The 56,558-nt window shown below is 60.6% G+C and carries 54 protein-coding genes (2 of these 54 running past the window's edge); 27 read left to right on the forward strand and 27 right to left on the reverse strand.

The features are described 5' to 3' along the window. The 5 genes in view from E4656_RS10025 to E4656_RS10045 are tightly spaced (at most 52 nt apart) and all read left to right on the forward strand, a layout consistent with a single transcriptional unit that may run on beyond the window. On the forward strand, window positions 1-291 hold the end of the coding sequence (locus tag E4656_RS10025) for an ABC transporter ATP-binding protein (RefSeq protein WP_135483088.1). 447 nt of this gene lie to the left of the window's left edge; the window shows 291 of its 738 coding nt (coding positions 448-738); its start codon lies off the left edge, out of view; it ends in the stop codon at window positions 289-291. Beyond that, window positions 284-1,543, forward strand: coding sequence for an ABC transporter ATP-binding protein (locus E4656_RS20825; RefSeq protein ID WP_135483089.1), 1,260 nt, complete (start codon window positions 284-286; stop codon window positions 1,541-1,543). Before E4656_RS10025 ends, E4656_RS20825 begins: the two co-directional genes overlap by 8 nt. A gap of 3 nt (window positions 1,544-1,546) precedes the next feature. Then, the gene (locus E4656_RS10035; RefSeq protein WP_135483090.1) at window positions 1,547-3,004 is read left to right on the forward strand and encodes an aldehyde dehydrogenase family protein; all 1,458 of its coding nucleotides are present in this window, start codon (window positions 1,547-1,549) and stop codon (window positions 3,002-3,004) included. 35 nt (window positions 3,005-3,039) lie between these two features. After that, window positions 3,040-3,843, forward strand: a complete 804-nt coding sequence (locus tag E4656_RS10040; protein ID WP_135483091.1) for a coniferyl-alcohol dehydrogenase — start codon at window positions 3,040-3,042, stop codon at window positions 3,841-3,843. A 52-nt stretch (window positions 3,844-3,895) separates the two neighbouring features. Continuing rightward, the gene (locus tag E4656_RS10045) at window positions 3,896-5,596 is read left to right on the forward strand and encodes a flotillin family protein (protein WP_135483092.1); all 1,701 of its coding nucleotides are present in this window, start codon (window positions 3,896-3,898) and stop codon (window positions 5,594-5,596) included. A gap of 134 nt (window positions 5,597-5,730) precedes the next feature. Here E4656_RS10045 and E4656_RS10050 read toward each other — a convergent pair whose 3' ends face one another. From E4656_RS10050 to pcaQ, 9 genes are all read right to left on the reverse strand, one after another. Continuing rightward, on the reverse strand, window positions 5,731-6,684 hold the full coding sequence (locus E4656_RS10050) for an AEC family transporter (protein ID WP_135483093.1): 954 nt from the start codon (window positions 6,682-6,684) through the stop codon (window positions 5,731-5,733). Further along, a complete protein-coding gene (locus E4656_RS10055) occupies window positions 6,684-8,024 on the reverse strand; it encodes a lyase family protein (RefSeq protein ID WP_135483094.1) in 1,341 nt (446 codons plus the stop codon). The genes E4656_RS10050 and E4656_RS10055 overlap by 1 nt, the downstream gene beginning before the upstream one ends. Window positions 8,025-8,047: 23 nt before the next feature. Next, window positions 8,048-9,253 (reverse strand): 3-oxoadipyl-CoA thiolase, encoded by a 1,206-nt coding sequence (gene pcaF / locus E4656_RS10060; RefSeq protein ID WP_135483095.1) that lies wholly within the window; start codon window positions 9,251-9,253, stop codon window positions 8,048-8,050. Between the two features lie 21 nt (window positions 9,254-9,274). Then, complete coding sequence (locus E4656_RS10065; protein ID WP_135483096.1) at window positions 9,275-10,012, reverse strand: CoA-transferase subunit beta; 738 nt, start codon at window positions 10,010-10,012, stop codon at window positions 9,275-9,277. A 2-nt stretch (window positions 10,013-10,014) separates the two neighbouring features. Then, a complete protein-coding gene (locus tag E4656_RS10070) occupies window positions 10,015-10,902 on the reverse strand; it encodes a CoA transferase subunit A (protein WP_135483097.1) in 888 nt (295 codons plus the stop codon). Window positions 10,903-10,914: 12 nt separating this feature from the next. Beyond that, on the reverse strand, window positions 10,915-11,517 hold the full coding sequence (gene pcaG, locus E4656_RS10075; RefSeq protein WP_135483098.1) for a protocatechuate 3,4-dioxygenase subunit alpha: 603 nt from the start codon (window positions 11,515-11,517) through the stop codon (window positions 10,915-10,917). Window positions 11,518-11,519: 2 nt separating this feature from the next. Further along, window positions 11,520-12,236 (reverse strand): protocatechuate 3,4-dioxygenase subunit beta, encoded by a 717-nt coding sequence (pcaH, locus tag E4656_RS10080; RefSeq protein ID WP_135483099.1) that lies wholly within the window; start codon window positions 12,234-12,236, stop codon window positions 11,520-11,522. Continuing rightward, window positions 12,233-13,402 carry a bifunctional 3-oxoadipate enol-lactonase/4-carboxymuconolactone decarboxylase PcaDC gene (gene pcaDC, locus E4656_RS10085; RefSeq protein WP_135483100.1) on the reverse strand — a complete coding sequence of 390 codons (1,170 nt, stop codon included), beginning with the start codon at window positions 13,400-13,402 and terminating at the stop codon, window positions 12,233-12,235. The genes pcaH and pcaDC overlap by 4 nt, the downstream gene beginning before the upstream one ends. A gap of 110 nt (window positions 13,403-13,512) precedes the next feature. Further along, a complete protein-coding gene (gene pcaQ, locus E4656_RS10090; protein ID WP_135483101.1) occupies window positions 13,513-14,457 on the reverse strand; it encodes a pca operon transcription factor PcaQ in 945 nt (314 codons plus the stop codon). A gap of 134 nt (window positions 14,458-14,591) precedes the next feature. On the opposite strand from pcaQ, the gene pobA reads away from it, so the two are divergent. Then, on the forward strand, window positions 14,592-15,770 hold the full coding sequence (gene pobA, locus E4656_RS10095) for a 4-hydroxybenzoate 3-monooxygenase (protein ID WP_135483102.1): 1,179 nt from the start codon (window positions 14,592-14,594) through the stop codon (window positions 15,768-15,770). Window positions 15,771-15,848: 78 nt separating this feature from the next. On the opposite strand, the gene E4656_RS10100 is transcribed toward pobA, so the two are convergent. Then, window positions 15,849-16,832 (reverse strand): PDR/VanB family oxidoreductase, encoded by a 984-nt coding sequence (locus E4656_RS10100; protein WP_240753957.1) that lies wholly within the window; start codon window positions 16,830-16,832, stop codon window positions 15,849-15,851. Between the two features lie 14 nt (window positions 16,833-16,846). Beyond that, the gene (locus E4656_RS10105; protein WP_135483103.1) at window positions 16,847-17,896 is read right to left on the reverse strand and encodes an aromatic ring-hydroxylating dioxygenase subunit alpha; all 1,050 of its coding nucleotides are present in this window, start codon (window positions 17,894-17,896) and stop codon (window positions 16,847-16,849) included. A 150-nt stretch (window positions 17,897-18,046) separates the two neighbouring features. On the opposite strand from E4656_RS10105, the gene E4656_RS10110 reads away from it, so the two are divergent. Further along, window positions 18,047-18,736, forward strand: a complete 690-nt coding sequence (locus E4656_RS10110) for a GntR family transcriptional regulator (RefSeq protein ID WP_135483104.1) — start codon at window positions 18,047-18,049, stop codon at window positions 18,734-18,736. Window positions 18,737-18,758: 22 nt separating this feature from the next. Here the strand turns inward: E4656_RS10110 and E4656_RS10115 are convergent, their stop codons facing one another. From E4656_RS10115 to dctP, 5 genes are all read right to left on the reverse strand, one after another. Beyond that, a complete protein-coding gene (locus E4656_RS10115) occupies window positions 18,759-19,643 on the reverse strand; it encodes a shikimate dehydrogenase family protein (protein WP_135483105.1) in 885 nt (294 codons plus the stop codon). Beyond that, complete coding sequence (locus E4656_RS10120) at window positions 19,640-21,508, reverse strand: bifunctional sugar phosphate isomerase/epimerase/4-hydroxyphenylpyruvate dioxygenase family protein (RefSeq protein WP_135483106.1); 1,869 nt, start codon at window positions 21,506-21,508, stop codon at window positions 19,640-19,642. The genes E4656_RS10115 and E4656_RS10120 overlap by 4 nt, the downstream gene beginning before the upstream one ends. A gap of 39 nt (window positions 21,509-21,547) precedes the next feature. Further along, window positions 21,548-22,816, reverse strand: coding sequence for a TRAP transporter large permease (locus tag E4656_RS10125; protein ID WP_135483107.1), 1,269 nt, complete (start codon window positions 22,814-22,816; stop codon window positions 21,548-21,550). Next, window positions 22,813-23,319, reverse strand: a complete 507-nt coding sequence (locus E4656_RS10130; protein WP_167856017.1) for a TRAP transporter small permease — start codon at window positions 23,317-23,319, stop codon at window positions 22,813-22,815. Before E4656_RS10130 ends, E4656_RS10125 begins: the two co-directional genes overlap by 4 nt. A 76-nt stretch (window positions 23,320-23,395) precedes the next feature. Further along, window positions 23,396-24,412: a TRAP transporter substrate-binding protein DctP gene (gene dctP / locus E4656_RS10135; protein WP_135483109.1), complete on the reverse strand. Its 1,017-nt coding sequence runs from the start codon at window positions 24,410-24,412 to the stop codon at window positions 23,396-23,398. A 226-nt stretch (window positions 24,413-24,638) separates the two neighbouring features. Between dctP and E4656_RS10140 the strand changes: the two genes are divergently transcribed. Both E4656_RS10140 and E4656_RS10145 read left to right on the forward strand, forming a co-directional pair. Then, on the forward strand, window positions 24,639-25,322 hold the full coding sequence (locus E4656_RS10140; RefSeq protein WP_205849163.1) for a TetR/AcrR family transcriptional regulator: 684 nt from the start codon (window positions 24,639-24,641) through the stop codon (window positions 25,320-25,322). Between the two features lie 7 nt (window positions 25,323-25,329). Then, window positions 25,330-26,268 (forward strand): AEC family transporter, encoded by a 939-nt coding sequence (locus E4656_RS10145; protein WP_135483111.1) that lies wholly within the window; start codon window positions 25,330-25,332, stop codon window positions 26,266-26,268. Between the two features lie 286 nt (window positions 26,269-26,554). On the opposite strand, the gene E4656_RS10150 is transcribed toward E4656_RS10145, so the two are convergent. The 8 genes from E4656_RS10150 to E4656_RS10185 all read right to left on the reverse strand — a co-directional run bounded on the left by E4656_RS10150 (window position 26,555) and on the right by E4656_RS10185 (window position 34,722). Beyond that, entirely contained in the window at window positions 26,555-27,565 is a 1,011-nt protein-coding gene (locus E4656_RS10150) for an amidohydrolase family protein (protein WP_135483112.1), read from the reverse strand. Window positions 27,566-27,708: 143 nt separating this feature from the next. Further along, on the reverse strand, window positions 27,709-28,464 hold the full coding sequence (locus tag E4656_RS10155; protein ID WP_205849164.1) for an NAD(P)-dependent oxidoreductase: 756 nt from the start codon (window positions 28,462-28,464) through the stop codon (window positions 27,709-27,711). A 2-nt stretch (window positions 28,465-28,466) separates the two neighbouring features. Beyond that, window positions 28,467-29,336, reverse strand: coding sequence for an amidohydrolase family protein (locus tag E4656_RS10160; RefSeq protein ID WP_135483113.1), 870 nt, complete (start codon window positions 29,334-29,336; stop codon window positions 28,467-28,469). 41 nt (window positions 29,337-29,377) lie between these two features. Further along, a complete protein-coding gene (locus E4656_RS10165; RefSeq protein WP_135483114.1) occupies window positions 29,378-30,439 on the reverse strand; it encodes a 4-oxalomesaconate tautomerase in 1,062 nt (353 codons plus the stop codon). Next, entirely contained in the window at window positions 30,432-31,103 is a 672-nt protein-coding gene (locus tag E4656_RS10170) for a 4-carboxy-4-hydroxy-2-oxoadipate aldolase/oxaloacetate decarboxylase (RefSeq protein ID WP_135483115.1), read from the reverse strand. Before E4656_RS10170 ends, E4656_RS10165 begins: the two co-directional genes overlap by 8 nt. Beyond that, the gene (locus tag E4656_RS10175) at window positions 31,100-33,052 is read right to left on the reverse strand and encodes a TRAP transporter permease (RefSeq protein WP_135483116.1); all 1,953 of its coding nucleotides are present in this window, start codon (window positions 33,050-33,052) and stop codon (window positions 31,100-31,102) included. The genes E4656_RS10170 and E4656_RS10175 overlap by 4 nt, the downstream gene beginning before the upstream one ends. Before the next feature lie 21 nt (window positions 33,053-33,073). After that, complete coding sequence (locus E4656_RS10180) at window positions 33,074-33,994, reverse strand: TAXI family TRAP transporter solute-binding subunit (RefSeq protein WP_240753958.1); 921 nt, start codon at window positions 33,992-33,994, stop codon at window positions 33,074-33,076. A 62-nt stretch (window positions 33,995-34,056) separates the two neighbouring features. Further along, window positions 34,057-34,722, reverse strand: coding sequence for a TetR/AcrR family transcriptional regulator (locus E4656_RS10185; protein WP_135483118.1), 666 nt, complete (start codon window positions 34,720-34,722; stop codon window positions 34,057-34,059). A gap of 385 nt (window positions 34,723-35,107) precedes the next feature. Between E4656_RS10185 and E4656_RS10190 the strand changes: the two genes are divergently transcribed. The 7 genes from E4656_RS10190 to E4656_RS10220 are packed head-to-tail and all read left to right on the forward strand — an operon-like array spanning window position 35,108 to window position 42,127. Then, window positions 35,108-36,124 (forward strand): zinc-binding alcohol dehydrogenase family protein, encoded by a 1,017-nt coding sequence (locus tag E4656_RS10190; protein WP_135483119.1) that lies wholly within the window; start codon window positions 35,108-35,110, stop codon window positions 36,122-36,124. After that, complete coding sequence (locus E4656_RS10195; protein ID WP_135483120.1) at window positions 36,124-37,236, forward strand: mannitol dehydrogenase family protein; 1,113 nt, start codon at window positions 36,124-36,126, stop codon at window positions 37,234-37,236. Before E4656_RS10190 ends, E4656_RS10195 begins: the two co-directional genes overlap by 1 nt. A gap of 7 nt (window positions 37,237-37,243) precedes the next feature. Further along, on the forward strand, window positions 37,244-38,884 hold the full coding sequence (locus E4656_RS10200; RefSeq protein WP_135483121.1) for a UxaA family hydrolase: 1,641 nt from the start codon (window positions 37,244-37,246) through the stop codon (window positions 38,882-38,884). 11 nt (window positions 38,885-38,895) lie between these two features. Beyond that, window positions 38,896-39,240: an L-rhamnose mutarotase gene (locus E4656_RS10205; protein ID WP_135483122.1), complete on the forward strand. Its 345-nt coding sequence runs from the start codon at window positions 38,896-38,898 to the stop codon at window positions 39,238-39,240. 11 nt (window positions 39,241-39,251) lie between these two features. Continuing rightward, the gene (locus E4656_RS10210) at window positions 39,252-40,079 is read left to right on the forward strand and encodes an amidohydrolase family protein (protein WP_135483123.1); all 828 of its coding nucleotides are present in this window, start codon (window positions 39,252-39,254) and stop codon (window positions 40,077-40,079) included. Between the two features lie 32 nt (window positions 40,080-40,111). Further along, on the forward strand, window positions 40,112-41,044 hold the full coding sequence (locus tag E4656_RS10215; protein ID WP_135483124.1) for an aldo/keto reductase: 933 nt from the start codon (window positions 40,112-40,114) through the stop codon (window positions 41,042-41,044). 12 nt (window positions 41,045-41,056) lie between these two features. Continuing rightward, complete coding sequence (locus E4656_RS10220) at window positions 41,057-42,127, forward strand: sugar kinase (protein ID WP_135483125.1); 1,071 nt, start codon at window positions 41,057-41,059, stop codon at window positions 42,125-42,127. Window positions 42,128-42,199: 72 nt separating this feature from the next. On the opposite strand, the gene E4656_RS10225 is transcribed toward E4656_RS10220, so the two are convergent. Next, the gene (locus E4656_RS10225) at window positions 42,200-43,102 is read right to left on the reverse strand and encodes a GntR family transcriptional regulator (protein WP_135483126.1); all 903 of its coding nucleotides are present in this window, start codon (window positions 43,100-43,102) and stop codon (window positions 42,200-42,202) included. A 146-nt stretch (window positions 43,103-43,248) separates the two neighbouring features. Between E4656_RS10225 and E4656_RS10230 the strand changes: the two genes are divergently transcribed. The 4 genes from E4656_RS10230 to E4656_RS10245 all read left to right on the forward strand — a co-directional run bounded on the left by E4656_RS10230 (window position 43,249) and on the right by E4656_RS10245 (window position 46,817). Further along, a complete protein-coding gene (locus E4656_RS10230; RefSeq protein ID WP_135483127.1) occupies window positions 43,249-44,271 on the forward strand; it encodes an ABC transporter permease in 1,023 nt (340 codons plus the stop codon). A gap of 32 nt (window positions 44,272-44,303) precedes the next feature. After that, entirely contained in the window at window positions 44,304-45,245 is a 942-nt protein-coding gene (locus tag E4656_RS10235) for an ABC transporter substrate-binding protein (RefSeq protein ID WP_135483128.1), read from the forward strand. A 63-nt stretch (window positions 45,246-45,308) separates the two neighbouring features. Further along, window positions 45,309-46,100: an ATP-binding cassette domain-containing protein gene (locus tag E4656_RS10240; protein ID WP_135483129.1), complete on the forward strand. Its 792-nt coding sequence runs from the start codon at window positions 45,309-45,311 to the stop codon at window positions 46,098-46,100. Between the two features lie 84 nt (window positions 46,101-46,184). Continuing rightward, window positions 46,185-46,817, forward strand: a complete 633-nt coding sequence (locus E4656_RS10245) for a bifunctional 4-hydroxy-2-oxoglutarate aldolase/2-dehydro-3-deoxy-phosphogluconate aldolase (RefSeq protein ID WP_135483130.1) — start codon at window positions 46,185-46,187, stop codon at window positions 46,815-46,817. A 39-nt stretch (window positions 46,818-46,856) separates the two neighbouring features. Here E4656_RS10245 and E4656_RS10250 read toward each other — a convergent pair whose 3' ends face one another. Then, on the reverse strand, window positions 46,857-47,867 hold the full coding sequence (locus tag E4656_RS10250; protein ID WP_135483131.1) for a LacI family DNA-binding transcriptional regulator: 1,011 nt from the start codon (window positions 47,865-47,867) through the stop codon (window positions 46,857-46,859). Between the two features lie 299 nt (window positions 47,868-48,166). Between E4656_RS10250 and E4656_RS10255 the strand changes: the two genes are divergently transcribed. From E4656_RS10255 to E4656_RS10275, 5 genes are all read left to right on the forward strand, one after another. Beyond that, complete coding sequence (locus tag E4656_RS10255) at window positions 48,167-49,219, forward strand: sugar phosphate isomerase/epimerase family protein (RefSeq protein WP_135483362.1); 1,053 nt, start codon at window positions 48,167-48,169, stop codon at window positions 49,217-49,219. A gap of 30 nt (window positions 49,220-49,249) precedes the next feature. After that, window positions 49,250-50,410, forward strand: a complete 1,161-nt coding sequence (locus E4656_RS10260) for a Gfo/Idh/MocA family protein (protein ID WP_135483132.1) — start codon at window positions 49,250-49,252, stop codon at window positions 50,408-50,410. 2 nt (window positions 50,411-50,412) lie between these two features. Next, window positions 50,413-51,933 (forward strand): sugar ABC transporter ATP-binding protein, encoded by a 1,521-nt coding sequence (locus E4656_RS10265; protein WP_135483133.1) that lies wholly within the window; start codon window positions 50,413-50,415, stop codon window positions 51,931-51,933. Window positions 51,934-51,943: 10 nt separating this feature from the next. Beyond that, complete coding sequence (locus E4656_RS10270) at window positions 51,944-52,930, forward strand: ABC transporter permease (RefSeq protein ID WP_135483134.1); 987 nt, start codon at window positions 51,944-51,946, stop codon at window positions 52,928-52,930. Between the two features lie 112 nt (window positions 52,931-53,042). Further along, a complete protein-coding gene (locus E4656_RS10275) occupies window positions 53,043-54,011 on the forward strand; it encodes a substrate-binding domain-containing protein (protein ID WP_135483135.1) in 969 nt (322 codons plus the stop codon). A gap of 123 nt (window positions 54,012-54,134) precedes the next feature. On the opposite strand, the gene E4656_RS10280 is transcribed toward E4656_RS10275, so the two are convergent. After that, window positions 54,135-55,292, reverse strand: coding sequence for a MalY/PatB family protein (locus tag E4656_RS10280; protein ID WP_135483136.1), 1,158 nt, complete (start codon window positions 55,290-55,292; stop codon window positions 54,135-54,137). A gap of 252 nt (window positions 55,293-55,544) precedes the next feature. Here E4656_RS10280 and E4656_RS10285 point away from each other — a divergent pair, with 252 nt between their 5' ends. Beyond that, window positions 55,545-55,994 carry a tripartite tricarboxylate transporter TctB family protein gene (locus E4656_RS10285; protein WP_135483137.1) on the forward strand — a complete coding sequence of 150 codons (450 nt, stop codon included), beginning with the start codon at window positions 55,545-55,547 and terminating at the stop codon, window positions 55,992-55,994. A gap of 2 nt (window positions 55,995-55,996) precedes the next feature. Continuing rightward, on the forward strand, window positions 55,997-56,558 hold the beginning of the coding sequence (locus E4656_RS10290; protein WP_135483138.1) for a tripartite tricarboxylate transporter permease. The gene runs 956 nt beyond the window's last position; 562 of the gene's 1,518 nt are visible here — the first part of the coding sequence; its start codon is at window positions 55,997-55,999; its stop codon lies off the right edge, out of view.

The following is a 56,558-nucleotide window of genomic DNA, read 5'->3' on the forward strand; positions in this document are numbered from 1 at the left end:
CGGGTGGAACTGGCGCGGGCGCTGGCCGCCAATCCGCGCATCATTCTGCTCGACGAATGGCTGGCCGGCCTGAACCCGACCGAGCTGCGTACCGGCATCGAACTGATTGCCGACCTGCGCGCCGAAGGGCGCACCATCATTCTGGTCGAGCACGTCATGGACGCCATCCGCAGCCTGTGTGATCGCTGCGTGGTAATGAACACCGGACGCAAGATCGCCGAGGGCACACCGGCCGAGGTGCTGTCCGATGACGAGGTGATCCGTGCCTATCTGGGGGATGACGATGACTGAGCACAGACCGGCGGACACTCAGGGTGAACTGAAAGCGGACGGGCTGACCGTGTTCTACGGCCAGCATCAGGCCCTTGATCATGCCTCGCTGCGCGTTCGCGCCGGCGAGATTGTGGTCATTCTCGGCGCCAACGGTGCCGGCAAGAGTACGTTGCTGCAGACCATAGCCGGGCTGGTGCCGCGCAGCAGCGGTTCGGTGCGGCTTGGCGAGCGCGTGATCGGCACGCTGAAATCTCACCAGGTGGTGGAGTCGGGCCTGGCTCTGGTACCGGAAGGGCGCGGCATCTTCGGTGAACTGTCGGTGGAGGACAACCTGCGCCTGGGTGCCTACGCGCGCCGCGCCAGAGGGTCCGAGCAGGAGAATCTGGAGCGGGTCTACAGCCTGTTTCCGCGCCTTGCCGAGCGCCGCCGCCAGATCGCTCGCACCATGAGCGGGGGTGAGCAGCAGATGGTGGCGATTGGCCGCGCGATGATGTCCAACCCGACCATTCTGATGCTGGATGAACCCTCGCTCGGGCTGTCGCCCCTGCTGGCCAAGGATGTGTTCCGTACCCTGGCCGAGGTGCGCAAGACCGGGCTGGGTATTCTGCTGGTGGAGCAGAATGCCAAGCAGAGTCTGGCTATCGCCGATCGTGGTTATCTGATCGAGACCGGACAGATTGTGGCCGAAAATTCGGCTCAGGCACTGATGAATGACCCGGCCGTGCAGCGCGCCTACCTGGGCGGTGCGGCGGAAGCACCGGCAGCCCCGACAGCAAAAGCACCACCGACCCCGACCCGGGCGACTGCGGCAACAGCGCAGCAGACAGCGGCGCCTGCCGCGCACAGTGAAGTGTCCTTCGCGCAGCCGGCGCCGCGCACGGTTGATCGGGTCAGTGTGCAGCAGGTAGCCGGGCAGAGTGTCGAGGACCTGATCGCCAGTGCGGAAGCCCGCCAGCGCCAGGCCTGGACCAGCGCCGCCGGACCGAATTCCGACGCCACCGCTGCCGGCAGTGCTGCGCCAGCCAGCACGGGTGCGCTGGATGACATGCTGCGCCGTATGGAGAACGCCGCCCGCACCGCCAGCACAGCGTCTGCCCGGCCACCGGCCGCACCGGCAATGCCGACCCGGGAGCGGTCACAGCAGGCAACCCCCGACGACCGGAAACCGGAAATCGAGGTATACCGAAGGCCGCAGCTCGAGATCTATCGCCGCGAAGATGACGGCGACGCGCAGGGCGAACTGAAACTGATCAGCAAACACAGGGTATAAGCCATGCACCAGTTCAAGGGTCTGTATATTGGCGGTGAGTGGACACCCACTGACCGCACCTTCGATGACTTCAATCCGTCCAACGACCAGCTATGGGCGCGCGTGCCGGAAGCCGGACTGAGCGAGACCCGGGCCGCCATTCAGGCCGCTCAGCAAGCGCAGTCCGACTGGGCCGCGCGGCCCTACAGTGAACGCGCCCACTACATGCTCAAGGTGGCGGAAGCCTTCGAACGCAACCGCGACCGTATCGTCAAGGCCATTCAGGCCGAAGGCGGCGGCTGGTTCGGCAAGGGCATGTTCGAGACCGGCTATGTGCCCGGTGTCTTCCGTGCCGCTGCCGCCTCCAACTATGCCGCCATCGGTGAAGTCATGCCGTCCGACTACGGCAAGCTGTCCATGGCCATCCGCCAGCCCATGGGGGTGGTGACGGTGATCAGCCCGTGGAACTTTCCGCTCATTCTGACCGCGCGCGGTCTGGCTTTCCCTTGTGCGGCCGGCAACACCATAGTGCTCAAGCCGTCCGAGGAAACGCCCTATCTCGGTGGTCTGCTGTTTGCCGAGATGTTCGAGGAAGCCGGCGTACCGCCCGGGGTACTGAACGTGGTGACCTGTTCCCGCGACGCGGTGCAGACTGTGGGCAACGAACTGGTCGAGCATCCGCTGGTCAAGGGCATTTCCTTTACCGGCTCGACGCCGGTGGGACGCCAGATAGCAGCCCGCGCCGGGGCCAACCTGAAAAAGGCCTGTGTCGAACTGGGCGGCAAGGACTCGCTGATCGTGCTGGAAGATGCCGATTTGGAGCGTGCCACCCAGGCGGCCAACTTTGGCAGCTTCATGCACCAGGGGCAGATCTGCATGTCGGTGGAGAAGGTGCTGGTGCACGAATCCATCTTCGACGAGTTTCTGGACCGCTTTGTGGCCCGGGCGTCGAAACTGCGCATGGGCGATACCACTGATGACCCGGAAGCCATTATCGGCCCGCTGATCAATGACCGTCAGGCCCAGCGGGTGCGGGAACAGATCGAGGATGCCATCGCCAAGGGAGCCCGTGTGGTGCTCGGCGGGGGCGTCAAGGGCCGCTTTGTGGAGCCCACCATCATGACCGGGGTCACGCCGGACATGAAGCTGTATCAGGACGAGACCTTCGGACCCGTGGTGCCGGTGATCCCGTTCAGCACCGACGAAGAAGCCATCGCCATTGCCAACGATACCGAATACGGGCTCTCATCCGGTGTGATGACGCGCGACGAGGAGCGGGCGCTGCGTATTGCCCGACGCCTCGAGACCGGCATGTGCCACGTGAACTGCTCGTCGGTCAACGACGAGCCCCATGTGCCCTTCGGCGGGGCCAAGGCCTCGGGTCAGGGCAACCACGGGGGCCGCTGGTCGGTGGAAACCTTTACCCAGACACGCTGGGTCACACTGGAACGGGGCGGTCGTCATTTTCCGCCCATGTTCTGACCGCCCACGTACTGATTCGAGCCGGAGAGCTGTACATGAGTGCCATTCATCCGCAACACCTGCTGCAGGGCAAGACCATCGTCGTCACCGGCTGTGCCTCGGGCATCGGCCTGGAAACGGCGCGGCTGGTCAAGTATCTGGGCGGTGACGTCCTGGGCGTGGATGTCCACAAGACCACCCGCTATGTGGACGAGCTGTATCGTGCCGACCTGTCGGATCGCAACGTCATCGATGCCCTGGTCGAGGCCCTGCCCAATGCAATCGACGGTCTGGCCAATATCGCCGGGCTGCCGCCCACGGCACCGGCAGCCCAGGTGCTGAAGGTCAATCTGGTGGGGCTGCGGTATCTGACCGAAAGCCTGATTCCCAAGCTGGCCAACGGCGCTTCCATCGTCAATCTGGCCTCGCTGGCGGGCATGGGCTGGCCGGAGTCGGTAGCCAGCATTCGCGCTGCCGAGACACTGGATTTCGATCAGGTGGAAGACTTCGTGCGCCTGCATGGTGTGGGCAATGAAGGCGGCCGCTCCTACTTTTTCAGCAAGGAGGCGCTGATCGCCTGGACCATGAAGAACCGCTGGACCTGGCGTGAACGCGGCATCCGCATGAATGCGGTCAGCCCCGGCCCCGTGGACACCCCCATTCTGGGCGATTTTATCGAGACTCTGGGCGAACGGGCCGCGCAGGACATGGCCGTAATGGACCGACCCGGGCGACCGGAAGACATTGCGCCGGTGGTGGCCTTTCTGCTGTCGGATCTGTCGACCTGGATTCGGGGCACGAATCTGCCGGCAGATGGTGGCATGGCCTCGCATCTGCTTGGTGAAACACATGGTCTGTAACCCACGGACAGAACAACCAGAACAATAACTGCTTGCAAGCTGGAGAAACCGTATGGCTAATTTGGGAGTTTGGTTGATAGTCGGCCTGATCGCTGTGGTGATTGCAGTGATCATACTGGCCAACTTCTATCAGCGGGGCACGCGCGAGGTCAGCCTGGTTCGCACCGGGGTGGGTGGTCGCAAGGTGGTGCTCGACGGTGGCGTGCTGGCGGTACCGTATTTCCATGATGTGGCCCGGGTCAACATGCAGACCCTGCGCCTGGAGGTCAAGCGCGAGGGCAACGCCTCGCTGATCACCCGTGACCGCCTGCGGGTCGATGTCGGTGTCGAGTTCTATGTGTCGGTGCTGGCCACGCGCGACGGTGTGGCGCAGGCGGCGCAAACACTGGGCAACCGAACCTTTCAGGCCGACCGCCTGCGCGAACTGATCGAAGGCAAGCTGGTCGACGCGCTGCGCTCGGTAGCGGCCACCTTCACCATGGATGAGCTGCATGAAAAACGCGGCGAGTTCGTCAGCCTGGTGCGTGACCAACTGGTGCCGTCACTGGAACGCAATGGCCTGGCTCTGGATTCGGTCTCCCTGACCGACATGGACCAGACCCCGTTCGGCGCCCTGGATGAAAACAATGCCTTCAATGCCGAGGGTATGCGCAAGCTGGCCGAAGTGATTGCCCGCTCGCGGAAGGATCGCGCCAATATCGATGCCGACGCGGATGTTTCGGTGCGCCGGTCCGCCCTCGAAGTGGCCAAGCGCAAGCTGGATCTGGACTATGAAGAAGAGCAGGCGCGCATCGATCAGGTGCAGAAGATAGAAACCCTGAAAGCCGCGCAGATGGCTGAAGTGGCCGCCCGCAAGGCCGACAGCGAGAAGGCGGCGGCGCAGGCGCGTATCGATATGGAGAGTGCCATCCGCTCTGCCGACATTGCACGTGAACAGCGGTTGCGCGAGGCCGAGATCGAGCGTGATCGCCTGCTGGAAGCCGCCGAACTGAAACGTCAGCTGGCGCTTGAACTGCTACAGCAGGACAGAGACATCCAGTTGCACGAGAAATCACGCGAGGAACGGCAGGCCGAGGCGCTGGCCGAGGAAGCCCGCGCTCTGGTGGTCAAGGCCATGGAAACCGTGGCCACCGAGAAAGCCCTGGCGGAAGCCGAGCGGCGCAAGCGGGTGGCCGAAGTCAACGCGGAGCAGGAAGCCGGGGTGTCCGGTATCCGCATCCGCCGTGCCGCCGAAGCCGAGAAGGCAGCCGCTGCCGATCGGGCACAGGCCCGCCTCGAGCAGGCCCGCGGCGAGCAGGAAGCCCGCACCCTGGCGTCTGAAGCTGCGCGCCAGGAGGCCCTGGCCGCAGCTGAGGGACGCAAGGCCATGGTGGAAGCCGAGAACACCATGAACGAACGCATGGCGGCCTACAACACCGAGAAGGCGCGCCTGGAAGCCATGCCGAAGATTGTCGCCGAAATGGTCAGGCCGGCCGAGAAGATCGACTCCATCCGCATCCACCAGATCAATGGCCTGGCCCAGCGGGGCGATGCTCCCGTGGGCAGCCGCGAGGCGCGGCCGGTGGTCAATCAGGCCCTCGACAGCATCATGGACATGGCCGTGCAGCTACCCGCCCTGCGGCGTCTGGGTGAGGAACTGGGCCTGAGCATGGATTCAGGGCTGGATGCATTGCGCGGTGACGATGCCGAAGACGACAGCAGTGCAAAGGCGCAAACCGGCGGGAAAAAACGCCGCCCCAGCGGAGAGGGCTGAGCAGTGAGAACAGAGTTGCCGATGATGATTTCAATGCGGTGTTGTGTGATGACAGGGACGTAGCTCCTGTGTATCCCGAGCAAGTAACGGGACGCAATGATCTTGACCCGCCTTCTGGCGGGTCTTTTTTTGCTTCAGACCTGCAGCAGTCGGCTCAGCACCCAGAGCCAGCCCGTGATGGTCAGGAAGGACAGCACCACGGCCACCATCAGCGCCAGCAGCGTGTCTCTTTCATGGCCATAGCGCGCCCCGATGATGGGATAGATGGAGAACATGGGCATGCTGGACAGCAGCACGGCGGAGAACTGCAACACCGGGTCGAAGTCGGGTACGACAAAGAGCACCAGCAGCAAGGTGATCAGCGGCTGCACTATCAGCTTGGCACCCACCACCAGGATGAGGTCGCGCTCCTGTCCGCGCAGATTCACCGAGCTGCGCGCGATGGCAAAGCCGACCGCAAACAGCGCAATGGCCGCAGAGGCCCGGGCGACCAGATCAATGGCCTCGGCCAGAACCAGTGGCACCGGAATCGCCAGTGAGGACACCAGAACCCCGGCGATGATGGCGAGAATGATGGGGCTGCGCATCAGTTGAACGCCCACCTGCCGGATCGCGGCGCCGATCGAACCGCCCGGACCGGCTGCGGTGACCTGCAGGGCCAGCAGAAAGGGTGTGAAGAACAGCAGGTTTTCGGTCAGTACGGCCATGGCAAAGGCATTGCCCGGGGTCTCGGGGAAATACTGCATGGCGATGGGCAGACCGAAGAACAGGGTGTTGGGCATGATGCTGCCAAACCCCTGCAGCAGTGCCTGTATGCGGTCTCGGCCCATCAGCAGGCTGGCCACGCCGATCACCAGCAATGCGGTAAGCAGCCCGCTGCCGCCATAGGCCAGCATGAAGGCGGGTTCGATGATCTCGGAGGCTGGCACCCGGGACAGGGTGGTGAACAGGGTGGCGGGCAGCGCAAAGCGCATGACGAAATTGCCCAGCACCGGGCCCGCCTGGTCGCCCAGCCAGTGCCGGTGCGCCGTCAGCATGCCCAGTACGACGACCAGGAAGATGGGGGCGGTGATGGCGAATAACTGCATCAGTCGTCGGCGGGCATCCAGATTTGGGCGGCCTGCAGAATACGATCAATGTCCGGATCGGTGCAACCGGCGTGCAGCAGATCAGCCTCCAGTTCGGCCGCAGTGAAGGCGGTGCCGGCGGCCGTATTGATCCGCTCGATCAGGGTCTCCGGGCTGTCCGGGTTCTGGTTGACTGCATCTATGGACTGGCGCAGCAACAAGGCTGCATCGATGCCTGCCGGCTGGCCGGAGTGGAGGCGAAAACGCAGGGTTTCGGCAAACAGCAGGCCCCGGCTCTGCCACAGGTTCTGCTGCAGGCGCACTGGATTGAATTCCATGTGCTGCAGACCCATGAGACTCTGGTGCAGGGCCGCACCGGTGCAATGATAGAGTTCCGGCAGGGCCAGCCACTCACTGCTCCAGCTCACCCCATCCCGCTCGTGTGCTCCCAGCCCGGCCTGCAGCATCTCCGCCGCCTGGTGTGCCGAGCGCCGGGCCAGGGTCTGAATCAGTTCGGCATTCACCGGGTTGGATTTCTGCGGCAGTGTAGATGAGCCGCCGCCATTGGCAAAGCGGATTTCCCCCACCTCGGTCTGCGCCATCAGCATCCAGTCGTGCGCCATCTTGCCCAGCGCCGTGGTGGTGATGGCCAGCCAGGTGGCCAGTTCCTGCAGGCTGTCGCGCTGCGTATGCCAGCCGCCGTCAGCGGCCAACTGCAACTGCTCGGCCAGCGCCTGGCGCACCGGAATGGCCTGGTTCTGCAGGGCGGACAGATTGCCCACAGCACCGGCCAGCTGCACCTTGAGCAGGCGTGGCCGCAGTGACTGCAGACGCTCGAGCTGTCGCACCAGAGGCGCCAGCCAGCGCACGATCTTCAGCCCCAGGTTCATGGGGGCACCCTGCTGGCTGCGGGTACGGCCAGCCACCAGTTGGTTGCGGTGCTGCGCCGTCAGTGCCGCCAGGCCCTGCACCAGTTGCCGGATCTGCCGCTCGAAATGGTCGAGCAGTTCACGGCTTTCCAGCACTGAGGCCGTATCCATGATGTCCTGGCTGGTAGCGCCATGGTGCAGGGCGCGGTGATGCACGGCCGGAATCTCGGCTTTCAGGGCCTTGATCAGCGTGGGCAGGGGCACGCCGTCCTGCGCCATGCCGGCGCTGATGGCGTCCATGTCCGGCTGGAAGCGGGCGAGGGCAGCGCTGACCGCCTGCGCATCGGCTTCGGTACAGAGGCCGGCCCGGGCCAGGGCCTCGGTCAGGGCCCTCTCGACCATCAGCAGGCGCTGGATGCGCTGGGTATCATCCAGAATGCGACTCACTGTCGGATCCCGGAACAGACCGTCATAAAGCCCTGCTGGCGCCATAATCGGCTTGCCTCCTGTTGGTGCTACACGCCTTCCAGTACGATGGCAATGCCCTGGCCGACACCGATACACATGGTAGCCAGACCGAGCTTGCCGCCGCTGCGCTGCAACTGCCTGGCCAGGGTGCCGGTAATACGGGTGCCGGAAGCGCCCAGCGGGTGCCCCAGTGCAATGGCACCGCCGTTGGGGTTCACCTGGGCCGCATCGTCGGCAATGCCCAGTTCGCGCAGCGTGGCCAGCGCCTGGGAGGCAAAGGCCTCGTTCAGTTCGATCACATCGAACTGGTCGGGTTTGATCCCGAGCCGGGCACAGAGCTTCTGCGTTGCCGGGGCTGGGCCGATGCCCATGATGCGTGGTGCCACACCGGCGGTGGCGCCGCCGCGAATCCGGGCGATGGGGGTCAGGCCGTATTTTTTTGCCGCTTCGGCAGTGGCCAGTATGACAGCAGCTGCGCCGTCATTGACGCCGGAGGCATTGCCGGCGGTCACGGTACCGTTGTCGCGGAAGGGTGTAGGCAGAGTCGCCAGTTTTTCCAGTTTGGTCTCAGGCCTCGGATGTTCATCCCGATCCACCACCACAGGGTCGCCCTTGCGTTGCGGAATGGTTACCGGGGTGATCTCCTCGGCCAGCACGCCGTTGTCGATGGCCTGCCCGGCCTTCTGCTGCGAGCGCCAGGCAAAGGCGTCCTGATCTTCGCGGCTGATCTGGAAGTCGGCGGCGACATTTTCTCCGGTCTCGGGCATGGCATCGGTGCCAAACGTCTTGTGCATGAGCGGGTTCACGAAGCGCCAGCCGATGGTGGTGTCGTGAATTTCCGCCTTGCGTGAAAAGGCGCTGTCGGCCTTGGGCATCACGAAGGGCGCCCGCGACATGCTTTCCACCCCGCCGGCCACGACCAGCTCGGCCTCGCCATTGCCGATCATGCGGCTGCCATAAAGGATGGCATCCATACCCGAGCCGCACAGCCGGTTGATGGTGGTGCCGGGCACGCTTTCCGGGTAGCCGGCCAGCAACAGGGCCATGCGGGCGACATTGCGATTGTCCTCGCCGGCCTGGTTGGCACAGCCGAAGATCACTTCGTCAACGGCGGCCAGATCCATGGCCGGATTGCGTGCTTTCAGTGTGGCCAGGGGGATCGCCGCCAGATCATCGGCGCGCACGCCGCTCAGGGCGCCGCCATAGCGGCCAATGGGGGTGCGAATATAGTCACAGAGATAGACGTCAGTCATGATGCACTCTTTGTTATCGGATCAGTTGAGCGACCGCAGTGCGTCCAGTTCGGTGGCGTCCGGGGCCGGGGTTTCGTCCACCTGATCGGCATAGCGGACGGTCCAGCCGGTATTGTCCTGGATCTGCTCGCGGGTCACTCCCGGATGTATGGAGGTTACCACGAATTCACGGGTTTCCGGGTCTGTCTGCCAGATGCAGAGGTCGGTAATCAATCGGCTCGGGCCCTTGGTGGTGACGCCCAGTTCGCGCCGTTCGCGACCTGTCGGCCCGTGGCCCAGCGAGGTGATGAAATCCACCTGCTTGACGAAACCCCGCGTCGACTGCTTCATGACCAGAAAGATTTCCTGACAGGAAGTGGCGATTTCCGGGGCACCGCCGCCGCCGGGCAGGCGCACCTTCGGGTTGTGATAGTCACCGATCACTGTGGTGTTGATGTTGCCGAAGCGGTCGAGCTGAGCCGCGCCCAGAAAACCGATGGTGATGCGACCGCCCTGCAGCCAGTAGCGGAACATCTCGGGCACGGATACCGTGGTCACGGCAGTCTCGCAGAGCTCTCCGTCACCGATCGACAGCGGCAGCGTGGCCGGTTTGGTGCCGATGGTGCCGGATTCGTAGATCAGGGTGATGTCCGGGGCATGGGTCAGCCGGGCCAGGTTGCAGGCGGCCGAAGGCATGCCGATGCCGACAAAGCAGACGTCGTCATTGCTGACCGCACGGGACGCGGCCACCGTCATCATTTCATTGGTGCTGTAGTCCATGCTCAGTCCTCCTGCGCGGAATCGGAACGGGAAGTCACAGTCGGGCCGTCAAAGGTGACGCGTTCGGCAAACACCTCAGGGCCGACCTCGAGGACATGCGTCTGCATCCACTGGCGGAAGGTTTCGCGGTCACTGGCGATCGGGTCCCAGGCCTTGTAGAAGTCATTGTCCCGCTTGTAATACCCCTGCGCATAGGACGGATGCGCGCCGCCCGGCACCAGGCTGATGGTGCCCACCGTCCAGTCCGGCAGAATGCAGACATTGGGATGCAGGCCGGCAAAGTCGTCGACGATTTCTTCCACCGTCACCACCGACCGTTTGGCGGCCAGCACTGCTTCCTTCTGTACCCCGACGATACCCTCGATCAGCACATTGCCCTTGCGGTCGGCTTTCTGCGCATGAATGATGGATACATCCGGCTTGATGGCGGGCACGGCGGCCAGCCTTTCGTTGGTGAAAGGGCAGTGGATGAATTTGATGTTCGGGTTCACTTCGGCCAGCTGGGCGCCCAGATAACCGCGAAAAATGGCACAGGGCAGACCGGCTGCCCCGGCTTCATAGGCGTTGGCCATGGCGGCATGGCTGTGTTCCTCGATCTCCAGTCTGGTCGGCCAGTGCTGCTCATAGGCATCGCGCAGGCGGCGCAGGGAACCCACGCCGGGGTTGCCGCCCCAGGAGAACATCACCTTGCGGGCACAGCCCATGCCGATCATCTGGTCATAGATCAGGTCCGGTGTCATGCGGATCAGCGTCAGGTCGGTCAGACCCTGACGGATGATCTCGTGCGCCGCCGCATGCGGAATCAGGTGGGTAAAGCCCTCCATGGCGACGGTGTCGCCGGACTGCACCTGTTCGGCAATGGCGGTTTTCAGGTCGACGATTCTGGCCATGTTTCGGTGTCCTCACAAATCAAAGAATACGGTTTCCCGCTCGCCCTGCATGTGGATATCGAAGTTGTACTCCACGCCGGTGGCGGTATCCCTGCGCTCGGCAATCAGGGTCTGGCGGCGCTCGGCCGGCACCGACTGCAGTACCGGATCATGGGCCTGGGCAGCCTGATCATCGGAGAAATACAGCCGCGTATAGGCATGGTTCAGCAGGCCGCGCATGAACACGATCACGGTAATGAAGGGTGCCTGGCGGTCATCAATGGCACCCGGCTTGACCGTGTCGAAGATAAAGCGGGCGTCGGGGTCGGTACCGGTACCGAAACGTCCGAAACCGCTGAAACCCTCGATCAGAGGCCGTTCCGTGCGCTGGTCGGCCGGATGATTGAAGCGCCCGGCTGCATTGGGCTGCCAGAGTTCGATCATGGCATCTTCGGCGGCCTGGCCGTCGGCGTCGAATACGCGGCCCACGATGCGGATGGCTTCGCCCGGCATGTCTTCGCGCGGACGCATCTGGCCGTCGACCAACTGGCGAAAGTCATAGAGATACTGTTCCGGGGTCAGCCCATAGGCAAAGAAGGGGCCTACGGTCTGGGACGGGGTCTGTTTCAGGGTCATGCTCAGGCCTCCGGCGTGGCACTGGGACCACGCAGTACGATGTCGAAAATATAGCCCAGGGCCCAGGCCTCTTCGGTGACATCCAGCGAGAACCGGCTGACCATGCGCTCGCGCGCGCCGGCCGGTACCGACTGGTAGATGGGATCGAATGCCAGCAGCGGGTCATCGGGGAAGTACATCTGGGTCACCAGGCGGGTGCTGATACTGGGACCGAACAGCGACAGGTGGATATGCGCCGGACGCCAGGCATTGGGGTGGTTGCCCCAGGGGTAGGCGGCCGGCTTGATGCTGATAAAGCGGTACCGGCCTTCGGCATCGGTCATGCAGCGACCGGCGCCGAGGAAGTTCGGGTCCAGCGGTGCATCATGCACATCCTTCTTGTGCACATAGCGGCCGGCGGCGTTGCACTGCCACACCTCGACCAGAGTATGGGGCACCGGGTTGCCATGTTCGTCCAGCACCTGACCAGTAACGATGATGCGCTCACCCAGCGGCTCGCCGTTGACGCGGCCATTGCGGGTCAGGTCATGGTCCAGTTCGCCGACGCTTTCCGCGCCGAAGGCGGGCCCGGTCAGGGCGGCCAGGTCCGGGTTGATCTCGAGCAGGTTGCGCGAGACACCGCGTTTGCCCGTGGATTTGTAGCCGCTGTCGATAAAGCCGGCCATGCTGTCCCAGTCACGGGGCGTATAGCTCTGGGGCTGTGTGTCGGACTTGCTCATGGGTTTTCACTCTCCATCTTGACCAGGACATCTTTGGCCACGCGGATTGCTGTGTTGGCGGCGGGCACGCCGGCATACACGGCCACCTGCAGCAGCACCTCCTGGATTTCGGCCTTGCTGGCGCCGGTATTGCGGGTGGCGCGAATGTGCATGGCCAGTTCTTCTTCATGTCCCAGCGAAGCCATCATGGCGATGGTCAGCAGGCTGCGATCGCGTTTGCTGAGGCCGGATCTGGACCAGACCGAGCCCCAGGCATTTTCGGTGATATAGGACTGAAAGGGCGCGTCGAACTCGGTTTTCAGGCGCTCGGCACGGTCGACATGGGCCGCGCCCAGCACGCTGCGGCGCACCCGCATGCCCATCTGGTAGCGCCCGGCCTCTTCCAGCGGGTCATGCAGGAAATCGTGTATCAGCTTGCTCAGGGTCAGCGGCTGCTCGATACAGGGCAGATGGCCGGCGCCCTCGACGACGGTGTAGGTGGCCTCGTTGATCTGCTCCGACAGGTCTTCCACCACATCCGGCGGGGTGGCCTGATCGTCGCTGCCGGCAATCACCAGTGTCTTTTTCTCGATGGCGCGGGCGTCATACAGCAGGTCGGCATCACGGATGGCCGCGCAGGTGCCCATATAGCCTTCGGCCGGGGTGGCGGTCAGCATGTTGCGCCACAGGGTCATCAGTTCCGGCTGCTTTTCCTGATAGGCCTGCGAGAACCAGCGGTCCATCACGGTATCGGCCAGGCCCTCGGTGCCGCTGGTCTTCACCTTGCTGATGCGGGTGTTCCAGGCTTCACTGTTGCCGATGCGATAGGAGGTGTTGCTCAGAATCAGGCTGTCCACCCGCTCCGGCTCACGGGCGCACAGGCCCAGAGCGATCATGCCGCCCACGGAGACGCCGCACAGGGTTGCGCGTTCGATCTCCAGCGCATCGAGCAACTGGGACAGGTCATTGATATGGTCGTCGATGGTGTACGGTGAGGTCGGACAGGCCGACAGGCCGTGTCCGCGCTTGTCGTACAGCAGAATCTGAAACTGTGGAAAATGCTCGGCCAGGTCGTCCCAGATACGGAAGTCCGTACCCAGCGAGTTGATGAAGACCAGCGTCTCCGGGCGGCCCGCATTGCGCAGTTCGTAGTGAAGCTCTATACCATTGGCGATAACAGCATACATGGGTGCACTCTCTCCTGGTGCCAGACGCCTCTACCATGTCTGCGTGCCGGGAAATTGTAAAATGAGCTTTCGCCGTCCCGATATATTGTTTTCTGTATATTGCCGGGTGCTCAGGGTGTGCCCAGTTCCTTCTCGTCCACAATGCTGGTCGACACTGCGCGCACGCAGCTGATCATGACGTCCATGGCATTGGTGGCCAGGGCATCGACCGGGCGCGTGAAGCCGACGGGGCCGAGGGTTTCGCGGGCGTCGAAGTCCAGTTCGACCAGAGCGCCCTCTTCTATATCTCTGGCCACGGCACCGCGGGAAATCATCCAGACGGCATTGGTATCGCGCACATAGGCGCGCGCAAAGGCGTGCGACACGGTTTCGATCTGGTTGGCATTGAGGCTGACCCCATGCGCGAGCAGGTACTTTTCCACACTGTTGCGGATGATGGAGTCACCCGTGGGCATGATGACCGGATAGTGCTCCAGCGCCTGCAGCGGGCTGCCGCCGTGCTCCAGTACCGGGTGGCCGGGGCGCACTGCCAGGGCCAGACGTTCCAGATAAAGCTGCTCGAAGGTCAGCCCCTGCATGTCATCCGGCTGCCCCATGCGCCCGATCACGATATCCAGTTCGGACACCCGCAGGCGCCCCAGCAGATAGGGAATGGGGCCGGTTATTATATTGACCGTGGTGTCGGGCAGGCGCTCCTTGAAACGGCGCACCGCAGCCGGCATCACCCGCGCCGCTACCGTGGGCAGAGCACCGACCGTAACCGGCGGGTGACAGCTGTCGCGCGCCCGCTGCACGCTGTTGATGCCTTCGCGCAGGGCGTTGGCGCTGCTCAGGGCATGGCGCAGAAAGGTTTCGCCAAAGGGGGTCAGCACGACGCCCTTCTTCTGCCGATCGAGCAGGTCGACGCCCAGCATTTCTTCCAGTTCCTTCAGCTTCTTCGACACTGCAGGTTGCGTCAGCGCCAGGTGATCGGCGGCCTTGACCACGCCACCCTGGCGCACGACCTCGATAAAGCACTGCAGATGCCGGAATTTGATGCGGTTGTCGATGACCATAACGGGGCCCTGGCCGAAGGTGTTCCTTCAAGCTATATGGAATTTGATATACAGGCAAGTCAAAGAGTCATTAGGGGCGACGCTCCGGCCTCTCTAGTATTGAGTGAGAAAAACAATGAGCAGAGTGAACGGATATGACAGAACTTGAGACTCAGGTTGTGGTGATCGGTGCCGGTCCGGCGGGTCTGTTGCTGAGCCGCTTTCTGCACGATGCGGGCATCAGGGCCGTGGTGCTGGAGCGCCGCCCGATGGGCTATGTGCTGTCACGCATTCGTGCCGGCGTGCTGGAACCCGGATCGGTGGATCTGCTGCATCAGGCCGGTGTCGGGGCGCGTCTCGACAGGGAAGGTCAGCGGCATGAAGGCTTCGCCATCTCCTACGGCGAAGACCTGTTGCGCATCGACATGCAGTCACTGGTGGGCAAGAGCGTCACCGTCTACGGGCAGACCGAGGTCACCAAGGATCTGTACGCCGCGCATCAGCAGAATGGCTGTCCGCTGCATGACGATGTGCCGGATGTAGCCATCGAGGGACTGGACACGGATCGCCCCGTTGTCACCTGCACCATTGATGGCGAACCAACCCGGATTCACTGTGACCTGGTTGCCGGCTGTGACGGCTTCCACGGGGTCAGTCGGCAGTCGATTCCGCAGGCCGAACGCCACGAGTACGAGCGGGTCTACCCCTTCGGCTGGCTGGGCATTCTGTCGGAGACGCCACCGGTCGACCACGAACTGATCTATGCCAGTCACGAACGCGGCTTTGCGCTGTGTTCCATGCGCTCCAATGTGCTCAGTCGCTACTACATCCAGTGCAAGGCCGACGACAAGCCCGAACAGTGGAGTGATGAAGCGTTCTGGGATGCGCTGAAAGCGCATCTGCCGGAGCATGTGGCGAAAACCCTGGTGACCGGCCCCTCCATCGAGAAATCGGTGGCGCCGCTGCGCAGCTTTGTCTGCGAGCCGATGCGGTATCAGCGCCTGTTCCTGGCCGGTGATGCGGCGCATATCGTGCCCCCGACCGGCGCCAAGGGTCTGAACCTGGCCTTTTCCGATGTGCACTATCTGTCCACAGCCCTGATCGAGCACTATCGCGACGGCAGTACCCGGGCGCTCGATCAGTATGCCGAGCGCGCGCTGGCCCGGGTCTGGAAGGCCGAGCGCTTCTCCTGGTGGATGACCTCTCTGCTGCACCGTTTCGAGGGCGACGAATCGTTCAACGAGCGCATCCGGCAGGCGGAGTTCGACTATCTGGTCTCCTCGCCGCGCTACCAGGCCTCACTGGCCGAGAACTACGTCGGCCTGCCATTCTGACTCGGGTATTGATAGCCGGGTCGAGTCTGATGCATGGCCGCAGACGGTCTCACAGCGCATGCACCAGACGGCACGTTTCTACAGATCCAGTACCAGTCGCTTCGACTTCGAGCGCGAACAGCACGGGGTGAACTGGTCATTGGTGGCATGTTCATCATCATCCATGAACATGTCCCGATGTTCCGGTTCGCCCTCAAGCACCTTCGTCAGACAGGTGCCGCACACCCCCTGTTCACAGGAGGTTGGTATGAAGATGCCGGCCTCGTCCAGCACTTCGAACACGCTGCGATCCGGCGGCACCGTGTAGACGTCGCCGCTGCTGGCCAGTTCCACCTCGAAACTGTCGTCGTCGCTGGTATCGAACTCGGCGCCCTCGAAGTACTCGGTGTGCAGTTGCTGCTTGGGCCAGCCCCTGGACTCGAAGCTGTCCATCACGGCTTCGATAAACCCCCTGGGACCGCAGACGTAGACATGGGTGTGGTCTGCCGGCTCGGGAATCAGCTGTGGCAACTGGTCGCGAAAACGTTGCCGCGGAGCACCATCACTGAAGTAGAAGCGGGTCCGGTCGGCAAAGGGCGCCGAGCGGATTTCATCGCGGAAGGCGGTGCGGGCCTCGGAGCGCGCACTGTAATGCAGATCGAACGCGGCGCCCCTGCCCTGCAGGGACCAGGCCATGGACAGGATGGGCGTGATGCCGATGCCGCCGGCGAACAGCAGGCTGTGCCGGGCCTCGTTGGCCAGTCGAAAGTGGTTGCGCGGGGCACTGACCAGCACCAGGTCACCTTCCTGCAACTGGTCGTGCACGGCCACCGAGCCGCCGCTCGAATCCTCTTCCTTCAGCACCGCCAGTCGGTAGCGCTGGTCTTCCGTCGGGTCATTGCTGAGCGAGTACTGACGAACCACCCCGTCGGCCACCTGCAGATCGAGGTGGGCGCCGGCACTGAAGCGTGGCAGCGGCCGAGCGTGGGGGTCGACCAGCTCCAGGCTGCAGATGCGCTCGGCAATGATGGTCTTGCGCTCCAGGCGCAAGACCATGGACAGACCTTCCTGAGTCAACTGCATGTGGGTCTCCTGTATTAGCGGCTGGCAGCCGGGATACGGCCTTCTTCCTGCAGCAGCCGGTCGATGATGCGCCGCGCCTGCACGCCGCCGCCATCGATGTTCAGCTTGAGCAGACTGCGCTCCGGGTAGGCGAGCAGATTCTTCTGCTGCGACTCCAGCATTTCCAGGTCCTCGGAGAAGATCTTGCCCTGACCTTCGCGGATGCGCTCGGTCAGTGCCTCGTCTTCCGGCTTGAAATGCCGTGCCATGCCCCAGAAGTACCAGATGGAGGTCTCGGTCTCCGGCGTGATGAAATCGACCACGATGCTGGATGCCTTCTTGTCATTCGGCGCGTCGTAGCCACCATGGCCCGCCAGCGCCACCCCGACGTCGATATGCACACTGCTGGGCGGTGTGAAGCGGCAGACCTGCCAGCGGTCGACTGGCTGGTCCGAGGGCAGGCCATTGCCTTCCAGTGCGGCCTGCCAGAACGGCGGCGCGGGGATGTTCTCCATGTGGCGCTCGGTAATCACCTCGTCGCCCTCGCCCTTGTAGGTTTTGGGGGCGGCTTCCTCGATCTCCGGCTGACCGATGCTGGTCGCATGCACATAGGTCTCGTGCGTCAGGTCCATCAGGTTGTCGACCATCAGCCGGTAGTCGCAGTTGATGTGATACAGGCCGCCGCCATAGGCCCATTCCGGACTCTCGGCCCAGTGCAGGTGCGGAATGTCGCCCTTGTCGGCCTGTTCCGGATCACCGGTCCAGACCCAGATGAAGCCATGGCGTTCCTCGACCGGGTAGGCCTTGATGCTGGGGAAGCCCTTGACGCGCTGGCCGGGCATGTCCTGACATTTGCCGTCACAGCCCATGACCAGGCCGTGATAGCCGCAGACCAGTTGGCCGTCGCGTACAAAGCCGAGCGACAGCGGCGCCCCGCGGTGGGGGCAGAAGTCTTCCACGGCCGCAACCACATTGTTCTCGCCGCGGAAAAAGACGATGGGTTCGCCGCAGATGGTGCGGCCCAGGGGCTTGTCCTGAACTTCGTCGGGTGTGGCAGCGACATACCAGGCATTCTTGGGATACATGAGCGCTCTCCTCTGAAAGGTCCGATTGTTGTAGTTGTGCTTTTATGGATCCATAATAATATCGTATTCGCCGTTACCACAAATGAAAAGCCGTAATCCTGATATATTGGATCCAATATGCCAGATGTCGGTCAACCAGGGAGACAGCCGATGAGTCAGGTCAGCATGCAGGTCATCACGGAGCTGCGGCGCATGATCAGCCAGGGTGAGCTGGCGCCGGGCGAGCGCCTGACGGAGACGCAGATCGCGCAGACCCTGGGCGTTTCACGCATGCCGGTGCGACTGGCCTTTCGCACCCTGGCACAGGAGGGTCTGCTGCAGCAGGCCGGCAAGCGCGGCTTTCTGATTCGCGAATTCAGCGAAGACGACGTGATCTGCGGGCTGGAGATACGGGGTGCGCTGGAAGGGCTGGCCGCTCGTCGGCTGGCCGAGCGCGGCCTGACCGACGAGGTGCGGGCCGAATTCCGGCATATTCTGCAGGATGGCGAGGAGTTGCTGACCGACCAGACACTGAATGACCGCAAGGTGGAACAGTGGAGCGCTATCAACGCCAGGTTTCACAACACCCTGGTCGAGGCTGCCGGCTCACCGGTCATTGCCGATGCCATAGCGCGCAACAACCACCTGCCCTTTGCCTCCTCCGACTCCATCATGATCGACCACAACGAACTGGAACGGGAATTCCGCAAGCTGCAGCTGGCCCAGTGGCAGCACCAACTGGTGGTGCAGGCCATCGAGCATGGCGAGGGTGCGCGCGCCGATGCCCTGATGCGCGAGCATGCCTATGTCGGGGTGCGCTACGGTTCACTGTTCGGGCTGCAGGTCCGGCTGCGGCCCTGAATGAAAGCCGCTTGACTGCGGCTCAACTGTCGGTAGTCTGGTCGGAGGTTACGGTGACCAGTTGCTGATAGTAGTGGCGGAACAGGCTCATCACATGGACATCAATGTCGCTTGCATCCACCTGATCAGCGGCAAAGCGCCGGAACGCATCCACACCCTGAAAGATGAACAACTCCACCCCGGTCAGCAGGGTGGAGCCGCGCGCTTCTGCTGCCGCCAGCAGTCGGGTCTGGGCCGGTATGTAGACCGCATCGAATACCCAGTGGTGGGCCTGCAGGTCGTCGGTCGGGATGGGGCAGCCAGGATGATTGACATGGCCGACCGGGGTGCAGTTGACGATGCCCTGCCAGTCGCCCAGACGCGCCTTTGCTGCTGCCGCGCTGACGCTGTCAGCCTGAATATTCATCTGCTGCAGGTCCCTGCACAGCAGACTGCTGCGGACCGGATCACGCTCCATGACATGCACGCGCTTGACGCCCAGTTCGCCCAGGGCGCAGGCGATCGCACGGCCGACACCGCCGGCGCCGATCAGTAGCACTTCGCCCGCCGGCCGGTTGCCGAGTTGATGCCGGTAGGCACTGATAAAACCGCTGTAATCGGTATTGTCGGCCAGAACTCTGCCCCCATCGAACAGCAGTGTATTGGCGGTGCCGACGCGATCGACGCCGGCACTGCGCTGGTCGGCAAGATGGCAGGCCAGTTCCTTGAACGGGTAGGTGACATTGGTGCCGCGATAACCGGCGGCACGCAGCCCGTTCACGGCAGAGGCGAAATGGAAATCGGTCTGGCCGAGCGCATCCACCAGGTCATATTGCACCTCCAGCCCCACCTTCCCGCCCAGCCGCCGATGCAGATCCGGGGACTGGGACTGCGCAATGCCTTCCCCGATCAGAGCGAGTTTCATCATGCGGTGTCTCCTGTGGTGGCCTGTGGGTCCGGGGCGGTGGCATCCATACGCTGCTGGGCGGTGACGCGCACAAAGGCATTGGGAGCGCCGAGGCCCTGATAGCCGTCACGCTGGACTATTTCGAAGAAGAAGGCCCGCCGGCCCGACAATGTATAGAGCTGCTGATAGGTGCCGTCGGCGTCTTCGTCGTAGAACAGATGGTGGTCGGCCAGGGCATCCAGCTGCGTCGGTGGCAGGTCGAAACGCGCGGCGAGATCACGATAGTAATTGCCGGGTATCGGCAGCAGCGGCACGTCGGCTTCGGCCAGTCTGGCCGCGCTGGTGGCCAGATCGGTACTGCGCAGGGCCAGATGATGCACCCCCGAACCGCCGTAGCGGCGCACGAAGCGATTGCTCAGCGTGTCCGGCGAGGCACTGGCGTTCAGTGCCAGACGGAAGGTGCCGCTGGCATTGCACAGCACCTGGCTCTGAATCAGGCCTCTGGGGTCGGTGACATCAAAGGACGGCGTGGTGTCCAGATTGAAGATGGCCCGGTACTGCAGCAATACCGACAGAAAGTCATGGTAGGACAGCGACAGAGCAATGTGGTCCAGACCGACCACCGGGCCCTCGGGCACGGGCTGGACATCACGCGTGAACTCCCGGTCCCAGGTGCGACTGAGCTGCGAATTGTCGATAATGTAGGCCAGCGAGCCATCGACATTGCGCAGCGCGCTCATGCCATGGGTGGCGCCGACATCTTCCGGTTCGACAATATCGAAACCGAGCAGGTCGGCACGCTTGAAGGCTTCGTAGGCATTGTCCACGCGCAGGCCGAATGCCGTCACGGCGGTGGCCGTGCGTCCGGGTGAGCGCCCGGCAAAGCTGCTGTCCGGGTTGAGCACGATATTGAGATCATTGATGGCCCAGCGCTCGGCTTCCAGCGTATGGTGCCGCCCGACACAGGCCAGCCCCAGGGCCGACAGGGTATTGCGCAGAGCGGGCAGGTCCTCCGTTTCGGCGGCCACTTCAATGAAGGCAATCCCGTCGATATCCTGGGGTACCGGGACCGCGCTGTCGGCGGCCATGGCCCGCAGCAGGCGGTAGGAGCGCTGTCCGTCGCGGGCCGTCTGGTCGCTGTGCCCCATGCGAAAGACATCATTGAAGATCTCGTGCGACAGGGGGCCGTCGTATCGGGTTTCTTCCAGCAGACGCATGAAATCCGCCATCTGCAGTTCGCCCTGGCCCGGGAAGCAGCGGTAGTGGCGGCTCCATGACAGGTGGTCCATCGACAGTCGCGGCGCGTCGGCCGTCTGCACCAGAAAGATGCGATCACTGGGGATGCTGCCGATGGTGTTGAGATCGGTCTGGCGCGAAAAGATATGGAAGGTATCCAGCACCAGGCCGACCGCCGGGTGGTCGGCGCGCCGGACCACTTCCCAGCTGTCCCGGTAGTCGTGAATATGGCGCCCCCAGGCGAGGGCCTCGAAGGCTACCCGCAGACCCCGCCGGCGGGCCCGTTCACCCAGTTCGTGAAAGTCTTCGGCGGCCCGGGACAGTCCGGGCAGGGCATCGGGGTGCACACTGCTGCAGACCATCAGCAGGTCCGTGCCCAGTTCCTGCATCAGGTCGAACTTGCGCTCCGCCCGATCCAGCGCCTGTTTACGCTGCCGGCCTTCCAGACCCTCGAAGTCACGGAAAGGCTGCAGGGTCACCAGCTCAAGCCCGCGCTCGGCAATCATTCTGCCAGCCTGGATGGCGGTACCATCGAAGGCTGTCAGGTCATTTTCGAACAGCTCCAGGCCGTCGAAGCCGGCATCAGCGATCGCCGCCACCTTTTCGGGCAGCGAGCCGCTCAGGCAGACGGTGGCAATGGACGATTTCATATCAGGTCTCCGGGTTTGCACACAGCCGTCAGTCGGTCATCAGTAACCTGCCAGTCGCGGCAGGAAGGTTACCAACTGCGGCACAAAGGTGATCAGCAGCAGTACCAGCAGCAGCATGAAGAGCATCGGCAATATGCGCCGGATGATTGGCCCCAGGCCGGTACGCCCTATGGCTTCCGCCACAAAGAGACAGAGTCCCAGTGGTGGTGTAATCAGCCCCAGCATCAGGGTGAATATCACCACGATGGCAAAGTGCAGCGGATCCAGCCCGAGCGCCATTGCGATGGGGTGGATGATGGGGACCAGCACCAGGATGGCGGCAATGCCTTCCAGGAACAGTCCCACCACCAGCAACAACAGTATGATTGTCAGCAGGAATACCCACTGGGCATCCACGGTGGTCAGTGCCCATGCGGTGATCATGTTGGGTACCCGGTTGTAGGTCAGCACCCAGTTGGCTGCTGCTGCGGCGCCCATGATGATCATGATGATGGCGGTATCCCGCATGGCGCGGGCAAAGATCTCGGGCAGTCGCTGCAGCGAAATCGTGCGGTAGAGCACCACGCCCACAATCAGGGCATAGATGACAGCGAACGACGCGGCTTCGGTGGGCGTCACTACACCGGTCAGTATGGAACCCACCACGAAGATTGGCATGAAGACTGGGATCAGGCCCTGCAGCAGAGCCTTGCGGCGGGACATCGCACGCAGCGCCTTCACCGCGCCCAGGTCGCCGGCAAAGAAAAAGACGTAGATCGACAGCGCCACGGCCATCAGCAGGCCCGGCACTATGCCGGCGAGGAAGAGTCCGGGTACGGACACGCCGGAAACCGTCAGCGCATAGATGATGACCGGGATACTGGGCGGAATAATGGGACCGATGACCGAAGAGGCCGAGGTCAGTGCGGCGGCGAAGGCACGCGGATAGCCCTCCTTTTCCATGGCCGGTACAAAGACCCGGCCCAGCGCCGAGGTGTCGGCGATAGCCGAGCCGGACAGCCCGGCGAAAATGACCGATGCCCAGATGTTCACGTGGGCCAGCCCCGCCTTCAGGCGGCCGACAATGGCATTGGCCATGTTGATGATGCGCTGCGTGATGCCCGCCTCGTTCATCAGCTCGCCAGCCAGAATGAACAGCGGTATGGCCAGCAGTGGAAACGAATTGAGGCCCGCAAACAGCTGCTGCGCGACGATACGAATGTGGTAGGGGAAGTCGCCGGTGATCATCAGCACCAGCAGGCTGCCCAGAATGGCGAAAGCAAAGGGCACGCCGATCAGCACGGCGACAATGAGCAGCGTAATGATCATTCGCCAGCCTCCTCTTCAGTTGCCCCGGCAGGCGCCTGGAAGCGCAGCATCGCCATGATCAGAGACGACAGAGCCAGCAGGGTGCCGCCGGCAAGCACTGCGGAATGGAACATCCACATCGAGAATCCGGTGCTCGATGACCGCACATGGCCCCGGCTGTCCATGAACGCCAGGGCGGAAAACATCAGGCCGATGCCGACGGCCAGTACCAGCAGGTCGATAGCGACGGTTAATAGGCGCTGTGTTTGCGCCGGCAACAGGGTCTGCAGCAGGTTGAAGCGCACATGCTTATCCTGCAGGTAGGCCCAGGCAATACCGAACATGATGCCGTAGATCATCAGGTAGACGGCCATGTTCTCACCCCAGACCAGGGACCGACCCACGGTGTAGCGCTGCAGGGCGTTCACCAGTACGATCACAAACAGCAGCATCATGCACAGTCCGGACAGGCTGCTGGTCAGAACAATCAAGTAATGGCGCAGTCTGCGCATCAACATGGACATGGGGGCACTCCGGAATTGACTGGGAAGTCGGAAGCGTAACAGGCTCGCCCGATGCGGGCGGGCGAGCCTGGGGCTATCAGAGCCCGATGCGCGCGTTCTCGACGGCTTCGGAAAGGCGGTCAATCCACTCGGCATCGCCACCCAGTTCCTCGCGCAGATACTCCACTACAGGCGGCTGCGCTGCGGTGCGGAACTGTTCCATCTGTTCGTCAGTAGGCTGCGTCACTTCCATGCCACGCGCTTCCAGATTGGCAATGCCCTCGGCAGAGCCAAACTGCTGAATGGCCCGGCCGACATTACCGGCCACCACAGCAGCGCGCTGGATGGCCGCACGGTCGGCTTCCGGCAGCGACTGGAAGAACTCGTCGTTGATCAGGATATGGTCGACCCCGTAAACGTGCCGGTCGAGCGTCAGGTAGTCCTGGAACTCGTAAAAACCATTCTCGTAGATCACGGAAATGGGGTTCTCCTGGCCGTCGACCACGCCGGTAGCCAGCGCTGTGGGGACCTCACCCCAGTCGATGCCCATGGGTTCCGCGCCCAGACCACGAACCATCTCCAGATAGAGCGGAATGGTCTGTACCCGGAAACGCAGGCCACTCATGTCTTCCGGCGAGTGGATAGGGCGCACAGAGTTGGTGAAGTGGCGGAAGCCGGTTTCGCCGTAGGCCAGGGTGCGCAGGCCGGTTTCGTTGAGGCAGTGCTCGGCCAGAGTCTGGCCGAATTCACCATCCATCACGGCCCAAGCCACCGGCGCGGACGGGAAGGTGTAGGGGATATCGGTGACCGCAGCCGCCTGGCAGTAGTTGGCGTAGGAACCGGAGACCATGGAGATGGTAATGACACCGTCAATAGTGCCCTCGATCAGATCACCCTCCGGGCCCAAAGAGCCAGCCGGGTAGATGTCAACCGTCATGTCGGTTTCGGCTTCGATCAGGTTCTTGAATACATGGGCAGCAGCGCCCTTCTTGGAGGTGGTCCAGTCATCCGGATCGACATGGGCAAAACGCAGGGTCTGCCCCATGACGGAGCCGGAAATGGTCAGGGCAAGTGCCGCCACCGCAGTGGCCAGCATTGGGGTCTGAATAGTCATTCTTGTTGTCCTCTCTGTCGTCCGCTCGGGGAGAGCGGCAGGTAGATTGTCACTGATTTATTGTGGTTTATTTTTGCTTGTGGCTCAGGTTCTCAGGCCAGCACATTCATAATGTACGAAATGGTACGTATAGTCAACCTGTGGTAGGATGGGCCCGAATCGGGAGATAATCAGGGCCATGACGATACTCAACAACAAGACTCAGCAGTCGTCCGGGAGGCAGGGAGTGACCAGTCGCAAGCGCACACGCAAGAATGACCCGGAGCGGGTCAGGGCAGACATCATGCGGGTGGCCACCCGGGAATTCTCCGAGAAGGGGCTGTCGGGCGCGCGCATTGACGAGATTGCCGAGAAGACGCAGACCTCCAAGCGCATGATCTACTACTACTTTCAGGACAAGGAGACGCTCTATCTGCGGGCGCTTGAGCAGTCCTATCAGGCCGTGCGCCACAAGGAAGGCGAACTGGACTTGGATCACCTGCCGCCGGTGGATGCGCTGGCCCGGCTGGTGGCCTTTACCTTCGGGCACCACATCAGTCACCCCGATTTCATTCGCATGGTCATGATCGAGAACATTCACCATGGTCGTTATCTTGGGCAGTCCGAATTCATTCAGAGTCTGAATGCAGGCGCCATTGAAGAGCTGGAGCGTATCTATCGGCGCGGGGTGACGTCCGGCGATTTCCGGGACGATCTGGACCCGCTGGAACTGCACTGGCTGATCAGTGCACTGTCGTTTTTCAATGTGTCCAACCAGTATACCTTTTCCCATATCTTCAACTGGGACCAGGCTGCTCCGGACAACCAGAAGATACTGCAGGGGCATGTGATCGACATGGTCATGCGCTACGTGCTGTCGCGCGAGGCCATGCTGCGTCACCTGGACGGCCAGCCCGACCCGCAGGCCTGACCGGCCCATGGAAGTCTCTCTGGCCAGCACCGTCCTGCCCATCTTTGCGGTGATCGTGCTGGGTTACGGGGCCGTGCGGGGTGGTTTCTTTCCCCGTGAAGCCATTCCGCACATGGGTCGCTTTGTGGTCAGCTACTGCCTGCCGGCCCTGATTTTTTCCACTGTCGCTTCGTCACCCATTGGTGAGGTGCTGAACCCGCACTATGTCACCGTCTATGCGCTCGGCAGTCTGCTCGGTTTCTGGCTGGTCTATGGTCTGTTTCGTGCGGTTTCGGGTGCCCAGCCACTGGCGGCGACGGGCAGCGGCATGGGGGTATCGGTCAGCAACAGCGCCTTTGTCGGGGCGCCGGTGCTGATTGCGGTCTATGGCAGTCTGCCGGCCAATGCCTTCACCATGAACCTGCTGGTGGAAAACGTTCTGATCCTGCCTATGGTGCTGATACTGTTCGAATTTGCGCGCAGTCGGAATCAGGGGTGGGCAGGTCTGGCTGCTGTCTCCGGAGTTGGGCGCAATCTGCTGCGCAACCCCATGTTGCTGGCGCTGGTGGTGGGCCTGGTCTGCAATCTGCTTGGTGCCCGCCTGGCCGAGCCGGTAGAGCGCAGCATCGGATTTCTGGTCAGTGCAGCTACCGGGGTGGCGCTGTTCGTGATCGGCGGTTCGCTGGTGGGTACCCGCTGGGGTGGTCGGTTGGGCACCATTCTTGGGGTGATGGCCGGCAAGCTGCTGCTGCATCCGCTGCTGGTGGCTGGTCTGGTCTGGCTGGCTCCGCCTTTCGACCCCGAGCTGCAGCGTATCGTCATCCTGTCGGCGGCCATGCCGATGCTCAGCATCTATCCGGTGCTGGCCGGGCGCTACCATGCCGACAGTGCCTATGCAGCCATTCTGCTGGTGACCACGCTGATGTCGATGCTGAGTTTGTCCGTTTGGTTGCTGGTGCTGTACTAGGCCGGCCTCCTGCATGGCAGTCTGATACCCCTTTACCCGCTCCCGGCAGATGGGGTTGAGCAGGGAGCCCGAGACCGACCCGATCCGGCTGTGGCCCAAGGACTGCAGATAGTCGATGGCATGGCCGGCGGCAGCGGCTCATCGGCGGTTGGGCGTATCAACTCGCAGTCGGGAGCAAGCCAGGTACCGAATTCATCATAGCGTCGGGCATCGAGGCAGCGGCTGGCCGCGATGATGGCAGCTGATACGGCAGCTTGGATGTCCTGATTCATGGGATTCCCCCTCTTCAGGCCTGCAGGCGCGGAAACACCCGCCGCGCATTGCCTTCGAAGATCTGTGCTTTCTGGGCCGCATCGAGTCGGGTATTGGCATCGATATAGCGTTTGGTGTCATCGAAATAGTGACCGGTCTGCGGGTCAATACCCCTTACCGCGCCGATCATCTCGGAAGCGAAGAGGATGTTTTCCACCGGAATGACATCCAGCAGCAGGTCGATACCTTCCTGATGATAGACGCAGGTGTCGAAATAGATGTTCTGCAGCACCCGCTCCTGCAGGTCGCCCAGCTTCATGTCCTGTGCCATGCCGCGGAATCGTCCCCAGTGGTAGGGTACGGCGCCGCCGCCGTGCGGAATGATGAAGCGCAGCTCGGGGAAGTCCTTGAACAGGTCGGACATCATCAACTGCACGAAGGCAGTGGTGTCGGCGCTGAGGTAGTAGGAGCTGGTGGTGTGGAAGCATGCATGGCAGGCCCCGCTGACATGGATCATGGCCGGAATGTCCAGTTCCACCATCTTTTCATAGATGGGGTACCAGAAACGGTCGTGCAGCGGCTTGTCCTTCCAGTAGCCTCCGGAAGGGTCGGGGTTCAGGTTGCAGCCGATGAAGCCCATCTGGCTGACCGTGCGTTCCAGTTCGGCGACGCAGGCCTGGGGCGTTACCAGCGGGCTCTGTGGCAGCTGGCAGACCGGCGCAAAGTTGTCCGGGAACAGATCCACAACCCGCTTGATCAGATCGTTGCAGTGTTCGGTCCAGGTGATGCTGGTGCTTTCATTGCCCAGATGATGACCCATCCAGCTCGCCCGGGGCGAAAAGATGGTCAGGTCCGTGCCGCGTTCGCGCTGCAGACGCAACTGGTTCTGCTCGATGCTTTCACGAATCTGGTCGTCGGTAATGGTCAGCAGCCCCTTTTCGGCCTGGTGGTCGGGGTTCCGGGCCAGGTCCGCTTTCTGGGCCTCGCGGTAGTCACCCAGCTCGGAAGGGGCAGTGGTGTAGTGTCCGTGGCAGTCTATGATCATGAGGAACTCTCCTGTTGCAGTGCCGCGTTGATCTGTTCGGCACTGGTCTGGTAGTCGTTCGGGTCGGTCTGCAGGTTCAGGTCGCCCAGCAACTGTTGCCAGTGGCTGGTCCGTTCCGACAGCGGTTCGCTGAAGCCCAGTTCCTACAGGAAGACCGTAACCTCCCGCATTTCCGCTGCGCGGCGCTTGCCGTGGTGAGTCATTCGCTCCAGGTTGTAGGCCGCCTGCGCTGCCCAGTCGATCGCGGGCGTGGACTGCTGCAGGGAACCCAGAACCTGGGTGTCGACACCGGCACGACGCGCGGCCAGTACACATTCGGCAAACAGGGCTTCCATGCCCTTGACCATGACACTGCGCAGCATCTTGATGGAGGACGCCGTGCCCACAGGGCCGGTTTCCTCGCGGGCATTGAGCCCGAGCTGGTTGAGCTGTTCACAGGCCCGGGCAGCCTGGGTGCCGGACAACAGCAGGGGCGTGCCAGCCCGGGCCGGCAGCACCGGTGACATGATGGCCATGTCCACATAGTGCCCGCCTGCGGCTTCGATCTCCTTTGCGGCTGCACGCTTGGTGCCCGGGGAGCAGGAGTTGCCGTCCAGATACAGTGTGCCCGGCCGCAGGCTTTCGGCCGCCGCACGAGCAGCAGGCAGGGCCTGATCGGCCGTCACCAGACTCCAGAGCACGGTGCAGTTCCGACACAGGGCGTCCGCAGTCGGCTGTGCAATCACAGCCAGCGGCTCGGCCCTGGCCTGCACGGCTGCGTGGTCCTGCACACTCTTAATGTCGTGGCAGTGCACACAGGCTGGCCGGCTGCGGTTCAGGCTGCCGGCGAAGGTTGAGGCTGCTTCACCGAAACCGATGAAACCCAGAACGAGGCTGTCTGTTTCAGGGGCGGGGTTCATGGTCAGCTCCAGTACAGGCGCATCGGGTTGTCGACCAGCAACTGCCGCTGCAGCTCGGCCGTGGGTGCAATCAGGGGTATCAGATCGACCAGGGCACCGTCATCCGGCATATGGGATTTCATGTTCGGGTGCGGCCAGTCCGTCCCCCAGAGTACGCGGTCGGGGAAATGTGCCACCAGACTGCGCGCAAAGGGCACGACATCTTCGTAGGGCGGGCCCTGTACGGTAAGCCGTTCCGGGCAGCTGACCTTGGTCCACAGGCGCGGGTTGTGCTCCAGCAGCTCCACAAAGCGCCGGAAGTCAGGGTGCTCGACGCCGGCGGTCACATCCGGTCGGCCCATGTGGTCGATCACCACTGTGGTGTTCAGTTGCTGGATCAGGGGTGTCAGCTCGGCCAGATCCGGGGCTTCGAAATAGATCACCACATGCCAGCCAAGCCGCCGCACCCGTTCGGTGATGGCCAGGCAGTCGGACCAGGGTGTGCTGTCGACCAGACGCTTGACGAAATTGAAGCGTACTGCCCGCACGCCGGCCGCATGCAGGTCGTTCAGTTCGGCATCGGTGATGTCGGGCCGCACCACGGCAACGCCGCGCGCCAGGTCGCCGGCGTGGCGCAGGGCATCCACCAGTGCGCTGTTGTCGGCACCATGACAGGACGCCTGCACGATGACGTTGCGACTGAAACCCATATGATCGCGCAGCGCAAAGAGCTGGTCCTTGCCAGCATCACAGGGCGTGTATTTGCGTTCGGGCGCAAAGGGAAATTCGGCTGCCGGCCCGAACACATGGCAGTGTGCATCCACTGCGCCGCGCGGGGCCTGAAAGTCAGGCCGACTGGGCTGCGGATGGAACGGTAGGTAATCAGGACTCATGGACAAACTCCGCATTACGGGCCAGACGGACGCTGGCCGACTCAGTGGGAAAATACATCGCCATCAAACAGCTTGCGCGCGGTGCGCACTATGGCTGCCTCGACTACCCTGCCGTCCTGGTCATGACGCAGGACCACCGCCATCTGGCCTGATGGGTGCTCGATCTGCAGCGGGGCCTCCGGATCGGCCGGCAGCCTGGCCAGGTCGGCTGCGACCGAACCCCTGATGGCACAGGCCGTTGCTACCGACACCGCACCCAGTACACCAATGGAAGCATGGCAGCGGTGCGGAATGAAGGTTCGGGTGTTCACCGTACCCTCTGCACCAGTGGGTGCAGACAGCAGACACATCTTGGGTACCGACTTCTGACTGACATCACCCAGGTTCATGCGTTCTCCCAGAGCCAGGCGGATGGATTCCAGTTCGTCGCGCAGCCTGCGATTGCTTTCCAGTGTGGCGCGATCTTCATTGCCGGTCAGGCCAAAGTCGGCGGCCCGCAGCAGCACCACCGGCATGCCGTTGTCGATGCAGGTGACGGCCTTGCCCTGTATTTCATCCCTGGGATTGCCGGTGGGCAGCAGGGCACCGCAGGAGGCGCCTGCAGTATCGGCAAAGGTGATGAACACGGGCGCCGCCGTGCCCGGCACACCATCGACAGTCGCCGCGCCCGCATAAGCCACCCGGCCGCCGGGTGTCTGCACCCGCGCGGTCGCCAGCTGACCGGTATTTTCCATGAAAATGCGCACATCGGTTTCACCCTCCCGGGCCCGGACCAGGCCACGTTCGATGGCAAAGGGCCCCACGCCGGACAGGATGTTGCCGCAGTTCTGGGCATCGGTCACCACGGGCTGATCGACAAAAACCTGCAGAAACAGATAATCTACATCGGCATCGGGGCGAGTGGAGGGTTTGACCACCGCCACCTTGGAGGTCAGGGGGTCGGCGCCGCCGAGGCCGTCGATCTGTACCGGGTCGGGTGACCCCATGATGCTCAGCAGCAACTGATCGCGGGCCGCTGTATCGGCCGGCAGGTCCGCGGCCAGAAAGTATCCGCCCTTGGAGGTGCCGCCACGCATCCACATGCAGCGAATGGCTTCAGACATAGCGCAGCCCCTTGCTGGCCAGCCGGTCGCGCATGCCATACACATCCAGACCCAGTTCGCCCGCGGCCAGGCGGGCTCTGACTTCGGCTTCCCGAGCTTCCCGGGCGAGACACTTTTCGATCACTTCGGCTGCCTCGTCCCGGCGTACTACACAGACGCCATCATCGTCAGCCACCATGATGTCGCCCGGGTTCACCAGTTCACCGGCGCAGACGATGGGCACATTGACCGAGCCCAGGGTTTCCTTGACCGTGCCCTGGGCAAAGATGCTGCGCGACCAGACCGGGAACTGCATCTCGGTCAGATCCCTGATGTCTCGTACACCGGCATCGATGATCAGGCCGACCGCGCCGTGAACCCGCGCCGACGTGGCCAGCAGATCACCGAAATAACCCGCATTGGAGGGTGATGTCGGTGCCAGCACCAGAATATCGCCCTGCTGCAGTTGCTCGATGGCCACATGGACCATCCAGTTGTCCGCCGGCGGCAGCGAGATGGTGACTGCCGAGGCGGCGAGCCGTGCACCCGTGTAGATAGGGCGCATGTAGTCGGCCAGCAGACCCTTGCGGCCCTGGGCTTCATGCACTGTAGCGACACCGAACCGGGCCAACTGCTCCACCTGGTCGGACGGTGCGCGCACGATATGTTGTACTACCTGACTCATGATTCACCTCCTGAAGGCGCCGCCGCAGGACGGGGCGCGGTTTGACCGGGACGGAATACCCACAGAAACAATGCACCCAGGACCACAAAGCCGGTGCCGCGAATCAGCAGCAGTGAGGTGCTGAAGTCAGCTGCCGGCGCCGGCCAGGCGATGCAGAGGGAAGACAGTATGAACAGCAGCCGCTCCCAGCCGGGCAATGGACGACGCATCCAGCCCGCAAAGCCGATGGTGATACCCAGTGCGGCCGGGAACGAGAACAGTATGGCCAGGGCCGTGTCGGACCAGTCGCCGATCATCAGCAGGCCCGGCATGGTGACAAAGAGGAACGGCACCAGCAGTTTCACGAAGCCGAGACGGATGGACTCGACTGCTGTGGCATTGGCCGGAGCGCCGGCGATACTGGCCGCAGCATAGGCTGCCAGAGCGACCGGCGGCGTAATGGCCGACACCAGGCCAAAATAGAAGATGAACATATGGGCCGAGATCGGATGCATGCCCAGCCTGGTGAGAGCCGGTGCCACCAGAACCGCCAGCAGCAGATAGGCGGCCGAGGTGGGCAGGCCCATGCCGAGAATAAAGGAGGCTACTGCCGTCAGGGCCAGCACGGCCCAGATATTGCCGCCGCCCAGTTCCACGATCAGGCTCGAAACCATCAGCCCCATGCCGCTCAGGTTCAATACTCCGATGACGGTGCCGGCCGCTGCCACTGCCGCGACGATGGGCAGGGTGTTGAGCAGGGTGTCCTGACAGACTTTGATCAGATCCAGCAGGCCGACCCGGGTCAGGCGTTGCCAGGGGCTGATCAGCAGGCCCATCACAATGGCCACCACGGCGGCCTGGGTTGGCGACTGACCCCGTACCATCAGGGCAATCAGAGTGACCAGCGGCAGCAGCAGATAACCGCGCTTGCGCAATGTGTCGGCGAGAAATTTGAGGCCACCGGCCAGGTCCCGTTCGAGATTCAGACGTCCGGCTTCCAGACGCACGGCAACCATCAGGGAGAATACATACAGCAGGGCCGGAATCAGTGCCGCCAGAGCGATGACCGGGTACGGAATACCGATCATCTCCGCCATCAGAAAGGCCGCTGCCCCCATCACCGGGGGCATGATCTGCCCGGCCGAAGAGGCTGCCGCCTCAATGGCCCCGGCGAGCTTGGGACTGTAGCCCACCCGTTTCATCAGCGGAATGGTGAAGGTGCCGGTGGTCACTACATTGGCCACGGCACTGCCATTCAGGGACCCGATCAGGGTGCTGGACAGCGCCGCCGACAGGCCCGGTCCTCCCTGTACACGACCAGTCAGGCCGCGCGCGATATCCACAAAAACCTCGCCGGTGCCGATACGCGTCAGCAGGGCACCAAAGAGGGCAAACAGAAAGATGTACTCCACGGCCACGCCCATGGGTACACCATAGAAACCTTCGGTCGACAGCATCAGTGTCGAGGTCAGCCTGGACAGGTCATAGCCCCGGTGCCCGTATTTGCCCGGGATCATGTCGCCGAACCAGGCATAGGCCAGTGCAGCCAGCATCAGGACCACGAGGGCCCAGCCGACCTTCAACTTGACCAGCACCAGGGTGACCAGCAGCAGGCCGACAAAGATGTATTCATCCAGCGGGGTCGACATGGCGCCCCGCATGATGATGTCCATGTAGGACTGCCAGAGATAGGGGCCCGGAATCAGCGCCACCAGCGCCAGACCATAGCAGATGACCTTGCCGGGCCAGTGTCGAATGACCAGAGCCGCGCTGAGCAGGCCGGCACAGGCCACAGCGGAGAAGAACACTGAACGTAGCAGCAGTGCCGTGATGCCACCAAAATAGGCTCCGTACACCACGAGCGCGGCAATGCCGACAGCAAACAGTGAAAACAGTACGGAAATCAGCCGGAACTCCAGGCCTTCGCCCGGAGTCGGCAGCATGATTTTGTCCAGTGCGGCTCTGATCATGTCGACACTCCGGCGCCAGACTTACTGGCGCGCTTCGTTGAAGTAGCGGCGGGCACCTGGATGCAGGCCAATGGGTGTATTGGTTGCCGTGTCCAGAGAGATGGCTGCAGCCTGCGGATGCACCTCGCCCAGCTGGTCCAGGTTGTCGAACAACGCTCGGGTAATGTCATAGATCAGCTCTTCGCTGTAGCCGCTGGAGGTGAACAGCGTGGCTGGATCATTGATAACGGTCACATCTTCCGTCTGACCGGAGTAGGTGCCGGCAGGAATGTCATAGAGCTGGTAGTAGGGGTAGGCTCGCAGCAGGTCGACTACCTCATTGGCCTGCACCGGCAGCAGCCGCATGTTGCGCTGGGAGTCCAGGTCGATCAGGGCAGCGGTCGGTGCGCCAGCCAGAACTACGGTGGCATCCAACTGGCCATTGGTCAGGGCACTGACGCCTTCATTGTAGGACAGGAACTGTGGACGCACGCTGTCGAACACCCCGTAGGCTTCCAGCACACGCTGCGCCAGAACGGCGGCGTTGCTGCCCGGCGGGCCCAGGCTGACGCGCTTGCCTTCCAGTTCGGACAGGTGAGTAACACCTGTGCTGTCAATGGTGGCGATCTGCAGAACGGCCGGGTACAGATAGGCAATGGCCTGCACATCCAGCGGGTTACCGTCAAACGGGCCTTCTCCCGCCATGGCTTCATAGAGCGTGGAGGAGGAAGAGAAACCGAATTCCATCTGGCCCTGAGTAACGCGGCGAATATTCTCTACCGACGCTCCGGTCACTTCGGCGCGCGCGGTCGTGTTGTCCATGTTCTGGTTCAGCGTCTCGGCCATACCGGCACCGATGACGTAGAACAGACCACCGGTTCCTCCGGTGCCTATGGACAGGCGTTGTTCCTGGGCAAGGGCTACGCCCGCCAGAAGCGACAGACTGGCAAATGCGACTGCCACTGGCTTAAGTCCTTTCATGGTGTACCTCTCATCTTTGTAAGCAAGGTTGCTGTGGCCTGACTTCAGAGGGCAGTTGAGTGCAACTGCTCCTCGGCGGCCAGGGTGCGGAAGCTGGCAAAGCTGGCTTCCACGAGTTGCTCGATGGCGGCGTTCTGGTCGGAACCATCCACCCGCCCTTCGGACAAACGAGTGACCCGATCCGGATTGATCAGGGCGTAATACAGTGATCCGAGCAGGAACTGACTGCGCCAGATCAGCCCCTCCATACTGGCGCCGGGCACGCACTCCTTGATTGCCCGCAGAAAGGCCTGGCTGGTGTCATCAAATGAATCGGCAATGATGGCGGCTGCCTCCCGGTTGCCCTCGGCCGACAGAATGGCACGCATGCGGGTGAACTCGGCGCCACCGCCGATGCCGGATTGCGACATGGAAAAGGCCGGAATCACATAGGCCCGGATGATGGCAGTCAGACGCTGATCGAGATCTTCGATACGCCGGGCTTCGCGCAGCAGCTCCATACGGCGCTCGTTCATGGGGCCGGTGTGCTGCAGATAGATTTCTCGCACCAGGTTGGCCTTGGAACCGAAGTGGTAAGTCAGGCTGCCCACATTGGCACCCGCACCCTTGGCAATGGCACGCATGGACACGGCGCTGTAGCCATTGCGGGAAAACAGCTTCAATGCTGATTGCAGCAGAGCATCGCGAACATTGCGGGGTCGGGCGGTCATGCTATACGTCCATCCATTTTATTTGTGTTTATGTACATTCTCCTTGTACATTAGTACAAGGGATTTTTATAGTCAACCAGTGGGCTGTTTCCGGTCATGGGTGCAGCATGGTGTCGAGCAGTTAGTGGCGTCTTGCGGGTTGATTGAGATGGCAGGTCAGATTCATTAGCGGTGGCTGGTATTTTGTGGCAGGCGCTAGGGTGTTGACGCAGTGACTTTTTGTATGCTATAAAGTTTTTTATAATAAAATACATTTTTTGTTGATCCTGAGTACCTTGAGAGCGTCGGAGCGCCCCTTCAGTGTCAGCTATCCTCGTTGCCTGCAAATGGCCGCGACCATAGCGCTCAGTAGCCCCCTGTACTTATTGCAAAGTAGGAGAAAGCGATGAAAAGAGTAGTCTGCAAGAGGCCCGGCGAAATGGCGCTTGAAACTGCGGAGAAGCCTTCCCCCGGCAAGTCCGAAGTACTGGTAGGAATAAAGCGTATAGGGCTGTGCGGCACCGATATTCATGCGTATTCAGGCAACCAGCCCTATTTCAAGTACCCCAGGGTACTGGGCCATGAGCTCGCCGGTGTGGTCGAGTCTGTTGGAGAGGGCGTAACCGCAGTGGAGCCCGGCACAACAGTGTATGTGATGCCTTATATTGAATGTGGCGAGTGCATTGCGTGCCGAAAGGGGCGCACCAACTGCTGCACGAACATGAGCGTACTGGGCGTGCACAAGGATGGCGGCATGTGCGAGTACCTGTCAGTGCCGCAGTCCCATGTCATCAAGGCGGAAGGATTGGATCTGGATCAACTGGCGCTGGTGGAGTGCATGGCCATTGGCGCACACGCGGTGCGCCGGGCTGATGTGCAGCCAGGCACTACGGTGGCGGTTGTGGGGGCAGGCCCCATCGGCATGGGCATTGTTCAGTTTGCGAAGGCACGAGGCGCCCGCGTCATAGTAGTTGATATGAACCAGGATCGCTTGAAGTTCTGCCAGAAAACTCTCGGGGCTGCAGCCACGATACCTGGTGATTCGGATGTTGCAGCCGAGCTGGACAAGCTTACGAACGGAGACTTTCCGGAAGTGGTCTTTGAAGCGACGGGAAACCCCAAGGCGATGATGGCAGGTTTTAAATGGACGGCTCATGCCGGCAAATACGTGCTCGTGAGTGTGGTCAATGCAGATATAACCTTCAACGACCCGGAATTTCACAAAAGGGAGCTGTCCTTGCTGGGCAGCCGCAATGCAACCACCGAGGACTTTGAGCATGTCGTACGGTGTTTGCAAGACGGGGTAATACTGTCTACCGAAATGGTCACTCATCGCTGCAATCTGGATGAGCTGCCCCAGACCATGCCCGGCTGGATACAGCCGACAAGCGGAATCATCAAGGCCATTGTGGAGGTCAATTGATGGCTTCGCCACTTGTTCTGCAATTTGGCACCAGTCGTTTCCTGCAGGCCCATGTCGACTATTTCGTTGCCAAGTCCATCGAGTCCGGCCTGTCATCAACTCCGATTGCGGTGGTGCAGACATCATCAAGCCTGTCTGGGAAAAAGCGGGTAAAGGCTTTCAATGAGATAGATTACTACCCCGTCCGGATACAGGGGCTGGAGTTCGGCGAATCAGTTGATCGCACTGAGTGGGTTGGCAGTGTCGAGTGTGCCTTTGAGGCCGACCAGTCCTGGGCAGAAATAACCGAGCTGTTCTGTCAGCGGGTCACGCATGTGGTCTCCAATACCGCTGATAATGGGTATGAGTTATCCGATAGTGATCAGATAGATCAGCAACCGCCCACCAGCTTCCCTGCCAAGCTGACTGCACTGCTGCATGCACGATTCTCGCGTCAGGGCACCGGAGTGACGATCATGCCCTGCGAATTGGTGGCGGAAAACGGCCAGAGACTGAAAAGGGCTGTGGCATCCGTGGCACAGACATGGCGTCTGTCAGATGAGTTCCTGCATTGGATGGACGAAGAGTGTCTCTGGGTCAATTCACTGGTTGACCGTATCGTTTCAAGCGCCCTGGAGCCACTGGGTGCAGTGACCGAACCTTACGCCCTGTGGGCGATTGAGAACCAGCCGGGCCTGACTGTGCCGTGTGAGCACAAGGCGATTCGAGTCGTTGATGATCTGGCCCCTCTCGAGTGGCTCAAGCTGGGGGTTCTGAACCTTTCACATACCTATCTTGTGGACCGCTGGCTTGAAAGAGATGCCCTGAATACAGAAACCGTTTTCCAGGCCATGCACGACACAAGGCTCCGCAGTGAACTGGAGGATGTCCTGACCGAGGAAGTCATACCCATCCTGCAATCAATGCGCCTTGGCGAGGATGTAGAAGGTTATGTCGAAGCAGTGAGAGAGCGTTTTCTGAATCCCTTTCTGGAGCACAGGCTGTCGGATATCGCGCAGAATCATGCCAGCAAGGTAGAACGCAGGATCCTTCCTGTGTGGCAACAGCGGAACGGGCTGGATTGTCCTCGCCTGTTTGCTTGCCTGCGCCGACACCACCTGACAAGTGAGTAAAACAACAATGAATACCTGGAACTTCCTGAAAGTGCACCCTGATGACGACCTGATCGTTGCACTGACTGATTTGCGCAAGGGCGAGACGGTTGATCTGCCTGACCGATCAGTCACTCTGACAGAGGATGTTCAAAGCAAGCACAAGTTCGCCATGAAATCGTTCGAGCCCGGGGAGCGGCTGACCATGTATGGCGTGACCATCGGCGTCGCCACAAAACGGATCGCCGCCGGCGCGGCGATTTCCGTGGACAACGTCGAGCACTCAAGTACCACCTACGCCGCAAGTGATTCCCGGTATGAGTGGAGCCCGCCCGATGTATCCGCCTGGCGCCCCAGGACTTTGAATGCCTTCATTCGCCCGGACGGACAAGTGGGCACTGCCAACTACTGGCTGGTTGTTCCCCTGGTATTCTGTCAGAACCGCAACGTCGATGTCCTGCGCACATCCCTTCAGGATGCATTGGGCTACAGTACCGACAGTCAATACCGACAACTGGCCTGGCAGCTCGCCGATCAGTACCGCAACGCGGGTGGCGACTCGGTGGAAGAGCGCGCGGAGACATTTCCGGTCAATCAGAAAACGTTCGAAAATGTCGATGGCGTAAAGTTTCTGACGCACACTTCCGGATGCGGCGGTACGCGCGAAGACGCCGTTGCCCTGTGTCGACTGCTGGCGGCTTACATCCACCATCCCAATGTCGCTGGCGCCACCGTCCTGAGTCTGGGCTGTCAGAATGCGCAGATTCCGATTCTGGAAGAGGCCCTGAGTGACCTCGACCCCGAACGCAGCAAGCCTGTCCATTATTTCGAGCAGCAGGCCTACGGCAGCGAACAAACGCTGATGGAAGGGGCGATCAAGAAGACTTTTGAGGGTCTTCATTACGCCAACCAGTATTCTCGCGAGCCCGCACCGTTGTCAAAACTGAAGATTGGCGTCGAGTGCGGCGGTTCTGATGGTTTCTCCGGGCTGTCGGCAAACCCCCTGATCGGGCAAGTCGTTGACAGGGTTGTTGCCCTGGGCGGGACAGGCATTCTGGGCGAGTTTCCGGAACTCTGCGGCGTTGAGCAGGAACTGCTGGACCGATGCGTTTCCAGTCATCAGCGAGAGCGCTTCAAGGATCTGATGCAGTCCTATGTCCGCCATGCAGCGGCAGTAGGTGCCAGTTTCGACATGAACCCGTCACCCGGGAACATTAGGGACGGTCTGATAACCGATGCCATGAAATCAGCGGGAGCGGCCAGAAAAGGTGGCACATCGCCGGTGGTCGATGTTCTGGACTATCCACAGGTAGCACGCAAGCCGGGCTTGAACCTGCTGTGTACTCCGGGCAACGACGTTGAGTCAACAACCGCGCTGGCAGCAGCCGGGGCGAATATCATTCTGTTTTCAACCGGCATGGGAACGCCGACAGGGAACCCGATCGTTCCCGTGTTGAAGGTTTCCAGCAATAGCGATGTCGCACGGCGAATGGCAGATATCATCGACTTTGATGCGGGCCCTGTCATCAACGGTGAACGTCAGTTGCCAGAGCTGGCGGAGGAGCTGTTGCAGCTGTGCGTGGATACGGGTTCAGGGGCCTACATCAGCAAGGCGCAACGGCTGGGGCAGGATGATTTTATTCCCTGGAAACGTGGCGTGTCGTTGTAAGGAGACTATTCATGAAAACATTCGTCCGCATACTGGACCTGAAAGATGACGACCGTCTGATTGAAGAGTACAAACGCCACCACAAGGCGGTATGGCCCCAGGTCATTCAGTCACTCAGGAAAACGGGTGTCATCGACATGAACATATACGCCTTTGGGAATCGACTCGTCATGCTGCTTGCGACTGAGGACGAGTATCAACCTGAAGATGCCTTTCAGCAGTACTTGAGTTTTGACCCGGCCTGCGTGGAATGGGAAGAGAAAATGGGGCAGTACCAGCAGCCGGTACCAGGCGCCCCGCCTGGCGCGAAATGGGTCTCAATGGAGTGTTGTTTCAGCTTGTCGGACTATCAGTGAAGGTCAGCAAAATGCGCATCGATGCTCATCACCATTTTTGGCAATACAACGCCGCAGAGTACGGCTGGATATCAGACCAGATGGCGCTGCTCCGCCGTGATTACATGCCCGACGATCTGCTGGTGGAACTTTCACAGTGCAATATTGACGGCACTGTTGTGGTGCAGGCACGGCAGACTGAGGCGGAGACGCGCTGGCTCCTGTCACTGGCCAGAGAGAACCCTTTCATCAAGGGCGTGGTCGGCTGGGTTGACTTGCGAGCGCCTGATCTCGAGGCAAGATTGAACGAGTACAAAAAGGAAGTCTGGCTAAAAGGGTTTCGCCATGTCCTGGAGGACGAACCGGACCCGGGCTTCATGCTGAACAGCGATTTTCTTGGCGGCGTGGAAGCATTGGCAGACCATGATTTCAGTTATGACCTGTTGATTCGCCCGGACCAGTTGCCGCAGGCGGGCGAGCTCGTGCGCAAGCTTCCGCCCATGCGCCTGGTTGTCGACCACATGGCCAAGCCGGATATCAGGAATCAAGGCTGGCAGGCGTGGGCGGATGGTATGGCCTGCCTGGCATCATTCGATCATGTGTATTGCAAGATGTCCGGCCTGGTGACTGAAGCAGATTGGCAAGGGTGGCAGCCCTCTGATTTCGAGCCTTATCTGGATCACGTGTTTCAGGTATTTGGCCCTGAGAGGGTCATGTTCGGCTCGGACTGGCCGGTATGCAAAGTGGCAGGACGCTATCGGGCAGTTCATGCCCTGGCGTCGGATTATGTGCATCGCCGATACCCCGAATATGAGGCGGCCGTATTGGGTGAAAACGCCATGGCGTTCTATCGCCTGTAGTGGCCGCCAGCACCAACTGGGAACTGACTGAAATGCAATATCAAAAGCTGGGCAATACAAGCCTGAACGTGTCGAAATTGTCATACGGTGCGTCACCGCTGGGTGGTGTTTACGGAGATGTTGATCAATCTCAGGCAACACGGACCGTGCATGCGGCGCTGGATCTCGGGATCAACTTCATCGATTGTTCTCCCTACTATGGCATGACAAAAGCTGAAACCATGCTGGGCAAGGCATTGAAGGGCATCCCCCGAGACCAATACTTTCTCTCGACCAAGGCTGGCCGGTACGGACCCGAAGACTTCGATATGTCCGAGCAAAGAATACGCAAGAGCCTGGATGAAAGCCTTGAGCGGCTCGGTGTCGAAGAAGTTGATGTGTTCTTCCTGCACGATATTGAGTTTGTTGACCTCGATATCGTTCTGCATGAATCATTGCCTTGCATGGAGAAACTCAAGGAGGAGGGCCGCATTCGCTACTACGGCATCACCGGATATCCGCTGAAGCCATTCCGGGAAGTCATCCGTCAGTTTCAGGTCGATTGTATACTGTCCTACTGCCGCTATGGGTTGCACGATACCAGCCTCGCATCATTGCTGGACTATCTCGATGAAAATGAAGTAGGTGTGGTCAACGCCTCCCCCGCCTGCATGGGTCTGCTGACGAGCCGAGGGGCTCCGGACTGGCATCCGGCCGGCAGTGATCTCAGGAAGCGTGCGCAAAAGGCCGTTGATTTTTGCCAGGCTCAGGGCGTCGACATCACACAGATAGCGCTTCAGTTCTCGGCCCAGCATTCGGGAATACCTACAACACTGGTGGGGACAGCCAACCCGGCCTTCATTGCCCAAAATGTCGAGTGGATAAATGAACCCTTGAGTACAGAGCTTGTCGACGAAGTCAGATCAATTCTCGCCGGACCTGACAGCGTCTGGTCGTCCGGTCTTCCTGAGAATAACGACTTGTAGGAGGACAGGTTCATGACGATATCATCACTGCCTGTGCCCCCAGCGAGCCCTGACCGACTCGACTGCGTTGCTCTGGGAGAGGTCATGCTGCGACTGGACCCGGGGGAACACCGCATTCGGCAGGCGCGTACTTTTGACGTATGGGAAGGGGGTGGCGAATACAACGTCGTGCAGGCGTTGAGCAGTTGCTTTGGCCATGGCACTGCGATCCTGACCAGCCTGGTAGACAACGAGATAGGCCGGCTTCTGGAAGGTCTGATACGACGCTCCGGCGTTGCTACCGATTGGATTCGATGGGTGCCCCACGACGGTATGGGGCAAGCAGCGCGAAATGGTCTCTATTTCATGGAGCGGGGTTTCGGAGCTCGAGGGGCTACCGCAGTCATGGACCGGGCGCATACTGCAATTGCCCAGCTTTCGCCCGAAGACCTGGACTGGTCAGGAATTTTCTCCCAGGCCAGGCCACGATGGTTCCATGTGGGTGGTGTCATGGCAGGCCTGAGTGAAAAAAGCCCGGAGGTCGTCAAGGCGGCAATGATTGCTGCCCAAGAACAGGGTGCTATCGTATCCTATGACCTGAACTATCGGGCCTCGTTATGGGCAAAGAGAGGCGGAAAGAAGGCAGCGCTTGCCTGCAATGAAGAACTGTTGGAATTTGCGGATGTGGTGTTTGGTGTCCATTCACTGCCGCATCCGGTCGACCACCTGGACAAGGAGGCTTTTTCGGCAGCGTTGCAAGACATGTTGTCTCGCTATCCCAACATCAAGCTCGCAGCGACCAACATGCGCATAATAAAGGATGCTTCACACAATGATTGGAGCGGTATGTGCCTGGCGAATGGTGAGTTTTATGCAGCAAAACCATACAACGGCCTGCCGGTGCTTGATCGAGTAGGCGGAGGAGACGCATTTGCCGCCGGTCTCATCCACGGTTTGTTGAGTAACATGGGGCTACAGACAGCAATAGAGCTGGCTGCCGCGCACGGGGCCCTTGTCATGTCCACTCCGGGAGACAATTCCTTTTTCAGTGCAGCTGAGGTATTGGCCTATGCTAAGGGAGGGGAGGCGGCGGCCAACCGCTAACAAAAACCGATGGCATCAGGGGTGCGCCGACAGCTCCGGCTGTTCCTGACCTGACTTGATCGACAGCATTCGTCATTGTTTGTTGTTTATTTTGAGCGACAGCAACAGTGTCTTTCTTGAGGTGCTCAGGTGGTCTCGAGCAGCATCCAGTGCCTCCTGCTCGTCTCGGCTTTGAATGGCATTGATCAGCTTGAGATGCTCATGTATCGCGGCTTCGTTGCGTTCTCGTTCATCGCGCTTATCCCACTGGTAGTGGTAATAGAAGACCAGTGCAATAACTCGCTGCAACTCCACTATGAAACGGTTGTGGTTCACGCTGTAGATGGTGGAATGAAATTGCTCATCCAGGACTGAAAAGTCGTTGTACCGTTCGTTGATCTGCGCCAGCAGTTCCTGATGCTTCTGCTTCAGATCATCCATCTTCTGCCATATGGGGTCCTCTGGTGGCGACTTTACCAGGCGCGATATGGCATTGAGCTCAATCATTGTTCTCAGTTCAAAAAGCTCCATCGCATATTCTCGCGTGAATCCCAGCAGCTTCCATCCACCCTTGGGCCGACGCTCGACCAGGCTGAACCTGCTCAGTGACGCCAGAAACTCGTGCAGGGCGTGAGCAGGGACGTTGAACCAGCGCGACAATTCAGAGACGTTCAATGGCGTTCCCGGCGGCACATCGAAGCGCAGGATCCAGTTCAGGAACCGACGTTCGAGTTCTTCATTACTGATCGTTTCCAGATTCACCTCAATGAGATCGGTGTCGGCAGGCTGCCGCATGACCAGCTTCTGGCGACCGTTCCAGTGGATAATACCGACCTCATTCAGCCTGCTGAGAGCCGAGCGAATCACAGTCCTGCTTACGTCCAGCGTTCTTGACAACTCTGCCTCGGAAGGCAGTGAATCTCCCTCTGACTTGGAAGAGCAGATGTTCAGAAGCGCATTATACGCTTCACGAAAACGTTCATCGGTGCGTGCCATAGCTTGCCTGTGTGATTCAGCCTTACGTGATGGGATCGGTTTATCGCGCGGTTCAGTTTACAATAAAAAAAAACCATTGACACACAAATTGGCGGTGATCATACTAAGTGTATTCAATTATAAAAAACAGTATAAGGGGTCGCATTATGGTTGAGTTCTTCGCTCAACTTAGGGCAAGAGGTGCATCTTTCCGGCTGTCCAAGGGTGCTTTCCATAGAATCTCGGCAATCTTGACGGTACTGATTCTCATAGTCATTTTTTCCGTGGCCAGTCCCGCTTTCTCATCCACGAACAATGCCATGACCATCTTGTTGCAGACTTCGGTGATAGGGATGCTGGGTATTGGCCTGACCCTTGTGATCATTACAGGGGGCATCGATTTGAGCGTGGGGTCTGTGCTGGCTCTGGCCGGCACGGTTACCGGTCTGGTGATAAAAGCAGGGGTGCCCGTGTTGCCAGCCATGTTTATCGGTGTGGCTGTAGGTGCCTTGTGCGGTTTGATCAACGGATTTGTCGTTACGAAAATGCGCATTACACCGTTTGTTGCCACCTTGGGAATGATGATGATGGCGAGAGGTGTGGCGCTCGAACTGACGGGTGCCGCGCCTGTTTCCCGACTGGGTGAATCCTTCTCCATACTGGGCCAGGGCAGGCTTTTCCGAATCGTGGGCGAAGGCCCCCATGGTCTTCCCAGCGTTGTTTTTCCGGGCATTCCCTACCCTGCCATTCTGTTGTTGCTGGTTGCGTTGTCTGTAGCTTACCTCCTTCGTCGTCGGGCCACAGGCCGGCACATTTATGCCACTGGATCCAACGAAGAAGCCGCACGCCTCGCGGGCGTGAAGGTAGATCGAACCAAGATCATTGCCTACACGCTATCTGGAGCTCTGGCTGGGCTGGCAGGCATTGTACTGATGTCACGCCTCGGGACGGCTCAACCCAATGAGGGCGTAATGTACGAATTGGATGCCATCGCTGCCGCTGTCATTGGTGGAGCATCGCTAATGGGGGGCGTTGGCACTATTGGAGGGACGATAATTGGTGCCTTCATCATAGGCATATTGAGAAACGGTCTGAATATGGCTGGTGTGTCGTCCTTTATCCAGCAGATCATCATAGGTTTCGTAGTAATTGTGGCCGTGTATATCGACCAGATGCGTAACCGACGGTGAAATATGTGTAAAACAAAAATCGGAGAACAAAAATGAAGATTGTCTTGAAAGTATTATTTTCCTTTGTGGTCATTGCGCTGGCACCGTTAACAGCGGTTGCCGGGGAAATTGCAGTCATTGTAAAAACAACGAACTCCAACTTCTGGATGAATGTTGACAGAGGAGCAAACGCTGCTCTGGAAGGTCAGTCAGAGTTCACCTACACCTTTTCAGGTCCTGAATCGGAAACTGCTATTGCCAATCAGATAAATCTTGTTGAGAACGCGGTAAATCGTGGGGTTTCGGGTATTGTATTGGCACCGTCTGACCCCGAAGCACTTGTGCCTGCCGTACGACAGGCATATGAGAATGGTATTCCTGTAGTGATCATTGATTCCGAATTGTCTGAAGCCGCTGATGGCTACTATCAGTCATTCCTGTCAACAAACAACTGTGCTGCGGGCGAACTGGTAGCCGAAAACATGATCGAGCAAGTAGGCACCAGTGGCAAAGTGGCGGTTATGTCATATGTTGCCGGGGCCGGGTCTGAGATTGGACGTGTTGGCTGCTTCACTGACTATCTGGCTGAACATTCGGACCTGGAGATTGTAGGTCCTTTCTATTCACAGTCCCAGATGGGGACTGCATTGAATCAGACCACCGATGTCTTGTCAGCGAATAGTGACCTGGTGGGAATTTTTGGTGCGAATGAGCCGACAGCTGTTGGCATGGGCAGGGCGCTTGCTCAGTCGGACAACAATGACGGGATTGTAGCCTTCGGGTTTGACGGCAATGAAGACTTGCAGGATCTGGTTCGATACGGGGTGTTGAATGGCATAGCCGTTCAGGGTTCGTTCCAGATGGGGGAAATGGGCGTGCGAGCAATCATGGACTTCCTGCAGGGCAACGCTATTGATGAATTCATTGACACAGGCGTTGTATTGGTAACTCCAGATAACATTGATGAGCCTGAAGCTCAAAACGTTCTGTATTGAAGTTGTATCAGTACCTGATGCGCCGGCAGGCGCATCAGGTACTATCATACCCGGAGCCATCAAATGAGTAAGCCCTCGAAAAATGCAACACCACTTGTTGATATGAAGAATATAGAAAAACACTTTGGTGGTGTTGTGGCGGTCAATAATGTGTCGGCTAATCTGTATGCAGGAGAAGTGGTTGGGTTGCTTGGTCACAACGGTGCGGGTAAATCGTGCCTGATGCGCATTCTTTCCGGAGCAATGACTCCCAATGAAGGTGTTATCAGTGTCAACGGTGAGAAGGTTGAGCTGAAGTCACCCCTGGATGCTCGTGACCTGGGTATCGAAACAATATATCAGACCCTGGCACTGGCCAATCATCTGAATGCACCATCCAACCTGTTCCTCGGCAGAGAGTTGAAGACACCCTTTGGGAACCTGGATGACAAACGCATGCTGGAAGAATCAAGACAGGTTCTTCACCGGCTCAACCCCAATTTCAAGAATCTGCTTGACCCGGTATCCAGCCTTTCCGGCGGGCAACGCCAGGTAATAGCAATTGCGAGGGCCATCTATTTCAACGTCAAAATACTGATAATGGATGAGCCTACGGCAGCGTTGGGCCCCTCGGAAACGGCCATGGTTTCTGAACTGATACAGGAACTCAAGAATCAGGGTATCGGGATATTTCTGGTCAGCCATGACATGCACGATGTTTTTGATTTGTGTGACCGAGTGATGGTCATGAATAAAGGCCGCAATGTCGGCACCCATCATATTGAAGACGTTACAAAAGATGATGTGCTCAGCCTGATCATAAAAGGTGAGTTGCCTGGGGGCTGGACACCGGGGAAGAAAGAGGCGGTTCAGTGACCCTTGTCGATGCAGATATCGGTCGGGCTCTGTCCGGGCGAGTGAGTAGGAATGAATTTATTTTAGCTAACAGTGGGTTTGAATATGAGTGCTAGCGTCAAGCAGATTCTTGAGTCGGCCAGTCCGGTACTGCCTGTTATTGCAATTGACAATCTGGAAGACGCAGTGCCATTGGCCAAAGCCCTGAAGGCTGGAGGACTGACGGTTCTGGAGGTGACCTTGAGGACAGACGTTGCCTTTGATGCGATAAAGGCAATGCAGGGTGTTGAGGGCATTACAGTTGGAGCAGGTACTGTCAAGAATGTGCGCCAGTTGAAGGATCTGGAAGAGTTGGGAGTGGATTTTGCGGTGAGTCCTGGCTCTACTCATGAATTATTGGAAGCAGGAATTGAAAGCTCGATACCCTTTTTGCCCGCCGTCTCCACTGTGTCGGAAATGATCAAGGGACTGGATACAGGATATGACTGTTTCAAGTTCTTTCCTGCCAGCGCATTTGGTGGAATAAGCGCTCTGAAGGCCTTTTATGGTCCACTGCCGGAATTGCAGTTCTGTCCAACGGGTGGTGTGTCAGCCGACAACTTCAAGGATTACCTTGCCCTGCCCAACGTAATCTGTGTGGGAGGGTCCTGGGTAGTTCCGAAGAATGCATTGAAAAATCGTGATTGGAACCATATTACAGAGCTGGCACGCCAGGCGACAGGACATAGTGTCTCCTGACAGAGGCCCTGAAATGCCACGAACTTCTGTCAAGGGACACTAGACCGTCGGCGCGCGCCCGGTGCTTTCGCGCACGATGAGCTGGGTGCTCAGAATCTGGCGCGCGGCCACCTGCTTGCCGCCGATGATGTCGAGCAGATTCTTCATGGCCTGCTGGCCGATGTCATTGCGCGGCTGGCTGATGGTGGTCAGTTCCGGTTCGCAGTATTCACTGAAGCCGATGTTGTCGAAACCGATGACCGACAGGTCGCCCGGCACGTCCAGGTCCAGTTGGCGAGCCGCCTTCAGCACACCGATGGCCATCTCGTCACTGTGACAGAACACGGCCGTGGGCCGGTTTGCGGCATCTTCCAGCAACTGCAGCCCCTGCTGATAACCGGAGTGAAACGAAAAGTCCCCTTCCCGCATCCAGGGCTCGGCCAGAGTCTGGCCGGCATCCTTCATGGCAGCCTGATACCCCTTCACCCGCTCCCGACAGATGGGGTTGAGCAGCGGCCCCGAGATCGAGCCGATCCGGCTGTGGCCCAGTGACTGCAGATAGTCGATGGCATGGCGGGCGGCGGCGAAATTGTCGATGCAGACGGTCGGCAGTTCGATGTCGTCATAGAACTCACAGGCCATCACCAGTGGGAAGTCGGGTCGTCGGTGCGCCTGCTGCACCAGCACGGCTGGTACATCCGAGGTCAGCAGTATGATGCCGTCGGCCTGATTGGTGGGCAGCAGACTGAAATAGGCTTCGGCACGGCTGGGGTCCAGGTCACAGTCCCCGATCAGCACCTGATAGCCGGCACTGTGCGCCACATCCTCCATGCCGTTGATGATGGCGGAAAAGAACGGGTTGGAAATGTCCGGCAGCAGAATGACGATGGTACGTGATTCCGAGCGGCGCAGGTTGCGCGCGGCCACATTGGGTGAATAGCCGACCTCGGCGATGGCCCGATTGACACGCTCACGGGTGCTGGCGGTGACCTTTTCCGGCGACGCCAGCGCCCGGGACACCGTGGCGGTGGAGCAGTTGGCGGCGCGGGCGACGTCTTTGATCGTAGGCATGGAGACCGTTCGGGTTCCGAGTGTCGTAGGGCGCGAGTTTACCATAAGAAGTGTTGTTGACGTCTCCGGGCGCGGTCGGCAGGTGGGGTGCCGACCCCCGGCTGCCCCTGTCTCAATCTCGGTAATTTAATGTAAAGCATTACAATTAACAAGCGCTGCCCTTCCGGGTATTCATGAAAAATGCAGGAAAAACAATCAATTCAGGGCATTTTATGAGTTTTTGTGCGGGTGTTGACGTCGAAAGTCTGTTCTGCTTGAATGTAATGCATTACATCAATAACAACAATTCGAGGTGCATGATGAAGACCATGAAGGGTCCGGCGTTGTTTCTGGCGCAATATGTCAGCGACGAACCTCCGTTCAACAGTATCGACAACATTGCCCGCTGGGCCGCCGAACTGGGCTTCAGGGGGGTGCAGATTCCCACCTGGGACAAGCGTCTGTTCGATCTGGAAACCGCTGCCGAAAGCCAGTCCTACTGCGACGACCTGAAACGTCGTCTGGCCACCCACGGCATTGAAATCACCGAGCTGTCGACGCATCTGCAGGGCCAGTTGGTGGCCGTGCATCCGGTCTACGACAACCTCTATGACGGCTTCGCCCCGGAGCACCTGCATGGTGACCCGGATGCACGCCAGAAATGGGCCGTGGAGCAACTGCTGCTGGCGGCCAGGGCCAGTGCACGCCTGGGTCTGAAGACGCATGCGACCTTTTCCGGCTCGCTGCTGTGGCCCTTTCTGTACCCCTGGCCGCAGCGTCCGGCGGGTCTGGTCGAGGAAGGCTTTCGTGAACTGGCCCGGCGCTGGCGCCCCATCCTGGAAGCGTTCGACCGGGCCGATGTCGACCTCTGCTACGAGATTCACCCGGGTGAAGACCTGCATGATGGCGCCACCTTCGAGCGTTTTCTGGCCGCAGTCGAAGAGCATCCGCGCTGCTGCATTCTCTATGATCCGTCGCACTTCGTGCTGCAGCAGCTCGACTACCTGGCCTTTCTGGATCGCTATCGGGAACGCATCCGCTCCTTCCACGTCAAGGATGCCGAGTTCAACCCCAGTGCCCAGCAGGGTGTCTATGGCGGCTACGAGTCCTGGGTGGAACGCGCCGGGCGCTTCCGTTCGCTGGGCGATGGTCAGGTCGACTTCAATGGCATCTTTTCCCGTCTGGCCCAGTATGACTTCGATGGCTGGGCCGTGATCGAGTGGGAATGTGCGCTGAAGCATCCCGAAGACGGGGCGGCCGAAGGCGCGCGCTTTGTGCGCGACCATATCATCCGGGTGACCGACAAGGCCTTTGACGACTTTGCCGATGCCGGTACGGATGAAGATGCCAACAGAACCCTGCTCGGGCTCTGAACCACTGACTGGTCAACAGGATTCAAAACAATGGCTGAGAACAATCAACGCCTCCGGCTGGCCATGCTGGGCGGGGGTGACGGCGCACTGATCGGCGGTGTGCACCGCATTGCCGCACGCATGGATGACCGCTATGAACTGGTGGCCGGCGTGTTTGCGCCGGACCCGGCTGCAAACCGGCAGTTTGCCCGTACTCTGGGCCTTGCCGAGGAGCGGGTCTATGCGGACTACCAGACTCTGCTGCAGGCCGAGGCCGAGCGCCCCGATGGCGCCGAGGTGGTGGCCATCGCTACGCCCAACCATCTGCATTTTCCGATGGCGCTGGCGGCACTGCAAGCCGGTCTGCATGTGGTCTGTGAAAAACCCATGACGCTTACCGTCGAGGAGGCCGAGGCCCTGGCGCGCGCAGCCGGCGAATCGGACCGTGAATTTCTGCTGATGCACAACTATGTGGGTTACCCGCTGGTGCAGCATGCGCGGGAAATGGTCGCCAGCGGCCAGATCGGCAAACTGATCAGTGTGCAGGTCGAATATGTGCAGGAGTGGCTGACCGAAGAGCCCGCAGCCGACAACAAGCAGGCCGCCTGGCGGCTGGACCCGGAAAAGGCCGGGGCGGCGGGCTGTCTGGGCGATATCGGCACCCATGCCTTTCATCTGGCGCGCTTCATTACCGGCGAGCCGGTGTCCGCAGTCAGCGCCGACCTGGTCAGCCATGTGCCGGGCCGGGTACTGGATGACAATGTGCAGGCGCTGCTGCGTTTCGAGGGCGGCGCCCGTGGTTCGCTGTGGGCCAGCCAGACGGCACCCGGTCATGAGAACGCCCTGCGCATCCGCGTGATCGGCGACAAGGCCAGTCTGCACTGGCAGCAGGAAGCGCCGAATGAACTGCTGTATGCCCCGCTGAACGCGCCGGCCCAGCGCATCACCCGCCGTGATGATCTGCTGGGTAACGCTGTCGGGCGCAGCATTCGCATACCGGGTGGGCATCCGGAGGGTTATCTGGAAGCCTTCGCCAACCTGTATCAGGCGCTGGCCGACCGCGTGCGGAGCGGGCAGTCTGTTGCCTGGCTGCCGGGGGTTGAAGCCGGGGTCGAGGGCATGCGCTTTGTGGAAGCGGCCTTGCAGTCCAGTCAGGCCGATGGGCGCTGGACCGCCATTCGACCGGTCGACACAGCAGCAGGACGGAGGTGAGCATGAGTCATCCCCTCTTGCGTCTGCGCGGCATCAGCAAGGCCTTCGGGCCGGTCACCGTGCTGCAGAACATTGATCTGGATGTCGAGCCGGGCGAGGTGCTGGGCATTCTGGGCGAGAACGGCGCCGGCAAGTCGACGCTGCTGAAACTGATCAGTGGTGTCTACCAGCCCACGGCCGGCACCATCGAGCTGGACGGTCAGCCGTTCCAGTCGCTGGACCCCATCGAGGCCCGCAGCTGCGGCGTGGCCATGATTCCGCAGGAATTCAACCTGGTGCCGTCACTGCGCGTCTACGAGAACGTCTTTCTGGGTCAGGAGATCCGTCGCTACGGCCTGCTGGATCGGCGCACGATGCGGCGGCGCACGGTCGAGATCCTGGCCTCGCTGAATGTGGACCTGAACCCGAACCTGATGATCGGCAAGCTCAGCGTGGCCGAGAAGCAGATGGTGGAGGTGGCGCGGGTACTGGTCAACGATGCCCGCATCGTCATTCTCGACGAGCCGACCACGGTGCTGACCGACCGCGAAGTGGCGGTACTGTTCGACGTCGTCCGCTCCCTGCAGAGCCGGGGCGTGGCGGTGCTGTTCATCTCGCACAAGCTGAAGGAAGTGAAGGAGCTCTGTCACCGGCTGCTGATCCTGCGTGACGGCCGCCCGGTGGAGCTGTGCGCCACGGCTGATCTGACCGAAGAGGACATGGCCTACCGCATGGTTGGCCGCGAGCTGGCGCAGATCTATCCCGACAAGGGCAGCACGCCCGGTGACTGTGCGCTGGAAGTGCAGGGGCTGAGTGTGCCCGGCCTGATCAGCGACATCAGCTTCCGGCTGCATCGGGGTGAGGTGCTGGGGCTGGCGGGTCTGGTTGGTTCCGGGCGCACCGAAGTGGCCGAAGCCATCATGGGGCTGCAGGCCCGGGTCAGTGGCAGTATCCGCATTGACGGCAAGCCGGTGTCGATCCGTGACCCGGATGCGGCGCACCGCCATGGTCTGGCCTATCTGTCGGAAGATCGGCAGGGCAAGGGGCTGATTCTCAACTTCAACGTGATGCAGAACATTACCGCACTCAGCCTGAAGCGCTATGTGCGCGGCCTGATCCGGCACGGTGCCGAGCGGCGGCAGGCGGAGCACTATCAGGAACGCCTGGCCATCAAGGCGGCCAGCCTGCGCAACCCGGTGGGGCTGCTCAGCGGGGGCAACCAGCAGAAGGTGTATCTGGCCAAGCTGCTGGATATTCATCCGCGCATCCTGCTGCTTGACGAGCCGACACGCGGCATCGACATCAACACCAAGCAACAGATTTACCGGCTGATCCGGTCACTGGCCGACGAGGGCAATGCGGTGCTGGTGATTTCGTCCGAACTGGAAGAAATCATCGGCCTGGCCGATCGCGCTCTGGTCATGCGCGAAGGGCAGATTGCCGCCGAGCTGACCGGCGATCAGATCAATGAACAGGACATCATGCTTTACGCCGCCGGCGCCCGTCATCGTGACAGTGGCGCTCCCGAACCGGCCCTGAACTGAGGTAACGACAATGTCTGAATCCAGAACTTTTGGATCACAACTGCTGAGCGGACTGCGCCGGCTGCCGATCGACACATCCCTGCTGGCACCACTGCTGGCCCTGCTGATACTGCTGGTGGTGTCTTCACTGGCCAGCGAGTTCTTTCTCAACACGCGCAACATTTCCAATGTGCTGCGCCAGGTGTCCTACACCGGCATCATCGCCATCGGCATGACGTTCGTGATCATCGCCGGCGGTATCGACCTGTCGGTGGGTTCCATGCTGGCGCTGGTCGGCGTGGTGCTGATGTATATCGTCAATGCCATTGCCGACCCGGTGCAGGCGGTCATCATGGGCATGCTGGGTGCCGTGCTGGTGGGTGCCCTGTTCGGTCTGTTCAATGGCATCTTGGTGACCAAGGGGCGTATTGCGGCCTTTGTGGTGACCCTGGCCAGCATGTCGATTTTCCGCTCCCTGGCGCTGTATTTTACCGATGCCGGCGAGATCACCACGCGCAACCCGCTGTTCAACAACATCGGCGGTGGCTTCTTTCTGGGCCTGCCGATTCCGGTCTGGACCTTCCTGGCCATGGCCATCGTGGCGCACATCCTGCTGATGCATACCGCCTACGGGCGCCATGTCTGCGCCGTGGGTTCCAATGCCCAGGTGGCCCGCTATTCCGGCATCCGCGTGCAGCGCGTCATCATGAGTACCTTCGTCATCGCCGGCGTTTGTGTCGGGGTGTCGGCCATCATGCTGGCCTCGCGCCTGAACTCGGTCAGCCCCAGTGATGCCGGCTATTTCTACGAACTGGATGCCATTGCCGCCGTGGTGATCGGGGGCACGGCCCTGGCCGGCGGGCGTGGCTCTATCTGGGGCACCGTCATCGGGGCCCTGATTCTGGGCATCATCAACAACATGCTGAACCTGATGGGAGTGTCGCCCTATCTGCAGGGGCTGATGAAAGGTGCCGTGATCCTGGCGGCCGTGCTGCTGCAGTACCGGCGCAATACCTGAGGCCTGGCACAAGAACAACGAGTTGATTGCCGGGGCCGGGGTGCCGGTTTCGGGTTATCAAGGCTGGTCAGCAACCCAGCACCATAAAACCAAGACAACAGGAAAGGTGACTATGAGAATAAATACAATGATCAAGAAGGCTGCACTGGCAATCTGCCTTGTCGGTGCCTCAACCCTGGCGACCGCCGACGAATACCATATCGGCGTGACCGTGCCCTCGGCTGACCATGGCTGGACTGCTGGTCTGCTGTGGTGGGCCCAGCGCGCCACGGCGGACCTCGCCGAGAAGTACCCCGAGGTAACCTTCACCGTTCTGGCGGCGGATTCCGGCACCTCCCAGGTGGCCGATGTGGAAGACCTGATGGTGCGCAATATCGATGCGCTGGTGATTCTGCCGCACAACCCGGCGACACTGCAGCGCGTGATCACCGAAGCCTATGAAGAAGGCATCTACACCGTGGTGGTCGACCGGGAACTGGAAGAACCGGCACAGGACGTGTTCATGGCCGGCAACAACCCGGGTCTGGGTGAGGTCGCTGCCCGCTACATGGCTGAAGAACTGGGTGGTCAGGGCGATATCCTGGTACTCGAAGGGCCGTCCATTCCGATCAACTCGCAGCGTGTTGATGCGTTCAATCGCGTGATGGAAGACTACCCTGGCATCAATATTCTGGCGTCGCAGAATACCGACTGGAACCCGCAGCGCGCTCTGAGCGTGACCGAAGACCTGCTGGGTCGGTTCCAGCATGTGGATGCCATCTGGGCCGGTGATGATGATGTGCTGATGGCGGCGATGCGAGCCATTGCCGAGAACCAGCGCGACGAAATCCAGTTGGTTGTCGGTGGCGGCGGTTCGCAGGAAGTTATCGATCTGATCCGCAATGATCATCCGATGGTCAAGGGTACTGTGACCTACCCGCCTAACATGGTCGCTTCAGCCATCGCGCTGGCCGTCCATGGCGTCAAGGGTGAGCATCTGGGTGACATGTACCACGGCGTACCGTCGCGCATCATCCTGGCGGCCGATCTGATTACAGCCGACAATGTCGAGCAGTTCTACGAGCCGGATGCGGCTTACTGAGCAGAGCGTCTGCTGATCGCCGCCTGAGGTGATCAGAATGTCCTCCTGACGTGGTGTTGGGCGGGCTCCGCAAGGGGCCCGCCTTTTTTGTGCGCAGCAGAAACCGCTGTGGAATGCCGGGTTTCAGCCGCCCAGCGCCTGGCCCATGCGCTGCAGGGCCGTTTCCAGCTGCGCCTGCGGGCAGCCGATATTCAGCCGCACAAAGCCGGGTGCACCGAAGTCGGCGCCGTCCGACAGCGCCACCCCGGCGCGCAGGAAGGCGTCCACCGGGTCTGCAGGGAGGGCCTGGCGCATATCCAGCCAGACCACATAGGTGGCCCTGGGCCGCTGATAGCCCACGGTGGGAAAATCGCGCAGCCAGGTTTCCACCCGCTCCAGATTGCCGCGCAAGTGGTCGCGCAGGGCATCCAGCCAGGGTCCGCCCTCGCTGTAGGCTGCCCGCGCTGCCTGCAGGCCGGCATAGTTCATGTCCGGCAGCAGGCCTTGAGCCTGTTGCTGAAAGCGCGCCCGCAGGGACGCATCGGGAATAATGGCCACGGCACAGCACAGGCCGGCAATATTGAAGGTCTTGCTCGGTGCCAGCAGGGTGATCGAGCGTTCGGCGGCTGCCGGCCCCAGGCTGGCAAAGGGTATGTGCCGGCAGTCCGCATCCAGAATCAGGTCGGCCCAGATCTCGTCGCTGATGATCAGCAGATCACGCTCGGCGGCAACCGCAGCAATGGCCTCAAGTTCTGCTCGGGTGTAGATCTGCCCGCTCGGGTTCTGCGGGTTGCACAGTATCAGTGCGCGCGTGTCTGATTTGAGGTCGCCGGCCAACTGATCCGGCAGGCTGGCGGGGGACATCAGGCCCGAGTGGTCATCGAGCCATTGCATCGGCCGCTGGCGCACGCGACCCATATGATAGATCGGCGGGTACACCGGCGTCTGGGTTGCCAGACCTTCCGTCCTGTCCAGCCAGGCCTCTGTTGCCACATGCATGGCGGGGACCACGCCCGGCACCCAGACCAGCCAGTCCGGGTCTGGCGTCCAGCCATAGTGACGCTCGCACCAGCTCAGGAACGCCTGTACCAGGTCGTCGGTAACGGCACCGTAACCCAGCAGACCGTTGGTGGCCATCTGTTCCAGGGCGGCTCGGACAGCCGGGGGCGCCGGGATATCCATGTCGGCAACCCACATTGGCACAATGTCTGCTTGCTCGGAGGGCTGCCACTTTTTGCTGGCGGTGCCACGCCGGTCAATGCGGATGTTGAAATCAAACTGCGGGCTGGTGGAGGTGGTCATTGGTGATCCTTGGTTCAATCGGGTTCGACTTGAAGAGTCCTGTTGTCTCGATGGTGACCATAGCGCACTCGCCTGCGGTCGGCGAGTGCATATGTGGGGGTTGCAAACAGTCGGGTGTTAATCTGAACTGACAGCTGAAGCCTTGCATTGGTCAACAGCTCAGTCAGTTTGTCCCGGTTATGATTGTCAGTATGACAATTTGTTTGTAGATTAGACCCCATAATAATATCAACTCAGTGGTAAGGATTACTCGTGCGACAAAATTTCTGGACCGGGCTGGCAGTATGTGCCTTCGCGTTGCTCGCGTTGAACTGGATTATTCCCAATTATGCCGGCGTAAACCCCATGGCGCAGATGCCGCCTGATCTGGTGCCGCGCATTGCGTCCTGGATCATGCTGATCTGCGGCGCCATTATTGTGGCCGGAGCAGTGAAGGATCTGGTCAAGGCACGGGCGCTGCCGGTTACCGCCGATATCGACTGGCCCGCTGCAGGCTGGATGATCTGGCCCTTTTTCTATGTCTTTTTCGCCATCTACCTGCTGACCCATTTCAAGATCACCCATATCGGTGCCCCCATTATAGCGGTCATGCTGATTCTGCTCGGTGAGCGGCGCTGGTACATGATTCTGGGATGCTCGGTAGTGCCGGTGGCATTGCTGTATGTGCTGTCTGTTTATCTGATGCGAGTGGGAGTGGTCTGAGCATGAATATGGATTTTGTAGCTGGCGCAATAGGCGAGGCGCTCTCAATCAGTTCCCTGATCGGCATCGGTGGCGGTGTGTTGCTGGGCTATATCATTGGCGTCATTCCGGGGCTGAATCGTTCGGTGGCCATTGCCATCGCTATTCCGTTGACGTTTTACATGTCGCCCTTTATTGCCATCTCTTTCCTGATTGGCCTGTCCAAGGGGACGGCAGCGGGCAGCGCGGTCTCGGCGATTCTGCTGAATGCGCCGGGTGAAGCATCCTCTGCCGCTACCTGCCTTGACGGTTACCCGCTGGCGCGCCAGGGGCGACCCAGAACAGCGCTCAAGGTGGGGCTGTTTGCCTCGGTTCTGGGCGATATTCTGGCCACCACCATTCTGATCTTTGTCGCCATTCCCTTTGCCCGCGTGGCCTTGATGTTCGGCCCCTATGAGATGGCGGCCATTCTGGCCTTTGCGCTGGTGTTCATTGCCGGCCTGTCCAGCGGCTCCCTGTTCAAGGGGCTGGCAGCCGGCGGTCTGGGCATCTTTCTCGGTACCATAGGCCTGGACGCCCAGACCG

The organism is Natronospirillum operosum (assembly GCF_004768465.1).
Lineage (GTDB): Bacteria > Pseudomonadota > Gammaproteobacteria > Pseudomonadales > Natronospirillaceae > Natronospirillum > Natronospirillum operosum.

What these genes read in the sequence shown, in the direction of transcription:
- E4656_RS20825 (WP_135483089.1), top strand. Translation starts at nt 284, where the DNA reads ATGACTGAGCACAGACCGGCGGACACTCAGGGTGAACTGAAAGCGGAC.
- E4656_RS10035 (WP_135483090.1), top strand. Translation starts at nt 1,547, where the DNA reads ATGCACCAGTTCAAGGGTCTGTATATTGGCGGTGAGTGGACACCCACT.
- E4656_RS10040 (WP_135483091.1), top strand. Translation starts at nt 3,040, where the DNA reads ATGAGTGCCATTCATCCGCAACACCTGCTGCAGGGCAAGACCATCGTC.
- E4656_RS10045 (WP_135483092.1), top strand. Translation starts at nt 3,896, where the DNA reads ATGGCTAATTTGGGAGTTTGGTTGATAGTCGGCCTGATCGCTGTGGTG.
- E4656_RS10050 (WP_135483093.1), bottom strand. Translation starts at nt 6,684, where the DNA reads ATGCAGTTATTCGCCATCACCGCCCCCATCTTCCTGGTCGTCGTACTG.
- E4656_RS10055 (WP_135483094.1), bottom strand. Translation starts at nt 8,024, where the DNA reads ATGGCGCCAGCAGGGCTTTATGACGGTCTGTTCCGGGATCCGACAGTG.
- pcaF (WP_135483095.1), bottom strand. Translation starts at nt 9,253, where the DNA reads ATGACTGACGTCTATCTCTGTGACTATATTCGCACCCCCATTGGCCGC.
- E4656_RS10065 (WP_135483096.1), bottom strand. Translation starts at nt 10,012, where the DNA reads ATGGACTACAGCACCAATGAAATGATGACGGTGGCCGCGTCCCGTGCG.
- E4656_RS10070 (WP_135483097.1), bottom strand. Translation starts at nt 10,902, where the DNA reads ATGGCCAGAATCGTCGACCTGAAAACCGCCATTGCCGAACAGGTGCAG.
- pcaG (WP_135483098.1), bottom strand. Translation starts at nt 11,517, where the DNA reads ATGACCCTGAAACAGACCCCGTCCCAGACCGTAGGCCCCTTCTTTGCC.
- pcaH (WP_135483099.1), bottom strand. Translation starts at nt 12,236, where the DNA reads ATGAGCAAGTCCGACACACAGCCCCAGAGCTATACGCCCCGTGACTGG.
- pcaDC (WP_135483100.1), bottom strand. Translation starts at nt 13,402, where the DNA reads ATGTATGCTGTTATCGCCAATGGTATAGAGCTTCACTACGAACTGCGC.
- pcaQ (WP_135483101.1), bottom strand. Translation starts at nt 14,457, where the DNA reads ATGGTCATCGACAACCGCATCAAATTCCGGCATCTGCAGTGCTTTATC.
- pobA (WP_135483102.1), top strand. Translation starts at nt 14,592, where the DNA reads ATGACAGAACTTGAGACTCAGGTTGTGGTGATCGGTGCCGGTCCGGCG.
- E4656_RS10100 (WP_240753957.1), bottom strand. Translation starts at nt 16,832, where the DNA reads ATGCAGTTGACTCAGGAAGGTCTGTCCATGGTCTTGCGCCTGGAGCGC.
- E4656_RS10105 (WP_135483103.1), bottom strand. Translation starts at nt 17,896, where the DNA reads ATGTATCCCAAGAATGCCTGGTATGTCGCTGCCACACCCGACGAAGTT.
- E4656_RS10110 (WP_135483104.1), top strand. Translation starts at nt 18,047, where the DNA reads ATGAGTCAGGTCAGCATGCAGGTCATCACGGAGCTGCGGCGCATGATC.
- E4656_RS10115 (WP_135483105.1), bottom strand. Translation starts at nt 19,643, where the DNA reads ATGATGAAACTCGCTCTGATCGGGGAAGGCATTGCGCAGTCCCAGTCC.
- E4656_RS10120 (WP_135483106.1), bottom strand. Translation starts at nt 21,508, where the DNA reads ATGAAATCGTCCATTGCCACCGTCTGCCTGAGCGGCTCGCTGCCCGAA.
- E4656_RS10125 (WP_135483107.1), bottom strand. Translation starts at nt 22,816, where the DNA reads ATGATCATTACGCTGCTCATTGTCGCCGTGCTGATCGGCGTGCCCTTT.
- E4656_RS10130 (WP_167856017.1), bottom strand. Translation starts at nt 23,319, where the DNA reads ATGTCCATGTTGATGCGCAGACTGCGCCATTACTTGATTGTTCTGACC.
- dctP (WP_135483109.1), bottom strand. Translation starts at nt 24,412, where the DNA reads ATGACTATTCAGACCCCAATGCTGGCCACTGCGGTGGCGGCACTTGCC.
- E4656_RS10145 (WP_135483111.1), top strand. Translation starts at nt 25,330, where the DNA reads ATGGAAGTCTCTCTGGCCAGCACCGTCCTGCCCATCTTTGCGGTGATC.
- E4656_RS10150 (WP_135483112.1), bottom strand. Translation starts at nt 27,565, where the DNA reads ATGATCATAGACTGCCACGGACACTACACCACTGCCCCTTCCGAGCTG.
- E4656_RS10155 (WP_205849164.1), bottom strand. Translation starts at nt 28,464, where the DNA reads ATGAACCCCGCCCCTGAAACAGACAGCCTCGTTCTGGGTTTCATCGGT.
- E4656_RS10160 (WP_135483113.1), bottom strand. Translation starts at nt 29,336, where the DNA reads ATGAGTCCTGATTACCTACCGTTCCATCCGCAGCCCAGTCGGCCTGAC.
- E4656_RS10165 (WP_135483114.1), bottom strand. Translation starts at nt 30,439, where the DNA reads ATGTCTGAAGCCATTCGCTGCATGTGGATGCGTGGCGGCACCTCCAAG.
- E4656_RS10170 (WP_135483115.1), bottom strand. Translation starts at nt 31,103, where the DNA reads ATGAGTCAGGTAGTACAACATATCGTGCGCGCACCGTCCGACCAGGTG.
- E4656_RS10175 (WP_135483116.1), bottom strand. Translation starts at nt 33,052, where the DNA reads ATGATCAGAGCCGCACTGGACAAAATCATGCTGCCGACTCCGGGCGAA.
- E4656_RS10185 (WP_135483118.1), bottom strand. Translation starts at nt 34,722, where the DNA reads ATGACCGCCCGACCCCGCAATGTTCGCGATGCTCTGCTGCAATCAGCA.
- E4656_RS10190 (WP_135483119.1), top strand. Translation starts at nt 35,108, where the DNA reads ATGAAAAGAGTAGTCTGCAAGAGGCCCGGCGAAATGGCGCTTGAAACT.
- E4656_RS10195 (WP_135483120.1), top strand. Translation starts at nt 36,124, where the DNA reads ATGGCTTCGCCACTTGTTCTGCAATTTGGCACCAGTCGTTTCCTGCAG.
- E4656_RS10200 (WP_135483121.1), top strand. Translation starts at nt 37,244, where the DNA reads ATGAATACCTGGAACTTCCTGAAAGTGCACCCTGATGACGACCTGATC.
- E4656_RS10205 (WP_135483122.1), top strand. Translation starts at nt 38,896, where the DNA reads ATGAAAACATTCGTCCGCATACTGGACCTGAAAGATGACGACCGTCTG.
- E4656_RS10210 (WP_135483123.1), top strand. Translation starts at nt 39,252, where the DNA reads ATGCGCATCGATGCTCATCACCATTTTTGGCAATACAACGCCGCAGAG.
- E4656_RS10215 (WP_135483124.1), top strand. Translation starts at nt 40,112, where the DNA reads ATGCAATATCAAAAGCTGGGCAATACAAGCCTGAACGTGTCGAAATTG.
- E4656_RS10220 (WP_135483125.1), top strand. Translation starts at nt 41,057, where the DNA reads ATGACGATATCATCACTGCCTGTGCCCCCAGCGAGCCCTGACCGACTC.
- E4656_RS10225 (WP_135483126.1), bottom strand. Translation starts at nt 43,102, where the DNA reads ATGGCACGCACCGATGAACGTTTTCGTGAAGCGTATAATGCGCTTCTG.
- E4656_RS10230 (WP_135483127.1), top strand. Translation starts at nt 43,249, where the DNA reads ATGGTTGAGTTCTTCGCTCAACTTAGGGCAAGAGGTGCATCTTTCCGG.
- E4656_RS10235 (WP_135483128.1), top strand. Translation starts at nt 44,304, where the DNA reads ATGAAGATTGTCTTGAAAGTATTATTTTCCTTTGTGGTCATTGCGCTG.
- E4656_RS10240 (WP_135483129.1), top strand. Translation starts at nt 45,309, where the DNA reads ATGAGTAAGCCCTCGAAAAATGCAACACCACTTGTTGATATGAAGAAT.
- E4656_RS10245 (WP_135483130.1), top strand. Translation starts at nt 46,185, where the DNA reads ATGAGTGCTAGCGTCAAGCAGATTCTTGAGTCGGCCAGTCCGGTACTG.
- E4656_RS10250 (WP_135483131.1), bottom strand. Translation starts at nt 47,867, where the DNA reads ATGCCTACGATCAAAGACGTCGCCCGCGCCGCCAACTGCTCCACCGCC.
- E4656_RS10255 (WP_135483362.1), top strand. Translation starts at nt 48,167, where the DNA reads ATGAAGACCATGAAGGGTCCGGCGTTGTTTCTGGCGCAATATGTCAGC.
- E4656_RS10260 (WP_135483132.1), top strand. Translation starts at nt 49,250, where the DNA reads ATGGCTGAGAACAATCAACGCCTCCGGCTGGCCATGCTGGGCGGGGGT.
- E4656_RS10265 (WP_135483133.1), top strand. Translation starts at nt 50,413, where the DNA reads ATGAGTCATCCCCTCTTGCGTCTGCGCGGCATCAGCAAGGCCTTCGGG.
- E4656_RS10270 (WP_135483134.1), top strand. Translation starts at nt 51,944, where the DNA reads ATGTCTGAATCCAGAACTTTTGGATCACAACTGCTGAGCGGACTGCGC.
- E4656_RS10275 (WP_135483135.1), top strand. Translation starts at nt 53,043, where the DNA reads ATGAGAATAAATACAATGATCAAGAAGGCTGCACTGGCAATCTGCCTT.
- E4656_RS10280 (WP_135483136.1), bottom strand. Translation starts at nt 55,292, where the DNA reads ATGACCACCTCCACCAGCCCGCAGTTTGATTTCAACATCCGCATTGAC.